General features: G+C 63.6%; 71 protein-coding genes and 1 pseudogene (2 of these 72 cut by a window edge). 26 read left to right on the forward strand and 46 right to left on the reverse strand.

From position 1 onward, the window contains the following. The 9 genes from P9254_RS25100 to P9254_RS25140 form a co-directional block, all read right to left on the reverse strand. Positions 1 to 627, reverse strand: the 5' portion of a protein-coding gene (locus P9254_RS25100) for a lysozyme (RefSeq protein ID WP_095825907.1). The gene continues 144 nt to the left of window position 1, outside the view; 627 of the gene's 771 nt are visible here — the first part of the coding sequence; its start codon is at positions 625 to 627; its stop codon lies off the left edge, out of view. An 81-nt stretch (positions 628 to 708) separates the two neighbouring features. Then, positions 709 to 1,101 carry a hypothetical protein gene (locus tag P9254_RS25105; protein ID WP_245322459.1) on the reverse strand — a complete coding sequence of 131 codons (393 nt, stop codon included), beginning with the start codon at positions 1,099 to 1,101 and terminating at the stop codon, positions 709 to 711. A gap of 12 nt (positions 1,102 to 1,113) precedes the next feature. Further along, on the reverse strand, positions 1,114 to 3,099 hold the full coding sequence (locus tag P9254_RS25110) for a hypothetical protein (RefSeq protein WP_095825906.1): 1,986 nt from the start codon (positions 3,097 to 3,099) through the stop codon (positions 1,114 to 1,116). 58 nt (positions 3,100 to 3,157) lie between these two features. Beyond that, positions 3,158 to 4,531, reverse strand: a complete 1,374-nt coding sequence (locus P9254_RS25115; protein WP_278103907.1) for a glycine-rich domain-containing protein — start codon at positions 4,529 to 4,531, stop codon at positions 3,158 to 3,160. A gap of 112 nt (positions 4,532 to 4,643) precedes the next feature. Beyond that, positions 4,644 to 5,393: a DUF2612 domain-containing protein gene (locus P9254_RS25120; RefSeq protein ID WP_095825904.1), complete on the reverse strand. Its 750-nt coding sequence runs from the start codon at positions 5,391 to 5,393 to the stop codon at positions 4,644 to 4,646. Positions 5,394 to 5,399: 6 nt separating this feature from the next. Beyond that, a complete protein-coding gene (locus P9254_RS25125) occupies positions 5,400 to 6,836 on the reverse strand; it encodes a baseplate J/gp47 family protein (RefSeq protein WP_127847686.1) in 1,437 nt (478 codons plus the stop codon). A 3-nt stretch (positions 6,837 to 6,839) separates the two neighbouring features. Next, a complete protein-coding gene (locus P9254_RS25130) occupies positions 6,840 to 7,190 on the reverse strand; it encodes a hypothetical protein (protein WP_095825902.1) in 351 nt (116 codons plus the stop codon). Beyond that, entirely contained in the window at positions 7,190 to 7,852 is a 663-nt protein-coding gene (locus P9254_RS25135) for a hypothetical protein (RefSeq protein ID WP_095825901.1), read from the reverse strand. The genes P9254_RS25130 and P9254_RS25135 overlap by 1 nt, the downstream gene beginning before the upstream one ends. Beyond that, positions 7,849 to 8,712, reverse strand: a complete 864-nt coding sequence (locus P9254_RS25140) for a baseplate hub protein (protein WP_127323422.1) — start codon at positions 8,710 to 8,712, stop codon at positions 7,849 to 7,851. Before P9254_RS25140 ends, P9254_RS25135 begins: the two co-directional genes overlap by 4 nt. A 35-nt stretch (positions 8,713 to 8,747) precedes the next feature. On the opposite strand from P9254_RS25140, the gene P9254_RS25145 reads away from it, so the two are divergent. Next, positions 8,748 to 8,990 (forward strand): hypothetical protein, encoded by a 243-nt coding sequence (locus P9254_RS25145; protein ID WP_127323421.1) that lies wholly within the window; start codon positions 8,748 to 8,750, stop codon positions 8,988 to 8,990. Here P9254_RS25145 and P9254_RS25150 read toward each other — a convergent pair whose 3' ends face one another. The 12 genes from P9254_RS25150 to P9254_RS25205 all read right to left on the reverse strand — a co-directional run bounded on the left by P9254_RS25150 (position 8,991) and on the right by P9254_RS25205 (position 17,907). Continuing rightward, positions 8,991 to 9,305, reverse strand: coding sequence for a phage baseplate plug family protein (locus P9254_RS25150; protein WP_127239336.1), 315 nt, complete (start codon positions 9,303 to 9,305; stop codon positions 8,991 to 8,993). It abuts the gene before it with no gap. Then, positions 9,305 to 9,880, reverse strand: a complete 576-nt coding sequence (locus P9254_RS25155; protein WP_095783052.1) for a phage baseplate protein — start codon at positions 9,878 to 9,880, stop codon at positions 9,305 to 9,307. The genes P9254_RS25150 and P9254_RS25155 overlap by 1 nt, the downstream gene beginning before the upstream one ends. Next, positions 9,880 to 11,997, reverse strand: a complete 2,118-nt coding sequence (locus P9254_RS25160; protein ID WP_278055462.1) for a phage tail tip lysozyme — start codon at positions 11,995 to 11,997, stop codon at positions 9,880 to 9,882. Before P9254_RS25160 ends, P9254_RS25155 begins: the two co-directional genes overlap by 1 nt. A 93-nt stretch (positions 11,998 to 12,090) precedes the next feature. Further along, the gene (locus tag P9254_RS25165) at positions 12,091 to 12,600 is read right to left on the reverse strand and encodes a hypothetical protein (protein ID WP_210235279.1); all 510 of its coding nucleotides are present in this window, start codon (positions 12,598 to 12,600) and stop codon (positions 12,091 to 12,093) included. An 8-nt stretch (positions 12,601 to 12,608) separates the two neighbouring features. Next, positions 12,609 to 13,040 (reverse strand): phage tail fiber protein, encoded by a 432-nt coding sequence (locus P9254_RS25170; protein WP_095825894.1) that lies wholly within the window; start codon positions 13,038 to 13,040, stop codon positions 12,609 to 12,611. Positions 13,041 to 13,073: 33 nt separating this feature from the next. Next, a complete protein-coding gene (locus P9254_RS25175; protein WP_095825893.1) occupies positions 13,074 to 15,032 on the reverse strand; it encodes a DUF3383 family protein in 1,959 nt (652 codons plus the stop codon). Between the two features lie 25 nt (positions 15,033 to 15,057). Then, positions 15,058 to 15,789, reverse strand: a complete 732-nt coding sequence (locus P9254_RS25180) for a phage neck terminator protein (RefSeq protein ID WP_095825892.1) — start codon at positions 15,787 to 15,789, stop codon at positions 15,058 to 15,060. After that, a complete protein-coding gene (locus tag P9254_RS25185; protein WP_095825891.1) occupies positions 15,789 to 16,061 on the reverse strand; it encodes a hypothetical protein in 273 nt (90 codons plus the stop codon). The genes P9254_RS25180 and P9254_RS25185 overlap by 1 nt, the downstream gene beginning before the upstream one ends. 1 nt (position 16,062) lies before the next feature. Continuing rightward, a complete protein-coding gene (locus tag P9254_RS25190) occupies positions 16,063 to 16,455 on the reverse strand; it encodes a hypothetical protein (RefSeq protein ID WP_095825890.1) in 393 nt (130 codons plus the stop codon). A 6-nt stretch (positions 16,456 to 16,461) separates the two neighbouring features. Further along, the gene (locus P9254_RS25195; RefSeq protein ID WP_095825889.1) at positions 16,462 to 17,043 is read right to left on the reverse strand and encodes a hypothetical protein; all 582 of its coding nucleotides are present in this window, start codon (positions 17,041 to 17,043) and stop codon (positions 16,462 to 16,464) included. Positions 17,044 to 17,060: 17 nt separating this feature from the next. Beyond that, a complete protein-coding gene (locus P9254_RS25200; RefSeq protein WP_278055467.1) occupies positions 17,061 to 17,504 on the reverse strand; it encodes a hypothetical protein in 444 nt (147 codons plus the stop codon). A gap of 4 nt (positions 17,505 to 17,508) precedes the next feature. After that, a complete protein-coding gene (locus tag P9254_RS25205) occupies positions 17,509 to 17,907 on the reverse strand; it encodes a hypothetical protein (protein ID WP_095825887.1) in 399 nt (132 codons plus the stop codon). A 77-nt stretch (positions 17,908 to 17,984) separates the two neighbouring features. Here P9254_RS25205 and P9254_RS25210 point away from each other — a divergent pair, with 77 nt between their 5' ends. Next, the gene (locus P9254_RS25210; protein ID WP_278055468.1) at positions 17,985 to 18,392 is read left to right on the forward strand and encodes a response regulator transcription factor; all 408 of its coding nucleotides are present in this window, start codon (positions 17,985 to 17,987) and stop codon (positions 18,390 to 18,392) included. Here the strand turns inward: P9254_RS25210 and P9254_RS25215 are convergent. From P9254_RS25215 to P9254_RS25245, 7 genes are all read right to left on the reverse strand, one after another. Then, positions 18,382 to 18,807, reverse strand: a complete 426-nt coding sequence (locus tag P9254_RS25215) for a DUF4054 domain-containing protein (RefSeq protein WP_278055470.1) — start codon at positions 18,805 to 18,807, stop codon at positions 18,382 to 18,384. The two genes, P9254_RS25210 and P9254_RS25215, sit on opposite strands and share 11 nt — an antisense overlap. A gap of 25 nt (positions 18,808 to 18,832) precedes the next feature. Then, on the reverse strand, positions 18,833 to 19,414 hold the full coding sequence (locus tag P9254_RS25220) for a hypothetical protein (RefSeq protein ID WP_095825884.1): 582 nt from the start codon (positions 19,412 to 19,414) through the stop codon (positions 18,833 to 18,835). Between the two features lie 184 nt (positions 19,415 to 19,598). Further along, on the reverse strand, positions 19,599 to 21,326 hold the full coding sequence (locus P9254_RS25225) for a SulP family inorganic anion transporter (RefSeq protein ID WP_095825938.1): 1,728 nt from the start codon (positions 21,324 to 21,326) through the stop codon (positions 19,599 to 19,601). A 132-nt stretch (positions 21,327 to 21,458) separates the two neighbouring features. Beyond that, on the reverse strand, positions 21,459 to 21,728 hold the full coding sequence (locus P9254_RS25230; protein ID WP_095825883.1) for a helix-turn-helix domain-containing protein: 270 nt from the start codon (positions 21,726 to 21,728) through the stop codon (positions 21,459 to 21,461). Positions 21,729 to 22,399: 671 nt separating this feature from the next. Then, positions 22,400 to 23,620: a hypothetical protein gene (locus P9254_RS25235; RefSeq protein WP_278055473.1), complete on the reverse strand. Its 1,221-nt coding sequence runs from the start codon at positions 23,618 to 23,620 to the stop codon at positions 22,400 to 22,402. Next, complete coding sequence (locus P9254_RS25240) at positions 23,554 to 24,504, reverse strand: structural cement protein Gp24 (RefSeq protein WP_095825882.1); 951 nt, start codon at positions 24,502 to 24,504, stop codon at positions 23,554 to 23,556. Before P9254_RS25240 ends, P9254_RS25235 begins: the two co-directional genes overlap by 67 nt. Before the next feature lie 72 nt (positions 24,505 to 24,576). Continuing rightward, entirely contained in the window at positions 24,577 to 26,556 is a 1,980-nt protein-coding gene (locus tag P9254_RS25245) for a DUF2213 domain-containing protein (RefSeq protein WP_278055476.1), read from the reverse strand. A 78-nt stretch (positions 26,557 to 26,634) separates the two neighbouring features. Here P9254_RS25245 and P9254_RS25250 point away from each other — a divergent pair, with 78 nt between their 5' ends. From P9254_RS25250 to P9254_RS25260, 3 genes are read left to right on the forward strand one after another with little or no spacing between them, the layout of a single operon-like run. Further along, the gene (locus tag P9254_RS25250; RefSeq protein WP_095825880.1) at positions 26,635 to 26,913 is read left to right on the forward strand and encodes a type II toxin-antitoxin system RelE/ParE family toxin; all 279 of its coding nucleotides are present in this window, start codon (positions 26,635 to 26,637) and stop codon (positions 26,911 to 26,913) included. Next, entirely contained in the window at positions 26,913 to 27,224 is a 312-nt protein-coding gene (locus P9254_RS25255; protein ID WP_095825879.1) for a HigA family addiction module antitoxin, read from the forward strand. The genes P9254_RS25250 and P9254_RS25255 overlap by 1 nt, the downstream gene beginning before the upstream one ends. 12 nt (positions 27,225 to 27,236) lie before the next feature. Beyond that, a complete protein-coding gene (locus P9254_RS25260; RefSeq protein WP_127323413.1) occupies positions 27,237 to 27,620 on the forward strand; it encodes a hypothetical protein in 384 nt (127 codons plus the stop codon). 15 nt (positions 27,621 to 27,635) lie between these two features. Here P9254_RS25260 and P9254_RS25265 read toward each other — a convergent pair whose 3' ends face one another. The 8 genes from P9254_RS25265 to P9254_RS25300 all read right to left on the reverse strand — a co-directional run bounded on the left by P9254_RS25265 (position 27,636) and on the right by P9254_RS25300 (position 35,011). Beyond that, on the reverse strand, positions 27,636 to 28,337 hold the full coding sequence (locus P9254_RS25265) for a phage head morphogenesis protein (RefSeq protein ID WP_095825936.1): 702 nt from the start codon (positions 28,335 to 28,337) through the stop codon (positions 27,636 to 27,638). A gap of 198 nt (positions 28,338 to 28,535) precedes the next feature. Then, positions 28,536 to 28,682 (reverse strand): hypothetical protein, encoded by a 147-nt coding sequence (locus tag P9254_RS25270; RefSeq protein WP_164747237.1) that lies wholly within the window; start codon positions 28,680 to 28,682, stop codon positions 28,536 to 28,538. 43 nt (positions 28,683 to 28,725) lie between these two features. Further along, positions 28,726 to 30,174 (reverse strand): DUF1073 domain-containing protein, encoded by a 1,449-nt coding sequence (locus P9254_RS25275; RefSeq protein ID WP_095825877.1) that lies wholly within the window; start codon positions 30,172 to 30,174, stop codon positions 28,726 to 28,728. Between the two features lie 125 nt (positions 30,175 to 30,299). Next, positions 30,300 to 31,949, reverse strand: coding sequence for a phage terminase large subunit (terL, locus tag P9254_RS25280; protein ID WP_245322458.1), 1,650 nt, complete (start codon positions 31,947 to 31,949; stop codon positions 30,300 to 30,302). Positions 31,950 to 31,954: 5 nt separating this feature from the next. Next, the gene (locus P9254_RS25285) at positions 31,955 to 32,590 is read right to left on the reverse strand and encodes a helix-turn-helix domain-containing protein (protein WP_095825876.1); all 636 of its coding nucleotides are present in this window, start codon (positions 32,588 to 32,590) and stop codon (positions 31,955 to 31,957) included. 250 nt (positions 32,591 to 32,840) lie between these two features. Next, positions 32,841 to 32,990, reverse strand: coding sequence for a hypothetical protein (locus P9254_RS25290; protein WP_164750377.1), 150 nt, complete (start codon positions 32,988 to 32,990; stop codon positions 32,841 to 32,843). Beyond that, positions 32,980 to 33,720, reverse strand: a complete 741-nt coding sequence (locus P9254_RS25295) for a ParB/RepB/Spo0J family partition protein (RefSeq protein ID WP_278055480.1) — start codon at positions 33,718 to 33,720, stop codon at positions 32,980 to 32,982. The genes P9254_RS25290 and P9254_RS25295 overlap by 11 nt, the downstream gene beginning before the upstream one ends. Next, positions 33,698 to 35,011 carry a putative antirestriction adenine methyltransferase gene (locus P9254_RS25300; RefSeq protein ID WP_095825874.1) on the reverse strand — a complete coding sequence of 438 codons (1,314 nt, stop codon included), beginning with the start codon at positions 35,009 to 35,011 and terminating at the stop codon, positions 33,698 to 33,700. The genes P9254_RS25295 and P9254_RS25300 overlap by 23 nt, the downstream gene beginning before the upstream one ends. A gap of 100 nt (positions 35,012 to 35,111) precedes the next feature. Here P9254_RS25300 and P9254_RS25305 point away from each other — a divergent pair, with 100 nt between their 5' ends. The 9 genes from P9254_RS25305 (at position 35,112) to P9254_RS25345 (ending at position 39,676) form a co-directional block, all read left to right on the forward strand. Then, positions 35,112 to 35,363, forward strand: a complete 252-nt coding sequence (locus tag P9254_RS25305) for a hypothetical protein (RefSeq protein WP_095825873.1) — start codon at positions 35,112 to 35,114, stop codon at positions 35,361 to 35,363. Continuing rightward, a complete protein-coding gene (locus tag P9254_RS25310; protein ID WP_278055483.1) occupies positions 35,344 to 35,859 on the forward strand; it encodes a hypothetical protein in 516 nt (171 codons plus the stop codon). The genes P9254_RS25305 and P9254_RS25310 overlap by 20 nt, the downstream gene beginning before the upstream one ends. Then, a complete protein-coding gene (locus tag P9254_RS25315; RefSeq protein WP_095825871.1) occupies positions 35,859 to 36,113 on the forward strand; it encodes a hypothetical protein in 255 nt (84 codons plus the stop codon). The genes P9254_RS25310 and P9254_RS25315 overlap by 1 nt, the downstream gene beginning before the upstream one ends. Then, positions 36,100 to 36,273, forward strand: coding sequence for a hypothetical protein (locus tag P9254_RS25320; protein WP_278055484.1), 174 nt, complete (start codon positions 36,100 to 36,102; stop codon positions 36,271 to 36,273). Before P9254_RS25315 ends, P9254_RS25320 begins: the two co-directional genes overlap by 14 nt. A 127-nt stretch (positions 36,274 to 36,400) precedes the next feature. Further along, entirely contained in the window at positions 36,401 to 36,832 is a 432-nt protein-coding gene (locus P9254_RS25325; protein ID WP_278055485.1) for a hypothetical protein, read from the forward strand. After that, entirely contained in the window at positions 36,832 to 37,332 is a 501-nt protein-coding gene (locus P9254_RS25330) for a hypothetical protein (RefSeq protein WP_095783029.1), read from the forward strand. Before P9254_RS25325 ends, P9254_RS25330 begins: the two co-directional genes overlap by 1 nt. Continuing rightward, positions 37,325 to 38,188, forward strand: coding sequence for a hypothetical protein (locus P9254_RS25335; protein WP_278055486.1), 864 nt, complete (start codon positions 37,325 to 37,327; stop codon positions 38,186 to 38,188). Before P9254_RS25330 ends, P9254_RS25335 begins: the two co-directional genes overlap by 8 nt. Before the next feature lie 146 nt (positions 38,189 to 38,334). Further along, positions 38,335 to 38,463: a hypothetical protein gene (locus P9254_RS25340; protein ID WP_259979827.1), complete on the forward strand. Its 129-nt coding sequence runs from the start codon at positions 38,335 to 38,337 to the stop codon at positions 38,461 to 38,463. A gap of 1,072 nt (positions 38,464 to 39,535) precedes the next feature. After that, the gene (locus P9254_RS25345; protein ID WP_164757276.1) at positions 39,536 to 39,676 is read left to right on the forward strand and encodes a hypothetical protein; all 141 of its coding nucleotides are present in this window, start codon (positions 39,536 to 39,538) and stop codon (positions 39,674 to 39,676) included. A gap of 84 nt (positions 39,677 to 39,760) precedes the next feature. Here the strand turns inward: P9254_RS25345 and P9254_RS25350 are convergent, their stop codons facing one another. From P9254_RS25350 to P9254_RS25365, 4 genes are all read right to left on the reverse strand, one after another. Next, complete coding sequence (locus P9254_RS25350) at positions 39,761 to 39,898, reverse strand: hypothetical protein (protein ID WP_278055489.1); 138 nt, start codon at positions 39,896 to 39,898, stop codon at positions 39,761 to 39,763. 14 nt (positions 39,899 to 39,912) lie between these two features. Then, entirely contained in the window at positions 39,913 to 40,917 is a 1,005-nt protein-coding gene (locus P9254_RS25355) for an L-dopachrome tautomerase-related protein (protein WP_278055490.1), read from the reverse strand. Positions 40,918 to 41,056: 139 nt separating this feature from the next. Beyond that, positions 41,057 to 42,094, reverse strand: coding sequence for an AraC family transcriptional regulator (locus tag P9254_RS25360; RefSeq protein ID WP_278055492.1), 1,038 nt, complete (start codon positions 42,092 to 42,094; stop codon positions 41,057 to 41,059). A 60-nt stretch (positions 42,095 to 42,154) separates the two neighbouring features. Continuing rightward, on the reverse strand, positions 42,155 to 42,985 hold the full coding sequence (locus P9254_RS25365; RefSeq protein ID WP_127403410.1) for an oxidoreductase: 831 nt from the start codon (positions 42,983 to 42,985) through the stop codon (positions 42,155 to 42,157). Between the two features lie 306 nt (positions 42,986 to 43,291). Between P9254_RS25365 and P9254_RS25370 the strand changes: the two genes are divergently transcribed. The 12 genes and pseudogenes from P9254_RS25370 (at position 43,292) to P9254_RS25420 (ending at position 49,216) form a co-directional block, all read left to right on the forward strand. Beyond that, the gene (locus tag P9254_RS25370; protein ID WP_164757278.1) at positions 43,292 to 43,468 is read left to right on the forward strand and encodes a hypothetical protein; all 177 of its coding nucleotides are present in this window, start codon (positions 43,292 to 43,294) and stop codon (positions 43,466 to 43,468) included. A 65-nt stretch (positions 43,469 to 43,533) separates the two neighbouring features. Further along, positions 43,534 to 43,890 carry a hypothetical protein gene (locus tag P9254_RS25375; RefSeq protein ID WP_278055495.1) on the forward strand — a complete coding sequence of 119 codons (357 nt, stop codon included), beginning with the start codon at positions 43,534 to 43,536 and terminating at the stop codon, positions 43,888 to 43,890. Continuing rightward, positions 43,875 to 44,324 carry a hypothetical protein gene (locus P9254_RS25380; protein ID WP_278055497.1) on the forward strand — a complete coding sequence of 150 codons (450 nt, stop codon included), beginning with the start codon at positions 43,875 to 43,877 and terminating at the stop codon, positions 44,322 to 44,324. The genes P9254_RS25375 and P9254_RS25380 overlap by 16 nt, the downstream gene beginning before the upstream one ends. 107 nt (positions 44,325 to 44,431) lie before the next feature. Then, positions 44,432 to 45,028, forward strand: a complete 597-nt coding sequence (locus tag P9254_RS25385; protein ID WP_278055499.1) for a DUF488 family protein, N3 subclade — start codon at positions 44,432 to 44,434, stop codon at positions 45,026 to 45,028. A gap of 293 nt (positions 45,029 to 45,321) precedes the next feature. Then, positions 45,322 to 45,918, forward strand: a complete 597-nt coding sequence (locus tag P9254_RS25390) for a DUF6011 domain-containing protein (protein WP_278055501.1) — start codon at positions 45,322 to 45,324, stop codon at positions 45,916 to 45,918. Positions 45,919 to 45,965: 47 nt separating this feature from the next. Next, on the forward strand, positions 45,966 to 46,466 hold the full coding sequence (locus P9254_RS25395; protein ID WP_278055503.1) for a hypothetical protein: 501 nt from the start codon (positions 45,966 to 45,968) through the stop codon (positions 46,464 to 46,466). Positions 46,467 to 46,504: 38 nt separating this feature from the next. Further along, positions 46,505 to 46,993, forward strand: a complete 489-nt coding sequence (locus P9254_RS25400) for a hypothetical protein (protein ID WP_278055505.1) — start codon at positions 46,505 to 46,507, stop codon at positions 46,991 to 46,993. A 12-nt stretch (positions 46,994 to 47,005) separates the two neighbouring features. Further along, the gene (locus tag P9254_RS25405; RefSeq protein ID WP_278055507.1) at positions 47,006 to 47,269 is read left to right on the forward strand and encodes a hypothetical protein; all 264 of its coding nucleotides are present in this window, start codon (positions 47,006 to 47,008) and stop codon (positions 47,267 to 47,269) included. Continuing rightward, the gene (locus P9254_RS25410; protein WP_278055510.1) at positions 47,266 to 47,418 is read left to right on the forward strand and encodes a hypothetical protein; all 153 of its coding nucleotides are present in this window, start codon (positions 47,266 to 47,268) and stop codon (positions 47,416 to 47,418) included. The genes P9254_RS25405 and P9254_RS25410 overlap by 4 nt, the downstream gene beginning before the upstream one ends. After that, a complete protein-coding gene (locus P9254_RS25415; RefSeq protein ID WP_278055512.1) occupies positions 47,411 to 47,740 on the forward strand; it encodes a hypothetical protein in 330 nt (109 codons plus the stop codon). The genes P9254_RS25410 and P9254_RS25415 overlap by 8 nt, the downstream gene beginning before the upstream one ends. A 78-nt stretch (positions 47,741 to 47,818) precedes the next feature. After that, a pseudogene (locus tag P9254_RS29165) lies at positions 47,819 to 47,950 on the forward strand (ParB N-terminal domain-containing protein); the annotation flags it as partial. Positions 47,951 to 48,355: 405 nt separating this feature from the next. Further along, the gene (locus tag P9254_RS25420) at positions 48,356 to 49,216 is read left to right on the forward strand and encodes a ParB/RepB/Spo0J family partition protein (protein WP_278055514.1); all 861 of its coding nucleotides are present in this window, start codon (positions 48,356 to 48,358) and stop codon (positions 49,214 to 49,216) included. 105 nt (positions 49,217 to 49,321) lie between these two features. Here the strand turns inward: P9254_RS25420 and P9254_RS25425 are convergent, their stop codons facing one another. The 6 genes from P9254_RS25425 to P9254_RS25450 form a co-directional block, all read right to left on the reverse strand. Next, positions 49,322 to 49,594 carry a hypothetical protein gene (locus P9254_RS25425; protein ID WP_278055516.1) on the reverse strand — a complete coding sequence of 91 codons (273 nt, stop codon included), beginning with the start codon at positions 49,592 to 49,594 and terminating at the stop codon, positions 49,322 to 49,324. Then, complete coding sequence (locus tag P9254_RS25430) at positions 49,594 to 49,869, reverse strand: hypothetical protein (protein WP_127334936.1); 276 nt, start codon at positions 49,867 to 49,869, stop codon at positions 49,594 to 49,596. The genes P9254_RS25425 and P9254_RS25430 overlap by 1 nt, the downstream gene beginning before the upstream one ends. Before the next feature lie 131 nt (positions 49,870 to 50,000). Then, positions 50,001 to 50,483, reverse strand: coding sequence for a hypothetical protein (locus P9254_RS25435; protein ID WP_278055518.1), 483 nt, complete (start codon positions 50,481 to 50,483; stop codon positions 50,001 to 50,003). Beyond that, the gene (locus P9254_RS25440) at positions 50,480 to 51,565 is read right to left on the reverse strand and encodes an SAM-dependent methyltransferase (protein WP_278055520.1); all 1,086 of its coding nucleotides are present in this window, start codon (positions 51,563 to 51,565) and stop codon (positions 50,480 to 50,482) included. Before P9254_RS25440 ends, P9254_RS25435 begins: the two co-directional genes overlap by 4 nt. A 3-nt stretch (positions 51,566 to 51,568) precedes the next feature. Next, a complete protein-coding gene (locus tag P9254_RS25445; protein ID WP_095825856.1) occupies positions 51,569 to 51,919 on the reverse strand; it encodes a hypothetical protein in 351 nt (116 codons plus the stop codon). 90 nt (positions 51,920 to 52,009) lie between these two features. After that, positions 52,010 to 52,063, reverse strand: partial view of a hypothetical protein gene (locus P9254_RS25450; RefSeq protein WP_095825855.1) — the 3' end only. The gene runs 255 nt beyond the window's last position; 54 of the gene's 309 nt are visible here — the last part of the coding sequence; its start codon lies beyond the right edge, outside the window; it ends in the stop codon at positions 52,010 to 52,012.

Here is a 52,063-nt window from a genome sequence, read left to right on the forward strand (position 1 = left end):
TGCAGTGCTCTTTCCCGCCCCGGCGGGGCCGACGTTGTAGGCCAGCGAGGTGTAGGCCGCATCACGCGTTGCAGGCAGGCGGACGTTGATCGTCTCCGTGGTGAAATACCTGTGCAGCCCGGTGCGATGCTCGGCCACCTCGACCTTGAGAAGGTCGAGGCATTGCTGGTCGGTCAGTACCATGTTGGCGTGTACGCCGCGCGTCGAGCCGTAGCAGATCGTCCAGACGCCCACGGCATCACGATAGGCGCGGTTGCGCTTGCCCTCTTCTTTCGCAATGAACGGCACCGCGATGTCGAGCGTCTGTGCCTCGGTTGCCGGACTGCCAGCCAAGGGGCTTGCGTTGGAGGGCCACGCGAGCAGCAGCGCCAACGCGAAGACGATCGCCGCGACGGCTATGATGCGGAGCCATTCCTTCCATGGCGACAGCCCCTGCTGGTAAACCCGCCCGACGATGCCGGCGAGCAGCAGCAGCACACCGAGCCACCAGGCGACATTCGGGTCATAGTCCTGCCCGGTCACGTGATACCAGAGCTCCGGCAGCACGAGCACAGCGAGGCCGAACACCTGCATCCAGAAACTCAGAGACAACAGCACCACGCGGCGCACGTCAGCGACGAGACGCATAACACTTCCTTTCCGCCCTAGAGGGCAGCTTGATCAGATGAGAACGAGGACTCGAGTCGACGCCGGCGTGCGTGCCCGCCGTCAGAGCAGCGCGGCGGCCGTGAAGAAGGCGTCGATCTGGGCCGACGTGTAGCCGAGCGCGGCGAAGCCGGATTCCATCATCGGCTCGCTGCGCACGAAGCTTCCACTGTATTCGAAGGCGTCTTGCATCTCGACAGGCTGCGTTCCGATCCAGGCGATGACCTGGGCGCGCAAACCGGCAACGCTTAGCTGGAGGTGGAATTGCCGAGCCGACACGCTTTCCGGCACAACGGCAGGCGGTGCCGGGGGAGCGCTGAACACGCCATTGCTATAGATGCCGCCGATATACCCCGGCTCCGCGAGCGGGACGATCGTGAACCCGTCGAGTGTGAAGGTCGGGTCGCCCTCAATGATGTTGACGACATCGGTGCCTTGGATGACTGCCAGTTGCATGAAATGCGATCCTTATTTGAACTCGAGTATGAGAACGACGCCGGGCGCGCCAGCGCCGCCAGCGCCAGCGCTGTACGAACCGCCGCCGCCGCCAGCGCCGTATGCCTGCGCGGCCGCGCCGGCATTGTGGCTGTTAGCGGTCTGGCCGCCCGCGCCGCCGCCGCCCCAAAAACTTGCGCCGCCCTCGCCGCCTTGAGAGTTGCCGGTCGCATTGGTGCCGGAGCCGCCGTCGCCGCCGCCGAGGTTGAGTGTGCCGTTGGCTGCCGTGCCGCCCCGGCCACCGAGGCTCTGAGAGGCTGCGGCAGAGCCACCGTTCGCAGTGACAGTGCCGAATGCGGATGATCCACCTGCGGCGCCGGCAGCGCCGCCCGAACCAATTGTAACGGTCTGTGCCGAGACACCGTTCATGAAGAAGATGGCCGTGGCGCCAGCGCCACCGCCGCTTTCACTGCCGCTGCCGGTGCCCGTCGTGCCGCCAGCGCCGCCGCCCGTCACGAAGACGATTGCACGGCTTGCGCCTGCGGTCGGCGTATAGGTGCCCGAGGCAGTCTTTACCTGGACGTTGACGAGCGTGCCGGCAGCTGCGGTCGCCGCAGCGGCCGCCGCAAATGCCGTGCTGGCGATCTGCGCGCTATTCGTGCCTGCCGCTGCAGTCGGCGCGGTGGGCACGCCGCTGAGTGCCGGGCTCACCAGCGTCTTGTTGGAGAGCGACTGCGCCGAGGACAGGTCAGTGACGATCGTCGTGTCGATTGCGAACTGCGTCCCCGCCAGGGTCAGGCCGTTGCCGGCCGTGTATGAACCGACGCCCGCCGTCTGTGCGAACGTGATCGGGTCGGTGCCAATGACCGGGTTTTCCTTGGCATTCTGCGTCCAGGTCGTGGCGCCCTGCGTCGCTCCACCCGTCACGAACGTCTGGTCGCCAAGATCGATGTCGGCGGAGAGATTGTAGTAGGACGCACGCGTCAGGACGAAAGGCGCGCCCGCGCTACCGGTCGCCGTCACCGTGTAGATGCCGTTCTGGAACGACGAGGCCTGGTTCTTGACCAGGATCACGTCGTTGAGGTTCGCGGCGACGCCATCGACCGTCAAAGCACCGTTGGCAGAGGCGGTGAGCGTGGCACCGACGCCGGATGCTCCGTTGGCATAGGTGACCGCCGGAAGCGCCGTGGTCGTGGCCAGCCTGGTCGCCGGCAGCGTCGTGGTGGCGAAGATCGCTGCCTGCACATAGGCCGTCGTTGCCAGCTTGGTCGAATTGTCGCCGGGCGTCTGGGTGACGGCGGTCGAGGCCGAGCCAAGGGCAACGGTCGGGTTTGTGGCGAAGACAAGCGGACCGCTACCGGTCTCGTCGACCATCGCCGCGGCGAGCTGGGCGCTCGTGCCGCCGGCAAGAAAGGCCAGCATGTTCGCGGCAAGGCCCGAGACGTCGCTGATTGCAGGCTGCGCAAACGTCGGGTTGCCGCTGGTATCGACACCCGTCCCGAACTGATGGGGAGGAGCGGCCGCAGATTTTACGCCACCAAGGGCCACGGGCTGCGGCGTGGGTAGATCAGCCCCGATCAGCGCTCGGAATGCGGGCACTCCGCTTCCGAAGGCCGGAGTAGCCAGGATAAGGTTGGGGAGCTGCGAAGCGAGCGATATCCCGCTGTCGGCAAGGGCAGTGCCGCCGGTCGCCGAGAAAACGGGAATGTCGCCCACCACGGAGTTCGACGGCCCGACGATGGTGCCGTTGGCGATCGGTCCGATCGTTTGCCCGCCGATCTGGAAGAAGAGCCCAAAGATGGTCATCCAGATCTGGCCGTCGACCGGTACTCCCGGAGCAGCGCCAGGAGGGATGCTGAATCCAGCGCCGTCGGACGTAGAGGCCTGGGTGTTGAGCGGCCCTTGCATCGTGTCGCCGCCCCGGTTCACCGGGGTATAGCCGAGCGCGTCCTGCTTCTGCGAGAACAGATAACTCCACTGGCCAGCGGTCAGGACATTGCCGTAGCTGAAGGGATTCATTTGTCCCAATCCGAATGTGTGTGAGTGGTTGGCTTACGCGAGGGCGACGATGCCGCGATCAGTCGAATTCGAAGATGACGACCACACCGTTGCCGCCGGCCCCGCCGGCGCCGCCGCCGTCGCCACCACCGCCGCCGCCGCCGAGAGAGCCCGGACCGCCGGGCACCTGGACGCCGGTCGAAGGAGTTGCGCCGCCGTAGCCGCCGCCGCCCCAGAACGAGGTGCCCCCGCAACCGCCTTCATGGCCTGAACCAGGCGAGCCGCCACCGCCGTGGACCAAGAGGGTTCCGGCGGTTCCGGTTCCCACCCCTTGGCCGCCCGCTCCAAATGAGTTGGTGCCGCTGGAAGAACCGCCAATGCCGCCGGTAGCGACGGCAAGAGCGCCGAAAGAGGTGGTTCCTCCGGAACCGCCGATGAGATCGGAACCGGATGATGGATTGGGGACGCCGCCGGCACCGATGGTGACGGTCTGCTGCGAGACCGGGCCGAAATAGACCGCCGTTCCGCCCGCGCTTCCGCCGCCGCCGGTGAAGCCGTTTGTCGTGGCATTGCCGCCGCCTGCGCCGCCTGCGCCCGTGGCAAATACGAGCATGCTCTTGGCACCGACCGTGGGAGTGTAGGTTCCGCTCGCCGTAATGACGCGCATGGCCTTCATCGCGCCGGGGAGAATAGCGGCGAGCGCCGAAAGGGTGACCTCGCGGTCCGCACCGTCCGCCACCACGTGCAGCGGAAGGCTGTCGTTCAAGGAAAGTGCGCCGGTGGGTGCCGGCAGAGTCGTGATGCTCAGCGAAAGGACCTGCTGATCGGTCGCGGCAAGGCCCGCGTTGGCGGCTACTGTCACAGCCGGGTTGAGCAGACGGAACGACGTCGTCGCGTTGTTGAACTCGAGGATGCCCGTGGCGCTCGCTGGCCATTGCTTTGCCGTCAGCGCGGTCCCGTCCATGTTGACGATAGGATGTGTACCGAGCCCGTCAATGTTGCCCGTCATGGCGCCGTTGTTGTCGAACGCGGCCTTCTGGACGACGAAGATCTGGCCGTCGACATAAGCGCCCGGCGCCGGCAGGACCGTGGCGGTGCAGACATTGGCCGAGCCCGCATCGGTACCGACCATGATGGGCGCGGATGCGGCTCCGATGTTGACCCAATTCGCGCCGCTCGTATCAGGGTCGGACGTATTGTCGTCGGCCGTGCTCAGCCAAACGACGCCGGTCGCCGCGCCGGCCAGCAACGCGCTCTTGGGATACCCGCCGATCGCTGCCGAGAAGGCCGGATCGTAGGGGACCAGACCGCCTGCATTCTGCCACTGCGACCATTGCGTGATCTGCTGCAGAATGCCGTTCATGTCCTGGCCGAACGGCGGCACGCCCCCCGACCCGACCGGCAGGAAGTTGAGCGGCGGAAAGCCGTCGGTCAGGGAGGCCGCGCCATTCACAATCCCGATCTGCGAGCCGAGCGGGATGGAGCGGATGTAGCTCGGGCTCGCCGAAGCTCCCCAAGCGACGGGGAACTTGGCAGGCAAGGCGGAAAGCTTCATGGAGGGATCCTTAGATGATGACGACCGACGCCTTGACGCCGGTTGGCTTCGGCAAGACGCCGGAGTTCTGGACGATCGCGAGTTCGACAGGGGTCAGCTGGAAGGCGAAGGTGTAGGTCATCGTCATCGTCTCGATCGACGAACCAGCGTAGAACGATGCCTGGTTGAAGCCGACGGAGTTCAACGATTCCTCGAAGCCGAACCATGTCCCGTAATTGCCGCCCTCGGTAACGTAGGCGTTGCCCCTGTTGGGGAAGAGGCTGAGCAGGATCTGGTTGATCGCCGGAATCGAGCCGTTGGTGATGTTGGCTGCAGCCTTGGCGAAGATGAGCCGGCGGTATGCCTCGTCCGACAGCGCGAAATTCGAGGTGAGCGGAGCGCCGGAATAGAACGCGCCTTGCCCGAACGGATCGGCACCCGGCTTAGCCTCATCGAAGCCGAACCAGTCCCCGGTCGTGACCTGCAAAACCCGGCTGACGCCGACGATGCGGCCCCAGACGTCGAGCCCGTAGCCCTGCGCCGTGTCGACGTTCCAGATGTAGTCGAAGAACGCATCGAAGTTGGCCGTCTGGTCGAGATACGAGAAGATGTTCTCAATCAGCTGCGTCAGCGTGGGCGCATTCGCATACTGGCTGATGACGGTGCGCCAAACGTCGAAAGGCGGGAAATCGCCGATCGGGCTGATGCCAATGGCGAATTGGCCAAAGCCGTTCGGTATCCCGGCCGGTGGCCTGGGATAGGGAGGTCCTGTGTCTTCCATGATCGATCAGGTCAGGGTGACGAAGATGTCGTTGGGGGAGATCGTCGGCACCTGGTCGATGTCGACGGCGATGTCGAAGCGATTGGGGATCGCGGCCGTCATGGTCTCGATTGACACGTTCTTGTTGTTCGAGACGACATAGGTACCGGTGCCGCCCGAGCCGGTGCCGAGCGCGGTGATGGTGGTGCCGACGGTCAGCGCGCCGGTGGTGTCGGAAATGATCTGCCCGACCGCCAGCGCCCCCGACGCAACGGCGGAGACCGTCAGTACCGTTCCGGCGATCTGGCCCGTGAAGACGGCGCTGGGGTTGTTGTTCGAGCCTACCTCGATAGAGATGATCTGCGCCCACGAGCCAAGGGCGGCCACGGGCGCGTAGAAGCGGCTCGCAAATAGCGTGGTACCGATCTTCGCGCGCGGGCCACCATCGCCCCCAGAAAAGGCGCTGACGATGGCATTCTGGACTTGCGTCGCGGCATCGGCGGGGACGAGATGCGTGTTGACGATGTTGACCGCGAACAGGATCGCCAACGGATCGGGGATCTCGAAGCTCACCCGATAGGCAGGGTACGGCGGGACATAGCCGGGGCTCTGATCGTAGACCGTGACCGTCGTATTGCCGTTGTATGCGCAGCCGGGCGCTTTGCGCGACCAGATCGCTTGCGCGACATCGTCAGCGTCGCCGCCGACCACCGCGACATAGAGCGAGTTCGGATAGATCGAGACGCCGCCGATGGTCTGGACGTCATTGCTGGCGTTCTCTGTTACGAACGCATCGATGACGTTCGGCACCGCCAGCACCGCGCCCAGGACCGAGGGAAGCGAGCCCTGCGAATTCAACGCGACGGAGGCAGCACGGCGCGCCTCGAAAGCCGACCGGCTCTCGACATTGTTTCCCAGCACGCCGTCATCAGGGTTCGTGATCGAATCCCAGCCGGGGATCGCTCGGTAAATCTGGTCGAGGCTTCCGGCAGGGCATGGGATCGGCCCGACCACCAGGCACTCGAACGGCAGGGTTACAGTGCCGTCGACGCCGATGACGCCATCCTCGGTGCACAGATACTGGTTGCCATCTTCGGCAAGGGCCAGCGAGCCCGTCGGGATGGCGACGCCCGGCAAGCCACTGCAGAGCGCCTGCACGACCGTCGGCTGGGCCGGGTTTCGCTCGATGAAGTAGATTCGCGCGATCGCATCCTGCATCCGGCCGGTCGCATAGGCGGGATCAACCTGGTTGGTGAAATACAGGAACGTCGAGTTGACCTCATCGATTACTGCCGTTTCGCTGCTGGCGAACTGCCCCTGCGGCGTGTTCAGCGCGGGGTTGAGGACGCCGCCGAATGCTTCGTTGATGTCCTCGGTCACGCCGGCGAGCACTTCCGCGGCCGACGGGATCAGGAAGCCCGTGTCCGTCCACTGCGGCGGGGGAACGTTGGTGATGTCGGCCATGTGCTAGAAGCCCGCTGCGGTGATGTTGCCCGCCTCGTCCGTCACCTGCACTTGGCCGGTGACAGCCCGATCGGTCCAGGACTGGATGAAGGTCTGCGCCGAGACGACGCCGGGCACTGTCAGCGCCGCGCGATTGAAGTAAGCCTTCATGAGCGAGACCGGCGGCGCCTTGCCCAGGATCTGGTCGAAGTAGGGAATGCCCTGAGTGGTGTCGTAGTAGAGCTCGCCCGCGAACAGCCTGATCGCGCTCGCCGCGTCCTGCGCCAGCGCATAGGGCTCGTCGGCAACAGCGATGTTGCCGGACGCATCGGCCACCAGGTCCCAGGTGTCGGCGTCAAGAAGAAGCGTTTTCATCAGGTTCCCGGCTCCGGGGGGCCCGACGTCCCGCCACCTGGCTGGACGTTGGTGTGGAGGTGGTTGAGGAGGCTGATGTTCGCGCCGCCCGATCCCGCAATGACGTCGCCCGTCACGAGCAACTGCGCGGTGGTGATGGTGATGGAGCCGGCGGCGAACTCGATGATCTGCCCGTTCTTGTCGAAGAGCTTGATGCCGCCCTCGGTGAACTGGACGGCCTGGTCCTGGTTGGCCGGATTGGCGATGGCCCCCTGATAGATGCCGTCCGACATGTTGCCGCGCCGGAAGCTGCCCGGGTTTGACTGCGCTCCGCCGTTGGCTTTCAGCGCCGAGATGTCGCGGTCCGAGATCGTCATGTGGCCGATGTCGCCGACCTTCGGATCGTTGATGATGCCGTTGGTGCCGCCCTGGTTGCGCATCGTGGCGATGCCGTAGATGACGCCGTGGGGCGTCTGGTTGCCTTGCCCGTCCGTCTGATTGATCAGCGGCATCACATCCACCGTGGGCGGCGCGCCGACGCCGCCACCATGCACCGCGACGACCTTGACGGGGATGCCCGTGCGCGCCTGCGCCAGCTCCTGGCGAATGAGGAAGCGCAGCCGGTTGATCTCGGCGGTGTCGTCAGATGTGGTCTGCTGACCGAAATAGCCTTGGCCGCTCATGCCGGCGCCGAGGCATCAACGGCGATGCATTCGAGGAGCATGAACCACTTTCCGTGGGGCATCATTGCCTCCAACTGATACTCGAGGCGGTTGACCTTCCATGTGCCGTTGGCCGGCGTCAGGTCGCTCTGGATCTGCACCTTGCCCTGATACTTCACCGCCGGATTGTAGAGCGCGCGGACCAGCACGAAGGCCTGCTGGAAGAACGGGTAGCCGACCATGCCGGTGTCTTTCGAAATCAGCACCGTGTCACTGTTTCGCGCTTTGCCGGGCGGCGTGATGACCATCGTGCCGCGATCGATGCCGACGTCGAAGCCGCCGTCGCGCGCGATCGCCAGCATCTGCGTCCACGCCGTGCCCGGATAGTAGGGGTTGGCGAACTTGACCTTGACGCCGGCGTCTTCGAACGCCAGGCCCATCTGCCCCGCGAGAGATTTCATCATCTGCGAGGCGTCGCCGGAGCCCTTGATGCTCAGCGGCGGGATCGGCTGCGCGGCATGGAAGACGCCCGGGAGCGAGCTGATCCGGAAGCACACGTCTGGCATCGCCTGCGCGTCGACATAGGCGTAAACGATGGTGCCGGTCCACACGACGTTCTGGCCGGTCTCGTCATCTCCAGCGAGCACCGAAATGCCGTTCTTGTACATCTGGAGATACTGTGAACCGACGGTGGATAGCTGGTTCATCAGAGCCAGCGGCAGGCCCCAGATCGAAATTTCCGCTTGCCCCGAGCCTTGCCCGGCGTTGACGATGTTGCAGGCGACGCGCAGCCCGAATACCTCCGCGGTGTTGCCGCCGCCTTCAAACTGACCGTTTGCCAGCTCGAACTCGACGGAAATTCGCTTCTGGCTAAACGCCATCTCGATCACCGCCTCACATGAAGAAAGTCACGCCCATGCCGAAAGTCCTTTCCGCCGCGAGCGCCGCCCTTCTGATTTTCACCGTCGCGCCGGCGCTGGGGAAGCCGAACAAGGCCGCGCTCGAAAAGACTTATCTCGACCTGAATGAGCAGTGCCGCGGCGGCTCGGGCGATGATCCCGACACCATCAAGGCGTGCGATCAGCGCGAGGCGGTAGCGGCGCAGCTGAAAGTACTGCACACCTGCTTTGCCGGCGACCGGTTCAAGCGCTGCAAGTGATCAGCCGACGCCCGCCGGGAGCTCGCTCGCCGACACATAGGCGAGGCTGTAGCGCGTGCCGAGCCCGGTATAGTACGGGTCGGTGTCGCCCTGGTTGTCGATGAAGAGCAGATCGCCGGAGAAGCCAAGGTAAAGCGACCGGACGATCCGGTTGAGGTTCTGGCAGATCACGCCGCCGATCACGAGCACGTTGTCGACATAGAGGTCGATAAACAGGCCCGTGTTCTTCTGATAGAGGCTGATCTGCGAGACCTGCCCGTCCAGCGTCACGCCAACCGCCTGGTTCGGCACCGCCTGCAGAGGAATGATGACCATCAGAAGCCCCCGGCTGGCAGGCCAGACGATGTCTTGAATTGCTCGAGCTGCGCGCTGCTCGCCGGCGCGGTCTGCACAGTGCCGCCGTTGACCTGAGAAGCGCCGCTCGGATCCTGGGTGTTCGACATGGCGGCGCTGACGGCCTGCCGCACTTCGATCAGCCAGATATCGACCGAGAGAAGCCCCATCCCCTCATTCGAGCGCCGGCTGTAGTCGTAGTGGGTGATGTTGCAGGAGAGGTAGACAGCCTCCGGCGTCACCACGTCATAGAGGTTGGTGTCGCCGGCGACGGCCGCGATCGACGCCAGCATCGCGGCGCGGTTTGCGGCCGATCCGCCGGCGGTGAAGCGCAGCCGAGCATCATAGGGTATCTGGACCTTGTCGTAGCTCTGGAAGGCCCCCTGTTCGACCGGGAAGTCAGAGATCGACCATTGCTGGCGATACTGCACCTCCACGATGTTGTCGGCGATGATCACCGGCACTCCGCCGAAGTAGATGCCCCATGGCTGCAGGCCGAAGGCGCTCGACAGCAATCCGAAGGCGTCCTGCGTCAGAAGTTCAAGAATGCCGGCCATCACGCCAATCCACTATTTGCCTGCGCGGTGAACAGACGGCGGCTGAGCGCGTCGTTGATGTCGGCCGCAACGCCGTTGGCATCGGTGGCCTGGCTGTGAACTTCGACCTTGCCGATGTGGGCCTCCACCGAGCTGTTCGACGTCGTGGCCGTGTGCGTGCTCGAGATGTTCGACAGCGCCGCCGATGCGGCGCCGGTGTTGATCCCCTTCATGCCCCGGTAGGTCCGGCCGGTATAGGCGTCCATGCCGCTCCAGGCATTGTAGCCCTCGGCGCGCTCGAACATCGATGCACCGGTAGCGCCCTGCGCATCGGTCTTGGCATTGCGCAACATGCTGCCGGCCCGGCTCTCGGGGCCGTTCAGCTCCGACAGGACGAACTGATACTGCGTGTCGGCATCGTTCCAGTCTTTGCCGCGCGCCTTCGCGAAGGCCATGAGGCGCGCCTTTCGCGAGCCCAGCCATTGCGCCACACCAGACGAACCGATGCCGTTGACGGTCGAGGGACCGCCGGCCGCCTCGACATTCATCCAGCGCGAGATGAGGCCGCGCGCGCCGGCATCTGATAGGCCGCCGCCCGTGAGGGTCTGGTAAGCCTGCGATTGCCGTTCGGGCGTCCACCAGCCCCGGGTGCCACCAGAGGCGTGCTGGGGGCCAGTAGGACCGGTGCCGCCCACCATGCCGCCGACAAGGCCGCCGGCCTTGGACGATGCGCTGCCGCCGCCGAACGCAGCGCCGATGCCACTGAGGAGGTTGCTCCAGAAGCCGCCGCCAGAGTTGCTTTGCTCGGCCATCGTGACCGGAACCGGATTGCTCCTCGAGATCGGCTTGCCGTCGACCGCGATCTTGTCGTCGGCATCCTTACCGGGATGGCTTCCCGGCGGCTTGCGCATGTGCGCCATGACCCAATTGCCGATGGTGCCGTGGTCGCCGACATGGGGATCGGCGCGCAGGTGGGACCCACCCCATTTGATTGCGGCTGCACCGGCAAGAAGCATTCCAACGCCCGTTGAAATCGTGCCGAGAAACCCCAGGCCCGCGCGGGCACCGCCTGCCGCGACACCGCCGGCATCTCCCGCAGCGAGCATGCGCATATTGGCAAGAACGCGCAGAAACTTCGCGCCGAGCCACAGGCCGAACAGGATCTCGGTGACATGGACGATGCCGCCGACCCCGTCGACCACCTCTTTCGCGCCCGACGCGAAATTCTGCATGCCGGTCTGGACGGCGTTCCAGTCGATCTTTTCGAGCCAGTCGACGAATTTCTTCACCGCGTCGACGACGCCGGTCTGGATCCAGGCCTGGTTCTTGTCGATCCATGCTGACATCTTTGCCGCCGCATCGACCAGGACCGGGCCGAGCTTGTCATAGATGGCGTTGGCGAGCGCGATGATGTGCTGGAGGAGCTCGGCCCAGCTCGCTTGCAGTTTCTGCGCGGATTCGATGGCATCGTTGCTGGGCGACAGGCTCTTCTGGAGCTTGTCGAGATAGACGTCGATGCCCGCGCCCATCTTGTACATGAGCTGTTCGGTCGCCGGGTCGATGCCCAGCGCCTGCGCGACATTGTGCGCCGCGCCGGCGTCGATCTGGTGCAACCTCTGCAGAGCCGCTGCGACATCGGAAAGGTAGCGATCGAGCCCATGGTTGGGGTCGATCCGCATGCCGGTCCAGGCCTGCAACTGCGAGAATTCGCGCGGCAGCGCCTCGCCGTTCTTGTTGAGGTTGTAGAGCTGCTTGTTGACGCGCTCCAAGGTCGACGCAGTGGCGTCGGCCGAGCCGCCGAAGCGCTCGGCCGCATTCTCCCAGGCCGCGATGCGCTGGGGCGATTCACCGAGACTCGAGGCGAAGCGGCCAAGCGAGGCGTCTGCATTGGTGAGCTTGCGCACAAACTCGCTGAGCGCCTGGCTGCCCGTGATGACGGCGAAAAGTTCGAGCACGCGACGCGTGATCAGGTTGACGGTCTCGGCCGCCTTCTTCGAACTCTCCTCGACATTCTTGCCGCCCTTGCGGAAGGCGTTGACGGTCTTGAGCCAGCTCTCGGACGTCTTCTTCTGCTGATCGGTGAAGTCCTTGGGATCGAGACCGAGCGTGACGATCAGGCTATCAATGACCGTTGGCATTCTCGTCCCTTTTCCTCAGCAGCATCAGGTTGTGGGCATCGACCATCGCCACCTCGAGAAGGTCGTGGACGTCCTCGATCGACAGCCACTCGTCTAGCTCGCGGAGCGAGGTTTTGCCCTTTGAGAGAACCTGACCGATGGCTCGGGTGACGTTGCCGTATTCGAGGAGATGGACACCGGCGACTGTGTCGAGATCGATTTCGACTGGCCGCCGGCTGTAAAAAAACCGACGTGAAGGTTGATCACCTCCTGCCGCAGCTGGATCAGCGTCGCGATCTCCTCGACGTCGCCCTCGATCAGCGGGCGCTGAATGGCGGGATTGCGGGGATCGGGCTTGATGGTGACGCATTCCATCATCTCGTCGAGCAGCGGCTCGGCATCCTCGAAAGCGATCTTGGTGATCGCTCGGATGCCGACGATGGCGATGCCCTGCATGCCCATGCCGGCGAAGTCGTCGGGGAGCTCAACGCCGGAGCGCGTCACGGCGAGCAGCGCGCGCATCGCCCATTTCTCAGCGCGCGTCGCCGGCATTTCGCGGATGTGAAAAGTCTTGCCCTGGTCACGGCCGTCGTCGGCGATGGTGACGTCGATCTCTTTACGCATGGATTACCTCAGTTCGGGACGCTTTGAACGCTCTGCCAGCGGATCGCGAAACGGCGGGGCTGCAGGATCTTGGCCGCCGCCGGCATCGGCGGCAGGCTCACCAGGAAGCCCTTGGTGGAGATGTAGGAGCGGCCGAGCGACGGCAGCGTCGTCGAGCCGTTGGCTGTGTAGACGTCCTTGGCCTGCACCTGCGTCGCCGCCCATGTTTCGAAGAAGGCGATCGACGGGGAATCGGCCTGCAACACGAACGTCTGGTTGATCGGGTTGTAGACGAAGCCACCCGACAGGATGCCGTCGACGCCCATGGCGGTCTCCACCTGGTCGACACTGTCCATGTCGTAGATATTGTCGGTGGCGAAGCCCTGCAGTTGAACCGGCGTCGAAAAGAGGTTCGGCACGGCAAGGGTGATGACCGCGTTCGCGGCGGTTAGGGTCGACATGGTCTGGCTCCTGACGGGTGGGGTGGTTGCCGCTTACTGGACGAGGGTCGAGGTCAGCTCGATCTGCTGGACGGACTCGCCGTCCATGTACCAGAAGTTGATCGGCGGGCTCTGGCGGGCCTGGCGCACCTGCGGAGTGGCGTCCTTGACCTGGAGGTACCAGCCTTGCAGCTGGAGGGTGTCGCTCGCCTTCACGCCGGCGGCCGAGTTGATCTGCGCGATCTGGAGCGCCGATAGCGTCACGCCGGCGCGGATCGCGCCGAAATTCAGCGCCTGGTTGATCGGGTCGAGGCAGGCCGCCTTGATCAGCTCATAGCCGGCCGCGTTATACGGAACCGAGTTGATGTTCTGGAGCAGCTCCATGAGGGAGAGCTGGAGCTGGTTGTTCAGCCAAATCTGGTTGATGTAGCTGTCCAGCCATTCGAACTCGCCCGACACCGTGCCGTTCTGGAACTCCAGGAACTGCTGCGCGGCCGTCGCGTAGGCGCCGTAGAAGTTATAGCCGTTGGCGATGAGGTTGCTCGCCACAGTCGCGGTGGTGACGCCTGCCACCAGGCCATCCTGCCCCCGGAATGCGAAGGTGATGCGGCCGTTGGTCTGCTGGAAGTCGATCGAGGCCGCCGCGCCGCAGATGAAGGCCGCGATCTGCGCGGGCGTCGTGATGCCGCCGGCGGGATGGTAGATGGCGCAGGTGCCGTCGAGATTGGCGCTCGAGATGATGTTGCCGAAGCTCGACGTCGCATCGTTGCCTTCGGTGGGCGTGATGTCCGTGTCCCAGGCGATGTAGGCATAGCGCTTGTTGGTGTTGTTGACCCATTCGGCAAAGGCCTGCTTCTGCGCACTGCCCGAGCCGCCATCGGGGTCGAAGATCGTCATGAACGTCGCCCAATTCTGGGTGAGCTGGGTGATCGCAGCCATAAAGGCGGCTGGCGTCGTTCCATCGGCGCCCTGAGAGAGCGTCGCGCCGGTCGCCTGGGTCAGGAAGAGGCCAGCCGCGACCGAGCCGGTGGCGAAGGCGGCGGACGACGCCGCACCGACAACGGCCGAGGTGATGACGAAGCCGCCGGAGACGGAGTCATAGGTGACGTCCAGCGGCGTGGCCGACGCCGTGATAGCGCCGCTCGCCACCGTCTGGGTCTCGTCGACGAAGTATGTGCCGGTGAGGCCCTCGCCGCTGCCAAGCTGCACGATGCGCGTGCCAGCCGTCACCCCTGCACCGGCAAGCGTCTGGCCGACCGCCAAGGTGCCGCTTGCGAGCGCAGTGACCGTGAGGGTGCCATAGGTTGCCGAGACGGCGGTGCTGGCGACCACCTGCTCGATCGACACGGCATATTCGCCGATGCCGCCGGGCGTTCCCGACAGCTGGTCGGTGATCTGCGTGCCGGCCGACACGCCAGCGCCGGAGAGCGCCGCCCCTGCGACCAGAACGCCCGACGTCACGCCGGTCACATACATGACATTGCCGGCGATGGAAGCGGTCACGGCTGCCGTTGCAGGGGCGATGGTGCCCGTCAAGGTGGCCGATTGCGGAGGAGCGGAGTTCAGGTCGGTCTGGATCAGCGCCGCGGCGGCCGAGAAGCTGTTTGCGCTCGACAGATCGATCGCGTTCGCGGTGCGCACATATCCGTCGACGTTGACGCTGAGCGTGCCGCTCAAAGCCTGGAGCTGCGCCAGCGAGAGCTGGTCGGCCTTGCCGCCTTGCAGATAGGCCGGGACCGACGCGGACGCATACTGCGCGAACAGGATCGTAGCAGGCTTCTGAGTCGAGTTGTTGAAGCCGTTGAAATAGACCGCCGCGATCTCGGCCTCTTCCGAGGACGGGCCGAAGAAGTTCGACACCGACACACCGTCGTTCGGAAACGAGAGCACCTGCCCAATCGGGACGCGGGTGTTTTGGGTCAGCACGAGGCCGTTCATCACGAGCGCGTTGCCGCCCGCGTTGAGAACGTTCGGAACGACGTTCACAAGCTGCGAGGCCGGGATGGTCGTCATGGACCAGGTCCTTTCTGTTTGAGGGTCAGGCCGGGAAAGTCGTTTCGACGTTGGCGACGTCGATCACGGCTTGGTCGGCGAATTGCTGTGGCAGGCCAATTGCCTGGTTGGCCTGCAGGTGCACGTCGACGACGTAGCGGGTCTCGTATTGCTGCTCGCCGTTGAAGAACGGGACCTGCTTGGGATCGTCAGCATAGAGCGGCGCGCCATCCATACCGGCATCCGCGAAATACCGAGTCGCCCGCTCATCGCGGATCAGGGTGGCGATCGTCTGCGCCATGTCGGACGCGCTGCCATCGGACGCGCTGTGCACGTCAAGCTGGATGACGACGTCGGTGGGTTGCACGATGGTCTCGGCACCGCTCGACAGGATCTGCGCTGGCACGGTCTGCGCCGGCGTGATGGTATAGGTTCCGACGCCGCTCGGCATACCGCCGGTCTGCTCGCTGATCACCGTGCCTGCTGTCACCGGCGTTCCGAAGACGCTCGCCCCTACCAGGAGCGCGCCGAAGGAGACCTGAGTGACCGTCATCACCGCATCGGCGATGGAGGCCTCAAAGGCGCAGTCCTGATAGGTGTCGACGTTGGTCGAGAGGCGACCGCGGCGGCTCACCGTCATGGTGACGAAATCGCCAGCCGGCTCCGGGACGCGGTTGTCTTGCGCCGAGATCACTTCGACGCCGGCGGGCAGGTATTGCAGCAGAAAGCCGCGCAGGACCGTCTGGATGCCAGACTGGCTGGGGACCGGGCCGCTCATCAGACGCTGGTGCCGATCCCGCGCACCGTGGCCTCGCCGGCACCGACCGGCTGGCACCAGACCTGGTCGCCGGCGGCGAGCGGGAACGGAACGAAGCTCTGGGAGAGCAGGACGCCGTTCGAGGCACCCTCCGCAGGCTGGCTGTCGGCGATCGCTGCCAGCACGCCGCCTATGCTTGTCACCTGCAACAGAGCTGATGAATAGTTGGCCCCGTCGGCGACCTTAGTCCACTGGCCGGCGGGGCATGGCACCATGAAGGTTCCGTTCGCCATATCAGGCTCCATCCATTTGCAGGGTCACGGCGCACTTGCACCAGTCGGGCCACGACTCGAGCACGAGTGCTACGAGCCAGGTGTCGCCTTCCGGGAAAGTGCCGGCGGGGAAGACAAAGAGATCGCCGCCGACTTGCAGCTCTCGCACCACGCCGAGGGCCGAACCGTTGAGGTAGACGGCGCGGCGCACGCCCTGAATGTTGAGCCCGTCGAGCAGCTGCAGATCGTTGTAGGTAAGCGACTGCGCCTGCAGAGAGACGCTGGGCACGTCGACAAAGCTCGGGGTGCGCGTGCCGTCGGCCGCCGTGGTGTAGCCGCTGGACCGTTTCAGCCTGGCGGTCACGAACGGGTTCACCGTCCCGATCGCCGCCGAGACGATCCCGTGCAGGTTCATGGTCGATCAGCCGACGCGGTAGACCGTGAAGGTGCCGGCGCCCGTGTTGCGGAAACGCAAGATGCCGCTCGACGGGATCGTGGGGCTGCTGTGCGCCGGGAAGTCCATCGACCCGATCAGCGTCATGCCGTCGTTGGTGGTGATGGTCGCATCCTCGGCATCGACGATGGAGGTGTTGATCACCGAGACATCGAAGGAGTCGTTGAACGGGAAGTCGGCCGGCAGCGCCGCTTGGAGGGCGGCACCGGTCGGGAGCTGCTGCAGGGAGGCCGCGCCGCCACCCTGGTCGATGGTGATGATGCGGGCGAGCAAATCGGCGGGCGTGAGCGTGCCGGAGACGGTGTGCGCCGCCGGATCGCCCTGCGTGCTGCCGACCTGCGCCGTGGCGGTCCAGATGGCAGCGCCAGGGGTCGCGTCGACGCAGACAAAGGCAGTGTCGGTCGCGGTGTTCACCCAGGCCGAGCCGACCTGATAACCCTCGCTCGAGTCGTCGGTGGCGGCCGGATCGGTCACGGCCGAGAAATTGTTCTTGAATGCCAGGTCGGCAGGAATGTCGCCGAGGTTGCTCGAGAAAAGGATGGCCCTCATCGTAGTGGTCTCCGGGTTCAGGATTTCTTGACGGCATAGTCGACCGACGCCAGCATGTGGCCGGTGTCGACGAGCTGCTTGTCGTTGCCCTTGCGGGCGATGGTGGCGGGCTGCAGCGGCGGGCCGTCATAGGCGGTGATCGCCGCCTGCAACTGGCCCTTGATGGCCTCGCCCGTCTGGCCCAGCGTCTTTTCGGCGTCGTAGCCGTTCGCGACCAGGAGATTGCCCACGGCGTCGGGCCATTCGGGGCTCTTGTCGTCGATCATGCCCCGGAAGCACGGGCGGGGTGGCGTGTCGCGGGTGCCAAATTCATTCAGCGCCGCAACCAGCGGGACGGAAGTGCCGTCGGGATAGGTCGCGCCCTCCAGGAAGCCGACGTCGACCGAAACGGCATTCTGGAGGTTCTTCGCGATCTCGGCCAGCTTCGCGGCGAGCTTGTCGCCGCCGGAGAGCTTCACCATCGCTTTACGCGCTGGGTGCGCTCTGGTCGCCGGGCTGATCGGCGGTTTTCGCCTTTGCCTTGGCCTTCGCGTCAACCGCGGAATCGGCGGGGCCGGTAGCTCCGGTGGCACCAGTTGCGGCGACGTCGGCCGCGGCGCCGGTCGCTCCGCTGTCGACGGCCGCGCCGGTGGCGCCAGTGGCACCAGTGGCACCGATTGTCTCGGTCGCGCCAGTCGCGCCCGTCGCGCCGGTCGCCCCTGCCGCACCATCTGCGGCCGCCGTGGAGGTGGCGGGCGTCTCCGGCGCATCCACAAGCGGTGCCGGGGAAGCGAGGCGCAGGCTGCGCTCAAGGGTCTGGATGCGATCTTCCGCATGCTTGCGGAAGACGCGGAACTCGCGCAACAACTGAGCAAGAATGTCCATGAGAATGGTCCTTTCACTTATATCGCTGGAACTAAAGCACTCGTTGCGGGTTAGCGGTGACCTCGGGGACGCCTCACATGAGCAACGGCGCTGTTCTGGTCGTTGAAGACGAGACAATGATCTTGCTCGATCTTGAAACAGGGCTGGAGGAAGCGGGCTTCGAGGTGGTCGGCGTTGGCAGCGCATCTGCCGCTATCGCGGCATTTGACGAAGCGCCGGACGCATTCAAAGCGCTAGTTTCTGACGTACGTCTTGGCCCCGGTCCCTCCGGTTGGGAGGTCGCTCGCCATGTACGTCAGGTTAATTCCACGATCCCGGTTGTTTATGTCAGCGGCGATAGCGCCAGCCAGTGGGGCGCCGAAGGCGTTCCGAACAGCATCATGATCACCAAACCGTTCTTCATGCCGCAGATCATCACGGCGATATCCACGTTGATGAATGAACAGCTCCCAACCGACACACCCACGCAACCCGCTAGCGTTTAGGCCAGGGGTTGTAGGCGCGTCGCGGTCCGGGCATGTAGCGCATGGTCCGGTAGGCGGCAGTGGCCTGCCAATAGGCCGCGCCGAACGCGGTTTGCATGAACCAGGCGTTGTTAGGCGTAACGGGGAAGTCGGCCTGCACCGACACGCTGCCCTCGGCAGCATTCGAGACGCGTCCCACGATCCCGGCCGGCGCCTGACCGTTGGCGCCGTACATGAGCTGGCAGATGTGGGCGACCATGAGGTTGAGGAGCGTGGTCTGCGTCTCGGTCTTGGTGACGGGGCCGCCGCCGTCATTGCGGCAGTAGAGCGTCGCAACCGGGAGCGCGCCCTGCAAAACCTGCGGCTGGCTGAGCGTTGCGAACTGAGGGTAGATCGCGATGAAGTTCGCGAAGCTGAACTCGACGATAACGCCCACGGCGAACCTCCCTGGGGGTTGCGTGTCAGGCCGCGGCATCCGCCTTGTAGGCCTGGATGCCACGCGGCAGGTTGTGGGGATCGATCGGCTCGAGTCCCGACTTCTGCGCCTCATGCTCCTTGATGAAGCCCTCGACCATGTCAGTCTCGGTATGGGCCCAGACGAGGTTGTTCCTGACCGCGTCGAGGTCCTTGTTCTGCTCGAGCCACTTCTTGAAGAAATCAGCATCGACGCCATAGGTCAGGGCGTAGTCGCTGTCCTGGGCCATCGGGGCGGGCTCCTTGCGGCGGTCGAAGCGGCGCAGGTAGCCTTTCAGGACAACGGGCTCGCCGATGACCTGGGCGCGTTTCACCTTCCGAAAGCTGCCGCCGGCGGTCGGTTCGTTCTGCTCGACCATCTCGTGAAGGCGCAGAACGAGGCCATGCGGAAGCTTGCAGGCAACAGTGACAGTCGTGGACATTGATTTACTCCGGTTGGTGGAAAAACGGTGGCCGTCGCCGATGGCGTCAGTGGAGCGGATGCTGGGAATCGAACGCAGCTCACAGCCGTGGGCGGCCGTTTTGCTCAGAGCATCCGCGAAGATGATGGTGCCCCTCGCCGAATCCAATCGCCGATTGCCGGAGAGTTCGGTCTGGGTGATAATCGGGCGCTGTTTGTGCCTCGGGCATAGAAGAGTCGGGACGGCTCGACTGCTCGCTACCCACCTCAGTCCCGTTTAGTCAGAGCCCCGAACTCGTACGCCAAAGCCTTCCGTCCCCTGCTGCCTGATCGCCGCGCGCGCCAATCCGAAGCTAGCCGAGCCGCGTCTCCGCTTTTTCGTCCAGCTGCGCCCGCGCGTCACGGATCGAGGCGGCATAGGTCACCAGCGGCCGCTTGACGCCATGGCTTATCAGTGTGCGCCTCACCTGCGACGAGGCGCCCGCGATGATGAAGCGTCCTCCGGCCCGCCCTGCCTTGTGCACGGTGCTTTCAATCACGTTTGCCGCGGTCGAATCGAGAAAAGGCACTGCCGAGCAGTCGAGTATGAAGTTCTTGCTCTGGTCCGCGATGCGGTCGAGCACCGTGGCGACCGTTGCCGCCGCGCCGAAGAAGAAAGCACCGGATATGCGATAGATGACGGTGTCGGGATCCGTGGCTGAGCCAAGATCGTAGGCGAGGCGGCCGCCGTTCTCATCATCGGCGCGGTCGTCCGTCACCGGCGGGACATGCGCTTCTACCTCGACCGAACGTGCCATCCTACCGATGAACAGCAAGGCGCCCAGCGCAAAACCGATCACGATGCCGGTGGTGAGGTCGCGGAAGATGACAAGTCCGAAGGTTACCAGCAGCACCAGGGCATCGCCCCAGGACGATCGGATCAGCGCCAAGAAGGCGGGCTTCTCCACCATGTTCCAGGCCACGGTGGCCAGCACCCCGGCGAGCGCCGCCAGCGGGATGTAGCTGGCAAGCGGGGCAGCCACCACCATGAACAGCAGCAGAAAGGCGGAATGGAATATCCCCGACAACGGTCCATGCGCGCCGGCGCGGATGTTGGTCGCCGTGCGCGCGATCAGTCCGGTCACGCAGATCCCGCCGAACAGCGCCGAGCCGATATTGGCGATGCCCTGCGCCACCAGTTCGCAGTTGGAGCGGTGCCGTCGGCCGGTCATGCCGTCCGCGACCACGGCCGACAGCAGCGATTCGATTGCTCCGAGCAGGGCAAAGGAAATTGCGTCGGGTATTGCGGAGACGAGCTTATGCGCGTCGAAGGCCGGCAGAGTCGGGTCGGGCAAGATCCGCGGAATGCCGCCGAACTGGGTGCCGATCGTTTCGACGGGAAGGCCGAGAAGCGTCGTGGCGAGCGAGGCCGCCGCCACCGCGACCAGGAGGCCGGGCCATGAAGGCCGCCAGCGCTTCATGCCCACGATGATCCCTATCGTCAGCGTGGCGACGGCAATGGCCGCTGGATTTACCGTTCCGGCCGCCCTGCCAAGTGCGATAAGCCTGGGCAACAGGTCGCCGGGCTCCTTCCCCGGCAGAGTGAGGCCGAACAGGTCATGCAACTGGCTGGACAGAATGATCACGGCAATGCCCGCGGTGAAACCAACGGTCACCGGATAGGGAATGAATTTCACATAGGCGCCGAGCCTCAGATAACCGGCCGCGAGCAGGAAGGCGCCGGCCATGAGCATTGCCAGGATCAGTCCGTCAACGCCGTGCTGATCGACAGCGGAGGCCACGACCACGATGAAGGCGCCGGCCGGCCCGCCGATCTGGAACCTGCTGCCGCCAAGCGCGCCGACGATGGAACCGCCGATGATCGCCGTAAACAGTCCGCGCTCGGGCTCCACATGCGAGGCGATCGCGATCGCCATCGACAGCGGCAGCGCCACGATGGCGACTGTCAGGCCGGCGATCACATCCGCCCTCAGCTGCTTGAGGTGGTAGCCCTCGCGCAGCACCGTCACCAGCTTTGGTGTGAACAGCTCGGCGAATGTCGGCCGTGCTTGATGGTGAATTGCAGGCCGAGCCTGATCCATGACCATATTCCGCTCCAAAGGGCGGCGGGATCGTCGGCTGCATGTCGGCGGTCGCCGTCGCGATAACTGTTGCGACCCCGCATTGCGCTGCCCGAAACCGGCAAGGGTTTCCGGGGCGGATGCGGTTGCGGCTCAGCCTTGCGGGTTCTGCGCCACGGTGGCCTTGAGGCGTACGCCCCTGCCGCCGCGCTCGCTGGTCTGGTTCTCGCCGATCAGTTCCACGCCAACCTCGTCAAGGGCCTGGATGACCTTCATCAACGTGTCGACAACGCCTCGCACGACACCCTCGCTCGCCTCCATGCGCTGTATCGTCGGAAGCGAAACTCCGGCGCGCTCGGCAAGAGTTCGCTGGTCGATACCGGCCAACGCCCTCGCGGCGCGCATCTGCGCAGCAGTGATCATCGGCCAGAACCTTTGTCTGAGTCTGCGGTATCAATGGATAATACAAATATCATGATGCTTCAAGCCTCATTCATTTTGGATGAGACATTGGCCACTCGCTGTCCGTAAACTGCCTTGCGCCGCTGCAGCAGCCGAGCCTCAAGCCAGCACAGCGCAGGCAAAACCCCCGCGGCAGCCGGCAAGCAGGCAGGACAAGCTGCGGAGCCGGCAGCGGCTTTGATCCCAAGGAAACATCGGACCAGATGATATGGCCATGATTGAACGCGTCTTGAAAAAGGTTCTCGCGGTTAACGCGCATGCTGCTGAGAGGGAATGGTTAGCTTCAATTCTGCTCGGCGCTTTCAGGCTGGAACCACGGACGAGGCAGGTTTGATCGCCCACGGTGCGGAGATCAAGCGCCGATAGGTGCTATGCCGACGGGAACACCAGTCGAGATGGCAGAGACCGTGAAGGCGAGCAAATCATTGCCCGCCAACAAGAACTGGTGAGCAGACTTGCGGCACAAGCGCGTATGTTGTTGCCGTATGACGCTGTAGTGTTCCTGCAATCCTTGAAGCCGTGCAGCGGTCGCCTGTCTGGAACGCCTTAGGCGCAAGCCTACTTCGTCCCAGCCCCAAACCAGTGGATGAATGCGGCTCGTATTGGGGCGCGCAATACTATCTCTACGCCATCTAAACGCCCACCATCTGGGAAATGCCCGTCGGCTGCCGGATGATCGCGCCCCAGGTGCCGCTGGACATTTTCTTTTTCCACGAGGAGAGCGCGCGCACGATTGGATGAGCGCGGAGCTTTTCGTTAAACGCACAATAGCCGGTCTGCTGACCATCGATGCCGTCGGCAATGAACTGAACCACGTTGCCGGCTGAGATGCCCGTCGGGTTGATCGCTGTCTCCGCCCTATATTGCACCGCCGAGACGACGCGAAGGTTCGGGAAGTTTTTCTTGAGCAGGTCCTCAACATTGACGTTGAACGAGTTGGTCGCGGTCATGGCAAGCTGCGATTCCGGCGACATGGCCAGTGTCATCTTGGTGTTCTGGTCGACCAGGCCGGCTGTCTGGGTAACGAGCTGCAGCCACAGTGATTGGAGGTCGGAATAGATCTCATTCGCGGTGGCGACGATCTGGCCGTTGTTGATCCATTTCACGCCGCCGTAAGCCTTCGGCGCCGGGGTGATCGGAGCCGCCAGGTTCGGATCGTTGAGAAGGCCATAGTTCTGCAAGCCCTGCACGCCCTTGAAGTAGGTCGTGTTGAGGAATCGTGCGAGCACCGTGACGCCGGCGCCATCCACCTCGCCAACCCAATTGACGCGGCCAAGGCCGGCGCGCTCGATTTCCAGCTCGCCATACTCGGAAATCGTCTGGAACAGATAGGACTGGCGCTGCGGCCAATTCATGTTGGCGCCGGCTCTGCCGTTGTCGTTGTAGTCGCCATAGCTCGACACTTCGCCGGTCTGCTCAACGACGGGGAACATCGCCGTCTGGTCGATCCAAGTGCCCTTTCGAATTTCGCCGAAGATTTCGGCAGCTTTGGTTGGGGCGAAAAGGATGCGGTAGACCTCAGGATCCACAAGCGTGGTGAGGAACGCCGGAATGCCGGCGTTCGGTGCTGTCGCTAGCTGAGGCTGTGCATCCATCGCGAGATGATTGGTGCGGAACGCCTCGACGATGTAGGCGCGTGCATCGGGAAGGTAGATACCGGCCTGCTCGAACATCGAGCGATGCTGAGTCCACGCCGCAGCGGCCTGATCGAAGTCGTGAAATTTCATGGTGGTTATCCTCACAGATCGCCGACTTGCGGCGCATGGTTTCGAGATTGACGGCGGGTTTAGCCCTGAGGCCAAGAGCTGATCTTCATCAGCTCGCCGGGCTGCGCGAAGGAACGCACGGTCCACTTAGTTTCAACATTGGTGGCCGCGGTGAGCGCAGCCGCGTTGACTATGGTGTTGACATCGACCGCATAGGTGCCAGCGCCACCGGCTGGGCCAGTGAGCTGCTGGGTAATAGTGGTGACGGCGGTGATGCCAGCGCCGGTCAGCGTGTCGCCGACGCCGAAGACGCCAACGATCGTGCCGCCCGCCGTGAACACGCCATAGGTGCCGGAAATCTCTGTACCGGGGTCGACGTCCTGGTCGGGGATGTTGACCGCATACGTGCCCACACCGCCCGGGGTACCAGTGAGTTGCTGTATGATCTTGGTGCCGGAGACGACGTCGGTGCCCGAGATCGTGGTGCCGGGGCAGATCGTGCCCGAGTTGACCGTCGTGACCGTCAGCACATTGCCGACGATGGAGCCCAGGAAGCCGCTGGTCCCGGCTGCAATGGAGCCGGCCGAAGTGGTCGCGCCATTCGGCGAGCCGGACGGAGCAGCGGTCGCCGTGCCATCGGCATAGTTGGCGTAGACCTTCTGGCCGACCAGGGCAGGCGTCGCGCCGGCGTTCTTCACCCAGAAATCGCCTCCATCGAAGACGGTGATGGGAAAGCCGGCCGGGACCAGCATCGTCGATTCCTGCAGGTATTGCTCGATCAGGCCCTGCTGCTCGCGATGGACGAAGCCTGCGACCGGGCCGGTGCCGAAGGTGTTGACCACGGCCGGCGCATTGTCGCTGTCGGCTTGGACATAACTCAGCCAGGCGAAGCGGCCGATGACAGCACCTAGCGCGCCGCAGACCAGCGCGCCAGCGGCGGCAAGGACTGTAGAGCGGGGATTGGTGGAAGCGAAATCGCCCTCGACAGCGGGGGCGGGATTGTAGGCAACCTGCGTCTGGAACCCAGACATGGGCGATCTCCTAAATGAAAAGAGCCGGCTTGCTGGCCGGCTCGACGGGCTTGGAAGGGAAAGCCGCTCGCCTTAGAGCGACTTGACGATGTGGGTCTTGGCGGCTGGGAAAAGCTCGTAGAACGAGTTCACCCCGGCAGCGTCCAGGGCGACGGCCGGCTTCTTCGGTGCGCCGACGCTAGGTAGCGGCTGGGCCTTGAGAATGGCCGGCAGTGCCGAGGGATGGACACCATCGATGTTGACGCCGAGTGAGGTGAGCGCGGTGCGATAGACGGCATCCGAGCTATCATGGGCCATGGCGAGCTTGCCGATGTAGGGACGAACGGCCTCCTCGGCGGCGCGCACTTCGGCGGCCGATTTGAGCATCTCGGCGCGGACCTCGGTCTTGGCCTGCACCACAGCCGCGGCGATTGCCGCGTCCATGGCCTTCTTGTCGACCTTGTCGTCATCGTCCTCGTCGCCGTCTTCGGCCTTTTTCTTCTTCTCGTCCTCGTCCTCCTCCTCTTCGGAGTCCTCGGCTTTCTTCTTCTTGTCGTCCTCCTCCTCGTCGTCTTCGTCCATGGCTTCCTGGACCTCCACCTCGTCGAGCGCGACGAGAACCCCCTCGAGACCGTCGAGCTTGGCGTCGGTGGCGAGCTTGCCCTCGGCGGCCTTACCGACTGCCTTGAGGATAGCGGGGCGCTTGGCCTTGAAGTTTTCGGCGGTAACGCCCGCGAGAGCCGCGCTGACATCGATCTTCTGATCGGCGGCGAGCTTAGGCATGACGTGGGCAAGGATCGCGCCGTGGGCGACGGACGCCATGCGCGACAGCAGTGCTGCTTTCTTCATCGTGATGATCTCCATTTTGCTGTCGCCGACTACAACATCAGGCCCGGCGCGGCCTTCCTCGACCAAGGCGACGTGATTGGCGGAAATGTCCCGCATCACGCCGTCGTAGGATTCTCCAGCCAGCGTGCCGGGCGTCATGTCGGCCCGGTAGCGATAGCTGCTCGAAAGTTCTTTCTGCCGATCGGATTCGATCAGCGCGATTGCAGCGCCATCCCAGATGCTGAGCGGCGCCATGAGATAGGGGGCATGGAACTCGACGGCATCGCCGAGCGCGCCGACCACGGCTTCGCGCGGGTGCTCCTTGGCGCTGACCGGGATGTGCTTGAGCAAGAGCGGCTTGCCGACGAAGGTCGGGGCGGCTTTCGCGAGCTCGTCCGCATCGCGGTACAGGCGATAGATGCGCTCGGGATCGAGCGCCAGCGCCTCGAAGTCCGGGATTTCGCGGCCATAGTAGGGGCAGATGTTGGCCTTTGAGATCGGCGTCATCTCGACGCGCAGATGGCCGTCCTGGTCGAACGAGCGCACGCTATTGCGATCCATGGCGAGCGCGTCGTTGGCCTGTGCCACCGCGTCCGTGCCGCGGCATTCGTCGCACACCATCCCAGGTCCAGCGAGTTCGCCGGTGCCGCCGCAAATCGGGCAAGCGCCCTCGATCACGATGTCTTCGCCCCTCGTCCACTTCACGAAGTTGGAGCGCAGCGAGTCCCATGCCTCAGGCGACATGTCGGCCGCTATGCCAAGCCGCTCGCCCAGCATGTCGCGCAGGCCCGGATGCAGCGGCTCGGGCAGCGAGCGCAGGGGAGCCCAGGCATAGCCGGAATGTTCGTCGGTCAGCACCGGCGCGAATTTCGTCTCGACGGCCTGAGCAAAGGTATGATGCACCCAGCCATTCGGGGTGCCGCGCGTATCGATGAGCTGGCGCGCGCCAGACGGCAGCGTGCCGATCTCCTCGGTGGTCTCGCGCGCCGCCGTCGTCTCGGCGTCTTCGCCTTCATCCGACTTGCCACCGGGCCAGCACCAATGGCCGGGCCAGCTGGTATCGGTCGACGAGCGCCGGAGCACCAGGACATCGCCATCGGGCGCGACCAGCATCAGCGAGGCCGCCTGCCCCGCGCTGTCCTTGCCGACGAACTCTTCGCCGACCGCCTTCGGGATGCCGAGCACGCCTCGACCCTCGGCCGCTGCGTACATGGCGCGGCGCTGGGCCTCAGACTTCGCAGGCATCGAAAATCGCTCCTTAAATGTAAGGCTTGACCTCACACTTTGGTTGACTTATGTAAGGTAGCGCCTTACACTCTAAGCATGATCAAGACGTTCCGAAACAAAGCCCTGCAACGCTTCTTCGAAACCGGCAAAGCACGCGGTCTCAGCGTTCAGGACGACAAGCGTGTCGCTCGCATCCTGCGGGCCTTGGAAGCGGCGGCGCGGCCGCAGGACATGGACCTTCCCGGCTATCACTTCCACGGCCTCTCGGGCCGCGACAAGGGCCGCTATTCGGTCCGCGTCACAGGCAATTACCGCATCACGTTTGCATGGGACGGCGAAGACGCAACCGAAGTCGAATTAGAGGATTACCACTGATGAACACGACACCCATCAAGCGCGGCCTGCCCGCGATGCATCCCGGCGAGCTTCTGCGCGAAGACGTCATTCCGTCGCTCAATGTGTCGAAGACCGAGATCGCGAAGCTGCTCGGCATTTCGCGTCGCACGCTCTACGACATCCTGGACGAAAAGCAGCCCGTCACGGTGGCGATGGCTCTCCGCATTGGAAAGCTGGTCGGCAACGGCCCGGTGCTTTGGCTCAACCTCCAGCGCAACTATGATCTGGAGCAGGCCGAGAAGGCTCTCCGCGCCGAGATCGATGCAATCCCGACGCTGCACGCCGCTTAGGAAGGAAATTCGATGTTTCGCTGTATTGTGTCAGCTCTCGTTCTCGGTCTAGCGACGGCGCCGTGCCGTGCAGAAAATGCCAACGCGTTTATCTACAGCTACGGCCTCAAGACATGCGGTGCCTTTGTGGCTGCAGAGGGAGATAACCATCCAGGCAAGGCCATTCTCAGAATGGCCGATGGCAGGAAGTTTTTCGACGAGAGCGCGAACTTCATGAATTGGGTGCTCGGCTATCTCAGCGCCGTTAACATGATGCGCGCCCCCGGGAAGCCCAGCATCGAGCTCGATAATGCTGCCGTCGATCTGTGGCTCCGGAACTGGTGCGACGCCCATCCGACCAACTCGATTTTCGACGGCACCCTTGCCCTTGTCGCGGAGGAAAACAAAGCGCAGTGACCGCCCGCCCCTCGGTCATGAAAAGCCCTTGATGATCGGCTTGGCGACACAGCGGCATCCGGGCTCCTCGCCCGGCCGTATGAAGCGCTTGACGGCCGGGTCGTACCAGCCCGTCGAAATCTTGTAACGGACCTTTTCGCGGCCGGCCTGGACATGCGTGGGGCGAGGTTCCTTGCCGCCGCCGCTATGGTGCCACTCAGCCTCATCGATACCGAGTTCGAGCTGGCGCGCCGTGTTGAAGGCCGCTGTCGCCTTGTTGTTCTGGTCAAGCGCGATGAAGGCGGCCCGGCGCCGGGTGATGCCGGAATAGCGCTCGAGATCCTGCACCAGGCCGGCAAGGTCGCGGCCGGTCTGCACCGACCGCACCACCGCGCCTTCGACCTGGTCGAAATACTGCGAGGGGATCGACCTGATCAGCGCCACATTGGCGTGGATCGTCGCGTCCACGACGTCGCGCATCGCCGCCGTCATCTTGAATTCGACCGAGATGCCGCCGTCGCGCAGGATCTTGCGCAAGGCGGCGCTCGACCGTTTCTCGACCGAGAGCGCGAAATAGTCGCCGAGCTTCACCGCGGCGACGTCGAAGCGCTTGGTCCACTGCGCGGCAAGCTTGCGGATCGATCGGCGCAGCGCTTCCGCCGGCGTTTCATCCTGCGCTATGCGGGGCGTATTGGCCCGGTAGGAGGCTTTCAGCCAGTAGACCACGCTGTCGCTCATGGCGTCGATCAAGCGCGTCAGGCGGCCCCTGTAGGCCGTCTCAATCCCGACGTTGGGTCGGACGGGGCGAAGCACCTTTTCGTTGCGCTTGGCCGTCCGACGACTTTGCAGGCTGGACATCACGATCCCTCAGCGTCTCGGCGATCTCGCGATCGTCGGGCGTCTGTGCTTTGAGGAGTTCCCAGAGGTGGAGCGTGATCAAGCGGTGCCGGCGTTGTCAGTGACGGGAGCCGCACTATCTGCCGGCTCCTCGGGCTTGGCAACACCCGCGTCCCAAACAAACCGTTCCAACACGAGAATGGTTTGGAAGAACTTGTCAGGGTCGATCTCGCCCGGCGTGCTCATGCCCACCAGCTCGACCAGCCGGAGTCGGATTTCGCGGGCCTCGTCAAGCCGCCTCGTCTCGTTCCTCGGAGCTGCCCTTGACCACAAGGCCGTCGTCCTCCTCTTCGAGCAGGTCGGGCATGTCCTCGACATCGATCGAGGAGAAGTTTGAGTCCGGATCGCCGGCAACGCGCTGGCGCGATTCCTCAGGCGAAATCACGCCGGCGTCGATCAGGATTACGTCGCGCTCCGCCTTGGTCTTTTCGACCTCGGCCGCTTCCTTCTCATTGGTCTCTTCGAGCTTTTCGAACTCGAAGTCGATGCCGGGATCGGGCTCGCCCCAGAGCGATGTCATCACCAGGCCAAGCAGGCGATGTATCGGCTGGCGAAACAGGTGCTCCTGGAAGGAGTGGACGTAGTCGTAGAAGACCTGGATTTCGCCCTCGGAGGAGGCGTTCAAACCGGCCGGCTGGACGCCGAGCAGCTTGACCAGCGGAATGTGGCTCACCGACGCCATGTGCTCCTGCGCCTGCGCCTGGAGCACGTCGAGCCCGGAGAGCGGAGCCGCGACGTTCTTGAAGTCCTCGCTATCCTTGTCGATCATCATCAGGCCGCGATTGGACCTGACCAAATTGAAAAGTTCGGCGCGCCGGAAGAGCTGATCGCCATCGGCTTGCAGCGTCTCGCCGAGATTGGTGGCCAGCAGGAAAACGCTGAACATCGAGATGATGTCGTTCACCGACTGGCGCGTCTCCAGCCAGTTGTCGACATAGGGCTTGCACATCTGCGACAGCGACAGGCCGCCGAATGAATAGGTCGGCTTCAACAGGTCGGGCACCTCGCGCCCGATCAAGGTGATCAGCCGCGTGGTGTGGACGATCTTGGCCTGCACATACCAGCTGTCGGGCCGATACCAATTGTCCTTGAGCGGATCGCTCGAGTTGTAATTGGTCGGATAGCACCAGACCGCCTCGACGGTGCGCAGCGCCTTGATCGGCTTCTTGGAGAACTTGGTGACGCTGAGCTTGTCCCAGCCGTCGCCGATCGGCTTTTGCAGCTCGTCGGCATCGTCGGTATCGCCGGTGTCGATGTAGATGTGACCGCGGCCGAAGAAGCCATCCTGCTCGGCGGCGCGGCAGAAGATGTCGCGCACGTTCAGGCGCTTGAACTCGGCCTCCAGCTCCGCGATCTTGTCGGCCTTGTCCTCGCCGTCGTTCGAGGTGAAGCGGATCCATTTGCGCGTCATCTCGGTGGCGATCGTCTCGGAGATCACCCGGTATTCCGGGCGCTGCGCCAGCTCCGAGAGATAGGCGTAGCCGAGGAAGGTGATCCCCTCCGAGAAGTAGCCGCTCAGCGCGAAGCCGTTGGCCCAGCTTTGAACCGCGCCGACGGCGCTGTCCATGGCAAGCCCGGTGTTGCCCGACGGGAGCACGCCATCCGGGTGCTTGGGCAAGGTGAAGACCGGCACCGGCTGTTTCGGTGCGGCCGCTTGCGCGCGGATCGCCGACAGCATCGCATCCGAGATGCGCGTGGGAGGACGCGCTCCAGGAGGAACTGCTGCCGGCGGTGCCGACGCAGGGACGTCGGCGACTGGCCCGCGTGTCCAACGACGGCGCAATGCGCCCCAAAGTTTCTTGATCATCGCGGCGCCGGCTGGGCAGCGCGCCGAAGAACGTCGTCGCTGATCACCATGGCCCCCTTGATGTTGAGCAGCCTCGTAAAGGCTCCGGAAGATGCGTCGACCTGGTCCATCAGCTTGGAGGCTGGGAACAGGCAGAGTTCGTCGAGGTAGAGCGTGTTCCACTCGCCTTCGACGATGTAGACGTTGCCGTGTTCGCATTGCGCCGCGAACGGCTCGGCGCGCGTGACCTTGTCGCCGGTCTCGCCCTCGGCATGCACCTTGTAGCCGGCGAGCTGCGCGACGAAATCCTGCACCTGCGCCTTGCCGGCCTGCCCAGGATCTTGCGGCAGGCTGATGTGGACCGTCTTGCCGTCGAGCGCGGCCTGCGTCTCGATCGTCTTGCGGACCGACTTGCCTTCCTCGCGCAACGTCACGACATGGCCGACATAGTAGCGGCCCTCGGGATCGCGGCCGAGTTTGACGCCGGCGGTGCGAGCGCCAGTGCCGCCGCGCGTGCCGGCCAAGTCCCAATGGCGGACCCAGATGGTGCCCTTCGGCGCTGCCCTGACGATGCGACCCTCGAACCAGGCGCGCTGGAACATGCCGCCGGCGCGCGGCGCTGGCCGCTGCTGATACTGGCCCGCGACGGCATACGACGTCATGTCGTTGTAGAGCTGTTTCAGCTCATCAGGCGGGAAGCGGATCGGATCGAGGATCTCGCCGTCGACGGTGCGAGGATCCTGCCGCCAGACGAGCTGGAGCTTGATCGCCTCGATCTCGGCGCGACGCTCGTCCGGCAGATTGTCGTTCTCGCCGTACCAGTGCTGCTTGCTCGCGTCATAGCGCGCCAGGATAGGCTCGCCGACGGAACTGGAAACCTTGACCGGGGTATAGCAGCAGCGGTCGGGCTCGAACTGCATCGGCAGGCACAGATGGACGTAATCCATCTTGCCGTCGAGGATGACGCCCGTGACGTCGGCCTCATGCAGGCGCTGCATGATGACGATGATCACGCTGCGCTTCTGGTCGTTCAGGCGGTTTTGCGCGCCCTCGCGAAACTTGCGGGTCGTGGCGGTGCGCTCGGTCGCCGATTCCGCCGTCTCGGTCGAGTGCGGATCGTCGATGATCAGGCGATCGCCACGCTGCGAGGTGAGCGAGCCGAACGCCACGCCCTCGCGGGTGCCGGTGCTGTTGTTGGCAAACGAGGTCTCGGCCCTGCGGCTGAGATAAACCTCGGGCCAGCGGTCCTGGTACCAGCGAGACAGGATCAGATCGCGGCACTTGCGGGTGTCGCGATTGACCGGCCCGTCGTTATACGCCGTCGACAGATACCGCATGCCGGGCCGGCCGGCCGGTCCCCACTCCCAGGCTTGCAACAGCACCGAGACGAGCAGCGATTTCGATGTGCCGGGCGGCACGTTGATGACGAGGCGGTTGCGGAGGCCCAGCTCGAGAAACTTGCCCTCGACCAGCGCTTGCAGATGGTCGCAAACCACCTGCATGTGCCAGTTCCAGACCAGCGGCGTCTCCGGCTCGAGTTCGAGCCACGCCATCTTGACGAACTCGGCGAACGATCCCTTGGCCTTGCGCCGGTCTCGCTCGATCAGCAGGTCTTCGAGGTCGGGGGCAATGAGCGGCGCGCGGGCGGCGGCAGACTTCTGCGCCATTCAATTCACCCTTGCGCTTCGGCGGCCTTCCGTCGTTGCGCTGCCGCAATCAGGACGTCCAACTCCTCGTCGGTGTAGTCTTTCGGGTTTGCCCGTGCTTGCGTCTCGACCGGGCCGCCATTCTTGCCGGTCTGCTCGACGCGGCGCACATAGCCCCGGTCCTTGCCTTTGAGCTCCAGGTACCAGCGCACGGTCTGCAAATCGCCAGAGCGAAGCGCGATCACCACCTGCCCCTCGGCAACGTCGAGCAACTCGTCGGCGATCTCGGAATCGGCCTCCTGGATTTCGGGATGCTCGTTCAGGAAGGCGTAGAGCGTGGTGCGGCCGACGTTCAGCTTCTCCGCCGCGACCGTCTTGATGCCGCCGCACTGGCGCAGCATCGCGATCACGCGCGGCACGTCGCGCTCGGTCAGTTTCGGCGATGCCCCGCCCCGGTTGCCTTCCGCCGGCTTCGGCTGTGGTGCCGGCTCAGGCTTGGGAGCAGGCTTCGGCGCCACAGGAGGCGATGCCTTGCTGGCCGGCTTCTTCTTGCCGCGCGCCGGCTTTTTTTTCGGCTCGGCTTTCGGCTTCGCTGTGGCCGTTTCAGCCTTGGCCTTGGCCTTCGGCTTCGATGTCGTCACGCTGGTCGTGGTCTTGATCACCGGACGACTCGCGCGTGCGAGTGTTCGGAATGTTCGGGATGGCTCATTTTTTTGCCACCCATCCCACAACCCATGGACATCATGCCGCGAGCCGAACCGAATGCGATTGTGCTGGTCAAATCGGGCCGCAAAGCGTTGCTGGGCATAAGGTCTGCAAACATGCGCCGAAATGCAAACTGACCCATAATGCTTGACGCTGCGGCCACACTAACCACCGGCACTACGTTACACACACACGAATGCACCTGGATCACGGAAGGAGAACGCGTGCGAGGCACACGGCGAAGGTGAACGACAGGATGGCGAGCACCACGATAAACGGGGTGCCGAATGGCGGGCCGGCGATGGGCGCTTCGGGCTTGGGAAACGAGCCGCGCAAGCTGGGCAGTTCATGCCGCATCGGATTTGTCCTCCGCTTCCGCTTCGAGTTGATCCAGCCGCTCGCCGGCAAGGCGCGCCATGACCGAGAGGGCGATGCCCGAATTGACGATGTTGAGCTGGCTCTTGGTGCGCACGATGGTGTCGAAGAACTCGTCGAACTTCGACTGCGGCGCGGCATGGATGCGGAAGCGCTTGGCCCTTTTGGCGAGTGCCTCCAGCTCGACCTCGAAACGCACGCGGTCTTCCGGCAGGAAGGAGAAAAGCAGCTCGTCGTATTTGATGTTCGCCCCGCCGAGCGCGGTAGCACCTGGTCCCTTGTCGCCGGCGAGCACGCTGTCATCGAGCCCGGAGAACTTCTTCGCATCGATGTCGAGCGAGGCGTAGAGCTGGGCCAGCAGCGACTGGTCATCCTCGCCGTTGATCGAGTTGTGGCTGAGCTGGATCGCCACCTTGCGCTTTTCGCTCAACGGGGTGGTGATCACGAGCGCGTCGACCATCGGCAAGCCGGCCTCGATCGCCGCGGCCGTGCGATGATGTCCGGACAAGATCTCGAGAGAGCCGTCCTTGTTCTCGCATGCCAGGACCGTGGTGGTGAGGCGGCCATCGATTTTGACGTTCTCGACAAGGCGCTTGAACATGGCCGGTGCCATGTAGTGCGCGTTCTTCTCGCGGCGGCGAAGCGTGTTCGGATCAACCTGGAGCGCCTCGATATCGAGGACCTTCCAGTCAACGCTTGAAGTGCTTGCCATACCACCACTCGAACGCTTGTTGCGGCGTCTCGTCGATGCGGGCGCCGACGTAATGCAGGCGGAACTTGCCTTCCGGCCCGTCGATCTCTTCGCGCTTGGTCTGCTCGAAGATGCCGCGATATTTCATCGAGACCGGATGGTCCGAGAACGCCGAGGTTTGCACCTTGTCGAAACGGTCGATGAAGCGCTTGCCCATGTCGCGCAACAGCTCGCCGTTGCAGGCGAGCCTGGTGACGAGCTTTGACAGCCTGCCCTCGCGCGAGATGGCGAAGTCGGACAGCAGGTAAATCGACCGCTTCGCGAATTTGTCGAGGTTGTAGATCAGGCCGCCGACCAGCATGTCGTCGACGCGCACCAGGTAGTTCACCATGCCGGGCGTGTGGGTAATGCCCTTCTTGAGGTAGACGTCCTTGAGGAACGTCATCTGGGCAGCGTCGGCCCGGCCAATCGTCACGACCGATTCCGGCTTGATCTTGTCGAGGTCGATCGGCTTGTAGCGGAACGGGGCCGACCGCGGCACGAGCTGCAGGTAGGACGACTTGCCGGTCGACACGTAGCAGTAGTGCGGGTGGCCCCGGCCGGAGACGAATTCCAACTCCGGTTTCAGATCGTCGTAAATCTGGTCCGAGAGGATGCAATAGGGGACGCCCGCCTGCCGCACGCGCTCGATGAGACCGCGCAGCGCCTTGGGGTCGAACAGCTCATATCGGGGAGCTTCCCATTTGATGTTCTCGGCCAGGAACTCGAACATCTTTTCGTAGCCGCCCTTGTAGAACGGCGGGTAGGAGAAGATCGCGGCCTTGCGGTCGATGGCCTCCTCGAGATGCAGGATCCAGTCGCGCGGCGAGTAGCTCTTGATCGGGATCATGCCCGGAAGCTTGCGGACCTTCTCCAGGGTGCGCTCGACATAGCTGCCGAAGTTCGCAACCAGGTGCTCGCGATGGCTGGTCTTGTAGGCGTTCGCCTTGCCGCCAGCGAAGCGGCCGAGATTGAAGCCGACGGCCAGCGCGGCGAGGCGCTGATCGGGCTCCCGAAAGTCGAACTCGTTCACGAAGTCGAGCGCGCCGTGAAACTCATAGTCTATCGGCTTGCCCAGCAGGTAACCGGCGATGGCTGACGAGTAGAGGCTGACGTCGTTGGAGTGCATCTCAACGCCGGGGAAAGTGGCGAGCGTGATCTGCTCGAACCGGAACGTTCCGGAGCAGCAATTATAGACCCGGCCCCACTTGTCGACCTCAGACACGCGAAGGATTTGCGCGATGCATTCCTTCGGCACAACGCCTTGAAACATAACGCCGAGGGCCTCGCTTTTTCACTTGCATCGAAGGTGTAACCAAATAAAGTTACTTGCGACCAGAACGGTTACTTTCCCTACCACCGATTACCGACCAATGACCCTCAACGATCTCGCAGCCAGCCTTCATCAGAAGTCCGGCTTCGGCGGCGCTCGCCTGGAAGCGATCACCTTCGCCGCTGCCATCGGCTTGGCCCGCTACGCCGGTGCGGAGCACCAGACCTATTTCAAGCGGCGCTTCGCCGAAACCATCGAGAAATTAAGCTCTGACGACGTGCTCGACGTCGTGGGCTTCGTGGCGAAAGAGGCCGGAATTGAGCCCTCGCCGAGTGGCTTCGACACCAACTGATTTTCGGGGATTGGCCGAATCGCGAAGCAACATCAGGCTGCGCGATTTCTGCCTGCCCCCCTGGCTTTTTGTCAAGCGCGTTTCGCAACCATTTTGGCAACAATCCCCTACCACGGAGACCAGAGACCATGGCCAACTACTTATCCCCTACCGGAAGCCCGATCACCGGAACATTGGAGCGGCTGACCGGCCGCGCTCACATCAGCGACATCGACCCGGAGACGGGCGAGCCGGAATACGCCGGCGGCACCGAAATTTCTGGAACGATATCCAGACCGCCAAGCGCAACGGCAAGATCGTCTTCCTCGACGAGGCGGGCGACGAGTGGACGTTCGACCAGCTCACCCGCGAGGACGTGGACGAAGAGGAGGAAGACGCCTGCGACGGACCTGACCCGCGCACTGCTGAATTGCAAGAGATCGCAGACGGCGCTTTCGGCGACGGACCCATGGCGCGCGGAGCGGCGCGCGACATGCTCAAGCGGGAGCAGCGCTGATGGCCCGCTATCTAGTCACATGGGAGATCGACTACGAGGGCGAAGGCGATCCCGAAGCGGCCGCACGCTGGGCGTGGGATATCCTGCGCAAGCCGCACTCCACCGCAAGCGTCTTCACGATGATCGATGAAGACGGGAACGAAACCAAGATCGATCTGGCCGAGCTCGACGAGGCCCGGCTGGAGAGTCCCATCAGCAGCGTCGGCGACGTGCTGCGCAGGCTGACCGAGGAGGCGCGCCATGCCCATCGGTAGCCATCAGTCCGCGGCGGCCGGCACCGACGTCTGGCTGACCCCTCCCGCCCTCCTGGCCGCGCTCGGTGGCGCCGAGAGTTTTGACCTCGATCCCTGCGCTCCCCTCGATCGGCCGTGGACATGGCGCGCCAGCACTACACCATCGCCGACAACGGTCTAGCCCGGCCCTGGCACGGTCGCGTGTGGCTCAACCCGCCATACTCGAACAACGTGATCGGCCGCTGGATGGGCCGTATGGCCGAGCACGCCCATGGAATCGCGCTGATCTTCGCCCGCACGAAACGCAGGTGTTCCACGAGTGCGTCTGGCGCGCGGCCGATGCGCTGCTGTTCATGGAAGGGCGGCTGCATTTCCACGATGCCGCAGGGACTCGAGCAAAGGCCAATGCCGGCGCGCCGTCGGTGTTCTGCGCCTATGGCGCCGACGATGCTGACCGCCTTGCGGCCAGCGGCATTCCCGGCGCTTTCGTGCCGCTGCGCCTGTGCTCGCTGATCTTCGGCTTTGCCTCCGTCGGCTCGTGGGTCGACGAGGTGTTGAAGGTGATGCAGCGCGCCGGCGCGGCCGTGCGGCTCGACGATCTCTACCGCGCCTTGGCCGAGAATCCGAAGTCCGAACGCAATCCGAACTGGAAGGCGAAGGTCCGCCAGACCCTACAGCGCGGCCCGTTCGAACCGCTAGGCGAGGGCGTCTGGCAGGTGGCCGAGGGGAGGTTGCTCTGATGCGCCACTTCCGGACACGCCGATATGGCCCGTTCGAGGACACGAGGCGAAAGCGGCTCGCCTTGGCCCGAAAGCAGCGCCTTGAGCGAGAGAAACTGCCGCTCTTTTCCGAGATGATCGCAGAGGAGCAGCCAGACGCCGACACCGTTATGGCGCAGCGCGCCGAGCAAGCGGTGATCTGGGAGCAGAATACTCGCGACCGCCGCGCCGCGAACTGGCGTCGTGCAAGGAGCCGGCTTTTCGCCTACGGCGACAACATCCGGAAAATCCTGCGGGCACTCTGGAATAGCGCTCCCTACCCGGGCACGCCGGAATATTTCGCCGACATGCTCCACAGCTACGACGTCGGCCGGCTCGACCCGGAGAACCCGCCATGGGTCTACCGAGGTCCGGGCGTCAAGGGTTTCGACCCTCTCCCCATCATCAACCGATCTCGCGAGCGCATGGGGTTGCCGCCCCTCTCGTCGCTCGCAGAACTTCCGAGGTACGGCAATGGCTAAGACCGCCAAGGCGAAGGCACCAGCCAAGAAGCACGCTTGGCAGATCGAGGCCGAGAAACGCGGTCAGGAGATCGCCGAGAATGTCGCCATGCTGCGCGACGGGTCCGACGAATATCTGGTCGGAATCGCTCGGGAAGCCCTCCACCACTACCGCGCCGCGATGATGGCCTGCGACAAGCCCGGCCGCCTTCCCTACGAGCTAGTGATCGAGGCATGTGTCGAGACGCTCTACCGGATTGAGGAATACGGCGGCCGGGAGGAGCGCGGGGACGGTTCCGGCCGTTCCTGGCCGCCGCGCTGCCGCTCCCGCTTCAACTGCTGGAACTCGGCGTCGTCCTGGCTCGGCAAGCAACTGGCCGCGCCCGACGGCGAAATCCCGATGCACGGCCAGCCCGGTCGGTTCATGCTGACCATCCACGGCTGCCGGACCGACGTGCGCTACCCGGGTCTCTTCGGAGGGGTCGGGCTGGACGGCCGGGTGATCGACCTCGACCGGCCATTTTTCAGCGAGACCGGCTTTCGATCCTTCACCGGCGCCGGGCTCTCCCGCGAGCGCTGGTTTGTCGACGAGGCAATGACCGTCGACGAGATGCTGACGATCGTGATGGAGCAGAACCTGCTTATCGATCATCACGGCAAGACGGCGACGAGGGCCAGGCTACACAACCCTCCGTTCGGACTTAGCCATTGGCAGGGCAACGTGCGTCACCCCGCCGACGACAGCAGGCTCCGCGAGGAGCACCGCAACGATCCCGCCTACCAGCCGGGCGGTTTCATCCATGCGCTGCCGGGCCTCGCGCCGATCGGCATCCCCAGCCGCGTCGAAAAGACCGGCCAACTCGCCTTCGCATTTTGAGGGACAAGATCCTTAGATCCGCGCCTGATGCTAGGCCGTGAACGCGATAGAAAAGAATCCGCGACAGGCCGGCACACTGTGACAGGGTTGCCCCCAGGCAACCAATTTCGTAGCAAGTCGAGATCGAAAGAACTGGGATCGGACAAATGGAAGATTACGACAACCAGAAGGGCGCCAAGCCCGAAGACGTGCGCCACGCTTTGAAAGGATGGACATTTTTCCTCGTGATAATGACAGCCATCTTTGGCGCGGCCTACGCTCTGATAGAGATGTAAGATGAACTCCCCGGCAGACGGATTGCCGGAGAAGATTGGAACGGCGGTTGGTGCGGTCGTCATCATCGCCGGTGCTTAGGGGATTTATCTAGCCCTCGCGCTATTCCGAATGGACGAGCCCCAGCCTTGAGGGGAATCGGGGCTAGGGCTCACGCATGTATACGGTACAAGCACGTCCCGGACAGCAGGGCGCTCCTAGTTTTTATAGATTGGACACTCTGCGGGCGAGCTATCACCAGACGCATCAACCTGTTTGTTGATCAGAGCGGGAGGGAAAGCGCTCTCGACAACAAACCCAAGCTGCTTACATGCATTTACGCATCGGGCTAGATCAGAGTCGATTTTATCATTGCTTAAAGATTCAGGGGCAGTTGTTAGCCCGCATGAAGCTCGCGCGCCGTCGGCGTCTCGACGCATCTCACGATTGTACGCCATCCACTGCGCCGCATCCGACCAGAGCGAAGATCAGCAATGCAACGGACGGTTCGGCGGCGCATTTCATTGAGGTTAGTCCTTCCCCTCGTCCCGCTTGCGCCGCGCCAGTTCCTTTATCTGCTCATTGATGAGCTTGGGCGCATGGTCGATCTTATCCATCGCCGCATCAAAAGCCGAGCCCGATTGATCGATCCTTAGTTCTCGGGCGGATGGCGATCGAGGGCATTACTGGTCGTGGCTTCTATTGCGCTAAGCGCAGTACGGCGCACCTGTCGACACCTCTAACCTCCGACAACTGCACCTGGGCGAACACGATCTTTTGTCCGTGGCCGCATTGTAACCAATTTGGTTACACGCTAACCTGTTGTGGTCACACTTTTCCCTACCACAGAGACGAGCCGACCATGCCCTACTGCGACGACTGCCTGACCCCTTTCCCCTTCGACGACAGCGAAAGCTGCCGCTGCCCTTCCTGCAGGGAGCAGCGGGCCGACCAGTTCGCGGCCGAGGAGGAAGAGGCCGAGTTTCATGCAACGGGACAGGAGGCGCGATGCACCAATAGAGGCAGAAAATCCCTTCGATAGGGCGGCGGGAGAGGTCCCGTCGCCCACCAATACCTACCACGGAGACCAGACCAGTGACCAAGCCAGTTGAATACGAGTTCACGCTGCCCGACGGCAGCAAGCGCTACGAGATCGTGATCGAGCGCAAGGACGTCTTCACCTTCCAGAAGATGCACGGCGCCGTGAGCGCCAAGCCGGTCGAGGCGAAGCCATGAACGCGCTGATCCTCCGCAACACGGTTGAGCAGATCGTCGCCTATCGCGACGCAGCCGTGGCCGCCTACCATGAAGCCGGAAACCTTAGTGCTTGACCCGGTAGAGGAAATACGGTTGGTGGGCCGCAAGGAGAGCCTTGTCCGGCGGTCCCGCCAGTTGCCCGATATAGGCGGAGAGCGCGCTGTCGGTGAAATACAGCGAACCGTCCGGACCCGTGGCCACGCCGTCCGCCCATATCACATCATGTAAGCGTACCAACGTCGTAACGCGCTCTTGCTCTGCGGGTCGAACGCCATGAGGCCGCCATGCTCAACATCGGTGACAATAACCTCGCCTGATTTGTCGATGGTTATGCCGTCGCTCATAGGTTTCGCCCCTAAGACTTCCACCTTCTTGGCAACTTCGGAAGGACCGATGTTGGCGTCGAGCACGTCGGAAAGCGGAACCCGGCAAAGATGCGAATTGGTCATTCCGGCGAGATAGACCCATTTTTGATCCGGGCTGATCTCTATTCCGTCAAGGCCGACTGCGACGTTCACGAGGCCTCCGGCCATGCGGTACACGCCAAACGGGGTCTGCATCAACCAGTCCTCGGGCGAGGTGCACGGATGGGCTCCCAGAGCGGTGCGGAATGTTTGATCCTGTACAGAGAAAACGATGAGTTTCGGCCCGGTGAACCGCATTATGCCAGTATCGGCCAGGAGGACATATTTGCCATCGTCGGTCACACGCAGATCCTGGGCGAACTGCGCCTCCTTGCCAGGGAACTCAAAATACGCAAGGCGCTGCCGCGTCGCCAGATCGAAGGCCCACAGGCGAGTATGCTGGAAATCAAAGCTTGCCGGCTCGATCAGCCAAAGGCGGTTCTGCTTATCGACGGTCATGCCAAACGTGCCCTGAAAATCCTTCTGGGCCGCCATGGAGGGGAATGGCGTGATTTTTCCGTCGGCCAGTTCAAAGACGGTCGCGTCGGAAAACCGCCCCGCACGGGCGATCGGATGGTAGTTGAAATAAACATGCCCGTTTGGCGCGACCGCCACATTGCCGGGAGGGTATTCAAGGCTAACCAGCTTCTCGAGCTTGCCGAGACCACCCGGATTTGCCGAACCGATATCGGAGTAAAGCGTGCCCCTGCCATATTCGAACTTGACGAACGCCAGCGCAGCGATGACCCCAAACGTGAGGACCAGACCAATGCGCAATAGGAGCCGCCCTATGCCCTTGCCAGTTTGCTTGCTCATTGTCTGTTCCCTTCTTGTTGCAATAGTCCAGTGTTCATTGGGGCGACGGTCACAGCGTCGACCCATGTCATCTGCGTTCGGTGCCCGAACGGTTGTTAAGTCTCTGTTCCGGTTGCTCTCACCAGCGGCCAGATCCTCGCTAATGCAAGGAGCCTTGCCTCTCTGGCATCCCACCGCTATTGAGTTCGCGCCACTGGTTGGGTGTGACGCCTTCCCAGTCGCGGAAAGCGCGGTAGAAAGAACTGGTATCCTGGTAGCCCAACAGGCAGGCCACTTCGTCGATGTCGGCGGAGAGATCGGCGAGAAGCTGACGGCCCAGTTCTTGCCGCGCCTCCATGAGGAGTTCCCGAAACGTCGTCCCCTCCTCGGTGATACGGCGCTGCAAGGTGCGCTCGCTGAGACCCATATCGGTGGCAATTCCGGACAATTCCGGCCGTCCGCTGGCCAAGTTCCTTTTCAGGACCAGCTTCACTTGATCCCGGATTGAGGTGAGCGCCTGAAGTTCACCGAGAGCTGACGCGAGTGCCGGTGTGAGGATCTCCAACAGTTCCGGATTGTGGCCCGGAAACGGACGATCAAGATCAGGGGCCTTCAGAATGAGGATGTCACCAGGCGCGCCATAGCGGATCGGACAGCCGAAGTAGGCTGCATGTGCGTCGCTGCCCGGATTGGGCCGCCTCAGCTCGAGGCGCACGGGTGATAGGTTCTGCCCCGTCCCTCGCCGGCCGAGCTCGACCAGAAACGCGAAGGTGATGTCTACAGCAATCGCCGGTTCTGGCTTAGTCGCATAAAGCCACTCGCTGCTGATGGATACCTCACCGTTTTCCTCGGAAAAGTGGAGCTGCTCTGGTGTGCAAAGCCTTTTAAACCTGGCCACCCTCGACAATCCGTCACGGTAGTCTCGCGCGTGAAACGCCGCCAAAGTCGATGGCGGATGAACCGCGGTATCGGCGCTCTTCACCAGCTTGATCCCGAGGCCGCTATCCGATGAAAGAACTTCCAACGCCTCGAAGATCGCGAAGTACTGTTCAGTCGTGACCAGGCCTTGGGGGTTGAGGTGCAAAGTGGCAGGCAGGCGGGCCTGCCTCAGGATCGCTGCCGGCCGAAGCCCCAAAGCCTCGATCGCTCGCCAGAACGCCTGCGGGACTTTACATCTGTCGGCGGGAGTTGCACTCATCACCCGTTCTCCTTTGTTCAAATCGTGTAGGGCCTCAGTAAGCGCGGCTTGTGTCGTGTCCTATCGCATCTGGCTCATGATAATCCGATCGAACATGCGGTCGCCGAACCACTTCCGGATGAAAACCATGGGCTTGGCGTATTTGCCGACGACGTACCGCGTCTTCGGCCTATGCAACCCGATCGCCCTAGAAACGACATCGGCGACGACGCTCGGATTGGTTCCACGACCGTGCCCGTAGGTCTGCCTTGTTGTCCGGGCGACGATCTCGGAGACCTTGGCATAGGCACTCCTGGCGGAGCGCTTGACAAGGCCATCGGCGACGACATCGCCGAAGGCGGTCTCGATCAGGCCGGGCTCGACGACGACGACATTGATCCCGAAGGGCTTGAGTTCGAGCCTCAGACTGTCCGACCAGCCCTCAAGCGCGTGCTTGGTGGCGTGGTACCAGGCGCCAAGCAGCGTGTAGATCTTGCCCCCCATGGACGTGATGTTGACGATGGTGCCGGCACCCTTCTGGCGCATCGCTGGCAGCAGAAGCTGCGTGAGCCGTGCCGGCCCGAAAACGTTGACCTCGAACTGGTAGCGAGCCTCGTCGATCCCGACGTCTTCAACCGGTCCGTAGAGGCCAAAGCCTGCGTTGTTGACCAGGACATCGACGCCGCCCGACTGTGCGATGATGGTGTCGACGGCGGCCTGGATATCGCTATCGACCGAGATATCCATACGAAGCGGAATCGCGCCAAGTTTGGCAAGATCGCCCATCCTGTCGACATTACGGGCAGCGACATAGACCTTGAGCCCGTCCTTAATCAGCCGGATAGCGATTTCCTTGCCCATGCCGGAAGACGCGCCAGTAACAAGTGCGATTTTTGTTTGTGGTTTCACCATTTTACTTTGACCTTCCTTATTCGATGAAGTGAGTCCTAATCCAAAAAAGTGCCCGGCGCATTAGCGGCCGGCGCCATACCAGTAGCAAATCCCGCCACCGTCTCGCGTGGGCTGCCACCGATTGTCAGAGTTGGGCGGCATCTTCTGGCCGCAATGACGCTGTCAGCCCCAAGACATGGGTAGAACGTAAGAGGGAACAGCGGGCACCAGCTTCTCGATCAGTCAGATCGCGACTTTGAGCGCGATATCGATCACGTCGTCCATGCGCTCCACTTCCTGGAAGACGGCGGGTGCCTCGCCGCCATCATGTCGGCCGGCGCCGAGTTCCGCGAGACGCGCAAGGCCATGGCCTTCCGCGCCCTGATCGAGAAGCTGAACGGCCAGTTCTGCGATCTGCCGCAGGACCCTTTCGCCGAGGTCGGAACCTACGTGACCACCGTCACCGTCAAGGTCTGCAAGGACGGCCGCCGAAATCACTTTTAGGTTGCCCATATTGTAACCAAATTGGTTACATAGTAGAATACAAAATCCTTACCGCGGAGTCCAAAATGTTTCGCCCGTTACCAGAAGACGAGGAGGAGCGGCGGCGCCGGCTCCCCACCATCATCCAGGCCCTCGACATGTGGTCGTCCTGGCATAGCGACTGGTCGCCCCTCGGCTGCACCGGGGATTACGCCCTGGACATGCGGCTCGCAGATGCATTCCGCAATCTGCTCTACCGGCCGGAGCTTCGCGACCGGCTTGACTGGATCGAGCGACAGCTACGCGAGCCCCGCCATCGTGCGGCCGACGACCGCTACCAGGCCGAGCTGATCAAGTGGTGGCTCGAATTGTTCGCCAGCGAGACGCTCCCCACCATCAACCAACGCCTCGAGGCACGAGAACTGCAATGCGCTTCATCCTGATCGATTCCACACTCCGGCGCGCCATCGACTACCAGACGCCGCGCCCTCTGGGGCACCAGCTCTTCTGCGAACTTCTTGAGAGCGACAGCCTCGACCGCGTGGAGTTGGCGCCGGGCCTGGACCTCTGGCTCTCAACCGGACCATGGCGAAGGACGTTCCAGTTTTTCCGCTCGGGCGCCGAGTTCGCGGGCAATGGGATCCTGGCAGGACGAACGCCGCTCGACGACTTCAAGAGCTTGCCGCGCGCCATCAGTTTCGAGACGGTGACGGCGTGGGTCAATTATCCCGAAGTGCGCTTCGAGGCGCCGCAGCCGCGCCGAAAATATCAAAGGCCGACCGGGTTGCCCCTGATCGGCCTTCCTCTCCATCCCTACCACAGGACAGCGCCCGAAGGCGCTGGAGAGAACCCATACCTAATGCAGATGTACCGGTGAGGCAACCTTACCAAAATGGTAACACACAGTGTCATTTTGGTTGCTTGAGAAGTTCACCGGATTTACATTTTGACCTGTCCAAAGCCCTACCACCGAAAGAGACGAAGATGCGCATTTTCACCAGCTCCTGGTTCACCAAGCTGCCGCCCGAAATCCAGAAGATCGGGGTGTCCAGGGGAACGCCGCGAGGTTATCCGGCAGGCTTTCGCAAGATGCCCGAACTCGCCCCAGGCGAATGGTTCAAGACCGCCAGCGAGCGCGAGTATAAGCAGCTCTACTTCGAAGGCCTCGACAGGCTTAATCCCGGCCGGATCGTCGCCAAGATGGAAGACCTTTCGGGCGGCAGGGACGTCGCCCTGCTCTGCTACGAGGCCCCGACCGACAACCAGTATTGCCATCGCGCCTACATCTCGGTGTGGCTGAAAGAAAAGCTCCGGCTCGAGGTGTTCGAACATGGCCTGGAGGCCGAGGGCTGCGGTTGGCACCATCCCAAGCTGCCGGCGCAATACCGCCTGCCCCAGCCGCCTCAGCCGCTCCAGGTCGCGCCCTACCTCGGCGCCGAGGCGCCCGACCAGCAGGGCCGCGTCTGGAAGGTGATTGGCGTCAATCCGGAACACGTCGACCAGGCACTCGTGCAATGCGGCGACGACCAGCGCTCAATCTCCGGCGACGTCTTGCAATCCCGGTTCACGCCGGTGAATTGACCACCACCGAAGTGCTTGAAATTATTCGGCTTTTTGGCTTGTACCCACTTGTAACCGATTTGGTAACAAGCTAAGTTATTCAAGTAACTTAGAAATTCAGATCGGTGCAGCAGAAAGCCGTTTCCTTTCACCGCTGCAGCCTTCGCCGGAACTCCCCTTTCAGCAATGGGCCGGCGATTGGTGACTTCTCGTCAAACTGACCGGCCGAGTGAAACCGGACCGGGGACGGGCCAGGCCTAGCATAACCGCCGGAGCCGCACCGATCTGGGAAATCCCTACCACGGAGACCAGACATGAACCTCGAAATCGAAGCCCTGCGCCAGTCAGCTCCCAAGCTACACGGCCGGGACGCGGAGTTCGCCGCATCCCTCCTGCACCAGTATGACAGCCGCTCGAGTCTCTCGGAACGGCAATGGCCCTGGGTGGCGACCTTGACCCAGCGCGCACAAGCCGGAGAGCCCGCGGCGCCGAAGGCCAAGGTCGGCTCGATGGATGGCCTGATCGCGCTGTTCGACACGGCGATCGCCAACAAGCTCAAGCATCCGAAGATCCGCTTCGACGTCAACGGTGAGACCGTCGTCCTCGCTCTGGCGGGTGAGCGCTCCGCTCACGCCGGCCAGATCAACGTATCGTCGCCGGGACCCTTCGAGAGCCGCGACTGGTACGGCCGCATCGACCGCAAGGGCGAGTTCACCCGCTCGCGCCGGTCGCCCGGTCGTGACGGTCTGGTGGCCGCTCTTGCCGCTCTGGCCGAGAACCCCTCGAAGGCCGGCGCGGCGCACGGCAAGCGCACCGGCAACTGCTGCGCGACCGAGCTGACCGACCACCGCTCCATCGACGTCGGCTACGGGCCGGTTTGCGCCAAGCGCTGGGGACTGGCGTGGGGTTGATCCCCGCGCCTTCCTCGAGATCCAACCCCCTACCACGGAGAAAGACAATGACCATCAACGTGACGCCGGCCGAGATGCTGGCGATCTGCAATGCTCTCGCCGCCTCGGGCAACCAGGCGCTGTCCGCCCGGCTGGCCGAAGATGCCGAGATGGGCGAACCGAAGACTGGCTTCGACGAAGCGATCGAGCAGGCGCTGGCGCGCCGGTCGCGCGAGACCGCTGACCGCATCCGCGCCGAGCGCCGCATCGCCCGCGCCCTAGTGAAGGCCTGCCTCGACCGGGGCTACCTGATTTCCGTCTACGACAGCGAGGATTGGGTGGTGAGGCGGTCCGACGACAAGGCGGCGGTCATGCTGGCGCTGTTCTCGACGGACGAGGACGGCATTCATCTGCGGAGCCCGACCGGCGACAAGCTCGGCTGGTTCCAGCTGATCTATGGCAATTCGGGCTACGATGTCGTGTCCGACCACGCCGACAACGAAATCTGCAATGCGATCTGGGACGAGGTTATTTCGCCCTTGGCCGACAAGATCGAAGGGGAAATGTGATGGACACGATTTACATCAGCATCGCCGCCAAGGGCACGATGGAATCGCTGAACAGCGCCGCGCGAGGCAAGGGCGAAGTCGTGCTTTCGTTCTACGGCCCGAAGGGCGGGTCGCGGGCGTGTGAAACACTCACGCTCGAGTCCGCCGCCACGCTCCGCGACGAGCTCGTCGAAAGGCTGCCCTTCGACCACGCCAGCAACACCGTCGACGCTCTGACTCAGGCCGAGTCGTTCATTTCCGGCTTCGAGAGTGATCCGCTGCAGAAGGGCGTCGGTGACATCCTGGCCAGTTTGCGCGCCGCGATCCCGCGCGAACAGGCGCGGCCGGACATCCTGGCGGCGCTCAAACTCTGCGTCATCCGAGACCCAAGCCTGAAAAGCAATGCGATGGTGACCGAAGCCATCGCCGAGGCCGAGCCGCCGACGACGGCGGCCGCCACCAATCGTCCCGGCGATCAGGCCGCAATCTATGCCGAAGAGACCGGCATCGACTACGCGACCGCGCTCGTTCGCTGCAACATGGACTGAGGAGAGCCGCCAATGACGATCGACATCACCACCACCGTCCATCTGTTCGCGGGGCATATGAAGAACCCGCTCGACCTCGGCGAGCCGGAGTGGGCCGGCACGCTGGGGGAGTTCTGGCAGAGCAACCAGGAAGCCTATCCGACCTGGGGCGACATTCGCCCGCTGCTCGACGAGCTGGACGAGTATCATCATGCCCATATCGGCGGCGGCGCCGCCGGCGACTTCACCATCTGCACGGCCGATTTTCTTGCGGCTTCAAAACGGAGGCTCGGATGATCACCGCCGAAGTCTCGATCTATCTGAGGGTCCTCGACACCCTTGCACTGGCAAATGCAGCCGCAAGGCGCGACCCGGGACAATCGCCGGCGGGGGTCGAAATCCTCGATAGCGCATGCGAGGTCCAGGAGGGCCGCACCAATGGCTGACCTTCGCACCTCCGACGAACTGATACAGGCGATCAAGTCGCTGGCGTCGGGCTATTACACGGAGCGCGACGGCGGCGATTGGTACTCCCTTACAGCCTACCACGACCGAGTTGCGGAGGACTTCGCCCGGCGCGACGACGCGCGTCGGTGCATCCTCTGGCTCGCCGGTGAGCCGATGCCGGATGGATGGCGCATCACAAGGGTCGGCGGTCTCTCTTGCGATCTCGATTGCGGGCAGGGCTATCGAGCCACGATCTGGACACGCTCGGTCGCCAAGGCATTTCCGCAACGTGCTTCAGAACTGGTCGAAAACTTTTCTTAGTAACCCGCTTGTAACCAGATCGGTTACAAGCTAAGTTGTTGATATTGCTAAGCAATTCCCTGCCACGGAGACCCGACCATGAAGAAGCGCATCCCCCTCAGCCAGGTGATCCCGAACCCCGACCAGCCGCGCAAGCATTTCGACCCGGTGAAGCTTCGCGAACTGGCGGAATCGATCCGCGAGCGCGGCCTAATCCAGGCCATCACTGTCCGCCCGGTTTTCTTGACCGACGGTCGAATCGAGGAAATCACATCGGAGAACATCGCAGAATGGAACACTTTGCTCGACCTCCAATCGAAGTCGTCGCCTACACGGCCGGCTTCATCGATGGAGAGGGAACGATCAGCGGCAAAGGCAACCGGTTCCGCGTCGTCGTCAGCCAGTCAGTCACAAACGACGGCGCAACGATCTGCCGATGGTTGCGAGACGCATGGTGCGTCGGCACCGTCGCTCCATCACACCGAGTCTTTCACGGGAAAACCTGGGAGCAATGGTTCTGGACCGTGGCGGCGGCGAGAGAGGTCAAACACGTCATCGATTGCTGCCTTCCCTACTTCCACGTCAAACGAAGCGCGGCAGAGCAAGTCGGACTCAAAGTCAACGACTTCCTCAACAATGGGCATCGGTGCCGGTGGTCGCCGGAGGAAATCAAATTCCTCGGAGATCAATGGCGGCGGCACGACGACTGGATCGGCGAACAGCTCAGACGAAGCGCTACAAGCGTCCGACATCAACGTCGAGCCCTCGGCCTCGCCAAGCCGCCGGGCGGTCTATGAGATCGTCGGTGGTGAGCGCCGCTGGCGCGCCCACCAGCTGATCGAGGCGGCCGACATTCTGTGCGAGGTCGTCAAGATCGACGACAACGAGATGGCGCTGCAGGCGATCGTGGAAAACCTCGCCCGCGCCGACATCAAGCCGCTGGAGGAAGCACGCGCCTTTCAGGCGATGATCGACCGCGGCTGGACGGTCGAACAGTTGGCGAAGGACATCGGCGTCCAGCCGACGCGCATCAAGGCCCGCACGGCGCTCCTCAATCTTGACGAGACGATCCAGAAGCTGGTCGACAGTGGCGCCTTCCCGCTCGGCCACGCAAACGACCTGGTCGACCTCCCGACGGCCGATCAGATCAACATCGTGAGGCTGTTCTCCAGCGGCAAGTTGAAAGACTGGTCGAGCATCAAGGCGGCGGCGCAAGCGGTGCGCGACCGGATCGAGCAGGGCCGCATGTTCGACGACGAGAACAGGCCGGAGCCTTCGAAGGACGATATCGCCGCCATGAGCAGGATGGAGAAGACGATCGAGCGCATCATCGCCGCGATCGCCGGCGGCTTCAAGGACGGCGAGTGCATCGCCTTGAAATCGATCGATCCCACCAAGGCCGACAAGTGGGCCGACACGCTGGCGGCGGCGTCGCGCTCCATCCGTTCGATGGAGTCGCAGTTGCGCCAGGCACATGCGCGCTCGATGCTGGTGTAGGAATCCGCACCGCCGGCTCCGGCCGGCGGCTGTGGTAGGGAGGGGCAGCGGATTGGTCTCCGCTGCCCCATTTTTTTGTCGAGTGTAGCGGCCCGCCAGCGCGCGTCAGTCGCCGGCCTTCCCATCACATGCCCGATGGTCGCCGCGCTCGTCCTCGGCCGCCTCTGGCGGCGCAGCGTCCAATCTAGCGAGTTCCTTCTCCCGCAGTATGGCGCACCGCTCGCATTGCCCGGCGCCCGAATTTTCGATGAGCCATCCGGCCGGCGCGTCCTGGGATCCGCAGAGCGAGACGGCGAGCCCGAGACCGCGCCGGCGAAAGTAGTGTGTGGTGACGGCAGTCGGCGACTTGAGAGCCCAGGCTTCGCGAAATCCTGTCATCACCTGTGCTCCACCGGGATCATCCGGCCCTTGCGAAAAATGCGCTCGGCCGCGTCGCGGGCCGTGGAGAGAGTTTCCCCGTCGCGCCTTAACCGGCCATTGAAGTAGGCCAACAAATGGTCGGTGACCGCCTTCTGCGCCTCCAGCTCGGTCGGGAACAGACGCGGCTTGCCGCCGTCCTCGAGCACCGGCTCAGCCTGCCCGTCCTCGGCAAAGCGCAGCATGGCGTAATGACCTCCCGCGACGGGGACAGTGAAGCCGGCGAAGTGATTCATGCTGCAGTCCTTTCGAAAATTTCGGGATCGGCTTCATCGGCGGGTGATCCTGGCATCGGGGCGGCGCTGGCGGATGCGAGACACAGCGGCATCTCGGATCTCGGCTTCGGCCGAGCTGCGGTGGGCAGGCATCAGCTCACCCACTCCGGCCGGCACTCCAGAATGTGCAGCCGCTTTTTCGTGATGCCGGCGTAGCGCCAGCCGGCTTGATAGAAGCAGTGGCCCCATGTGGGTCGCCCTGCGCGCCAGGTGGGCTCGACCTCGCGGGGATCGACAAAGGTGAATAGCCGCTCGCCCGGCCAGCGCTGCCACACGATCACCATTGCGGCGGCAAGCAGCTCGCTTGCGACTTCGCCGGTCTCGCGACGGAAGATCGCGCAGTTGACGCCTTGCTGGTTATCGAAGCGGTGCCTCTCGCGTCGCCACGCTGAGACCGCGCCGGCGTCAGCCGTGAGCAAGACGAGCTTTTCGCCCGGACCGACGAACAACGCAGGCTGCCGCCCGTCGGCGTAGCGATAGCGGGAATAGTGGCGGTGGAAGATGTCGCGCGCGGTGTCGTTGCCATCGAGCACCTCGATCCAACCCTCGCCGATCAAGAAGGGTTGGACGTTCACGGCTGGTAGTCTTTCCAGTCGACGCGATTGATGACCGTCGGCCCGGCATAGTCGCCGACGAGGTTCTGTTCCCAGACGAACCAGGCCAGGTTCATGCGGCTCGAGGCTTCGTTGCCGTCCCAGCCGTCGCGATGCATCATCGGCAGGCGCCGCGTGAAGACATGGATGCGCGCCGGCTTGCAATCGTCCATGGCGTAGTTGCGGTCGGGATCGTCGAAGCCGCAGAGGAAATTCAGGTTGAGCAACAGCGCCATCTTCGGCGGCCGGTGCACGCGCAGCGCATGCGCGACGAAAGCGTTGAGCACGCCGCCGTAGGGGGGGTTGGTGGCGATATCGTCACAATCGTCGCCTGCCTCGCTGGTGAGGAAATCCCGAACGTCCTGCAAGACGCCATGGCGATCGGCGGTGCCGTAGTCGACGAGGTCGGAAAGCGCGACGTCGTAGCCGGCCGCTTCCAGCATGCGCGAGATCGCGCCCCGACCGCATGCCGGTTCCTTGATGCGAGGGCCGAAGGTCTCCAGCGCCAGCAGCGTGTGCACCGCTTCCGGGCACGTCTCGTAGAGATTGTTGCCGCGCTCGGCCACGCTGGCGGTGTCGGTGCCGATCGCCACGCGCAGATTCGCCCGGCTCGGCTCGAGTCCTTCCGCGACGCGCCCGGCGATCACCCGCTCGACAATGCCAGGATCTCGACGCTCGGCATCGGCCAGCTTGCGAGCGTCGTGGATTTCCTTTCGGGTGAGCCCGGCTTCGGCTGCCGTGAAACCGTTTCCGTCTGGAACGGTTTTCGGCCTGCCGCCCTTCGAGGCCTCCCCTTTTTCCTGGGCGGCAGTCCATTCGGTGGCAATCGTGATCTTCGCGCGCGTTTCGATCAGCAGCGCGTCACCCTGGAGCCGGCGTGCCTTCCGGATCAGATGCTCGCCGGCATGGAAGCGGGTGGCGTAGCTGCCTGCCGCCTTCGCCTGGTCATAGGCGCCAGCGGCCAGCATGCGTGCCGATGCGACGTCGCCGTCGTCGAACAGCATCCGAGCTCGCTCGATGACATGAGCGAGTCCGGAATCGTCGAAGGGGACAACCGCCTCCATGGCTTATGCCATTTCAGACAGCTTGGCCCGCGCCGGATCGAGCACCTCGAGTGTCGTCCTGATCTGGTGGAGATCGGCGTCGGTCTCCTGGTAGCAATTGTCGCGCACCAGCTTCGCCTGGGCGATGACGCGCTCGTACTCGACCGTCGCGGCGGCCTTGGTCGCCTCGAGTTCGGTCTCCTTGGTGCGCAGCCGGTCGATGTGCCGTTTCAGGGACATGCCGGTGGTGACGATCATGTTGCGAACCGTAGGTTTCGGCTGGGAGGTATCTCGGGCGAGTTCCTGGGAGACGGCCTCAGCGAAGTCCTCGTCGACATCCAGCGGCTCGGTGCCAGCGGTTTGTAGAGTGTCCATATCAGTTGATCCTCAGGTAGATGCCGCGACACGACACGCGCGGGATTGCGCGGTCGCGAAGACGGCGGATGAAACGGGAAAGGCGGGCGATCATTGCGCTTGCTCGCCGTATTGCTCGGCGACGAGGGCGCCGACGATCTCGTC

Origin of the sequence: Mesorhizobium sp. WSM4983 (assembly GCF_029625765.1) — a bacterium.
In the GTDB taxonomy this organism is placed as follows: Bacteria; Pseudomonadota; Alphaproteobacteria; order Rhizobiales; family Rhizobiaceae; genus Mesorhizobium.

Coding starts and splice junctions, on each gene's coding strand:
- P9254_RS25105 (WP_245322459.1), bottom strand. CDS start 1,101: ATGCAACTGGCAGTCATCCAAGGCACCGATGTCGTCAACATCATTGAG.
- P9254_RS25110 (WP_095825906.1), bottom strand. CDS start 3,099: ATGAATCCCTTCAGCTACGGCAATGTCCTGACCGCTGGCCAGTGGAGT.
- P9254_RS25120 (WP_095825904.1), bottom strand. CDS start 5,393: ATGGAAGACACAGGACCTCCCTATCCCAGGCCACCGGCCGGGATACCG.
- P9254_RS25125 (WP_127847686.1), bottom strand. CDS start 6,836: ATGGCCGACATCACCAACGTTCCCCCGCCGCAGTGGACGGACACGGGC.
- P9254_RS25130 (WP_095825902.1), bottom strand. CDS start 7,190: ATGAAAACGCTTCTTCTTGACGCCGACACCTGGGACCTGGTGGCCGAT.
- P9254_RS25135 (WP_095825901.1), bottom strand. CDS start 7,852: ATGAGCGGCCAAGGCTATTTCGGTCAGCAGACCACATCTGACGACACC.
- P9254_RS25140 (WP_127323422.1), bottom strand. CDS start 8,712: ATGGCGTTTAGCCAGAAGCGAATTTCCGTCGAGTTCGAGCTGGCAAAC.
- P9254_RS25145 (WP_127323421.1), top strand. CDS start 8,748: ATGCCGAAAGTCCTTTCCGCCGCGAGCGCCGCCCTTCTGATTTTCACC.
- P9254_RS25150 (WP_127239336.1), bottom strand. CDS start 9,305: ATGGTCATCATTCCTCTGCAGGCGGTGCCGAACCAGGCGGTTGGCGTG.
- P9254_RS25155 (WP_095783052.1), bottom strand. CDS start 9,880: ATGGCCGGCATTCTTGAACTTCTGACGCAGGACGCCTTCGGATTGCTG.
- P9254_RS25160 (WP_278055462.1), bottom strand. CDS start 11,997: ATGCCAACGGTCATTGATAGCCTGATCGTCACGCTCGGTCTCGATCCC.
- P9254_RS25165 (WP_210235279.1), bottom strand. CDS start 12,600: ATGCGTAAAGAGATCGACGTCACCATCGCCGACGACGGCCGTGACCAG.
- P9254_RS25170 (WP_095825894.1), bottom strand. CDS start 13,040: ATGTCGACCCTAACCGCCGCGAACGCGGTCATCACCCTTGCCGTGCCG.
- P9254_RS25175 (WP_095825893.1), bottom strand. CDS start 15,032: ATGACGACCATCCCGGCCTCGCAGCTTGTGAACGTCGTTCCGAACGTT.
- P9254_RS25180 (WP_095825892.1), bottom strand. CDS start 15,789: ATGAGCGGCCCGGTCCCCAGCCAGTCTGGCATCCAGACGGTCCTGCGC.
- P9254_RS25185 (WP_095825891.1), bottom strand. CDS start 16,061: ATGGCGAACGGAACCTTCATGGTGCCATGCCCCGCCGGCCAGTGGACT.
- P9254_RS25190 (WP_095825890.1), bottom strand. CDS start 16,455: ATGAACCTGCACGGGATCGTCTCGGCGGCGATCGGGACGGTGAACCCG.
- P9254_RS25195 (WP_095825889.1), bottom strand. CDS start 17,043: ATGAGGGCCATCCTTTTCTCGAGCAACCTCGGCGACATTCCTGCCGAC.
- P9254_RS25200 (WP_278055467.1), bottom strand. CDS start 17,504: ATGGTGAAGCTCTCCGGCGGCGACAAGCTCGCCGCGAAGCTGGCCGAG.
- P9254_RS25205 (WP_095825887.1), bottom strand. CDS start 17,907: ATGGACATTCTTGCTCAGTTGTTGCGCGAGTTCCGCGTCTTCCGCAAG.
- P9254_RS25210 (WP_278055468.1), top strand. CDS start 17,985: ATGAGCAACGGCGCTGTTCTGGTCGTTGAAGACGAGACAATGATCTTG.
- P9254_RS25225 (WP_095825938.1), bottom strand. CDS start 21,326: ATGGATCAGGCTCGGCCTGCAATTCACCATCAAGCACGGCCGACATTC.
- P9254_RS25230 (WP_095825883.1), bottom strand. CDS start 21,728: ATGATCACTGCTGCGCAGATGCGCGCCGCGAGGGCGTTGGCCGGTATC.
- P9254_RS25240 (WP_095825882.1), bottom strand. CDS start 24,504: ATGTCTGGGTTCCAGACGCAGGTTGCCTACAATCCCGCCCCCGCTGTC.
- P9254_RS25245 (WP_278055476.1), bottom strand. CDS start 26,556: ATGCCTGCGAAGTCTGAGGCCCAGCGCCGCGCCATGTACGCAGCGGCC.
- P9254_RS25250 (WP_095825880.1), top strand. CDS start 26,635: ATGATCAAGACGTTCCGAAACAAAGCCCTGCAACGCTTCTTCGAAACC.
- P9254_RS25255 (WP_095825879.1), top strand. CDS start 26,913: ATGAACACGACACCCATCAAGCGCGGCCTGCCCGCGATGCATCCCGGC.
- P9254_RS25260 (WP_127323413.1), top strand. CDS start 27,237: ATGTTTCGCTGTATTGTGTCAGCTCTCGTTCTCGGTCTAGCGACGGCG.
- P9254_RS25265 (WP_095825936.1), bottom strand. CDS start 28,337: ATGAGCGACAGCGTGGTCTACTGGCTGAAAGCCTCCTACCGGGCCAAT.
- P9254_RS25270 (WP_164747237.1), bottom strand. CDS start 28,682: ATGAGCACGCCGGGCGAGATCGACCCTGACAAGTTCTTCCAAACCATT.
- P9254_RS25275 (WP_095825877.1), bottom strand. CDS start 30,174: ATGCTGTCGGCGATCCGCGCGCAAGCGGCCGCACCGAAACAGCCGGTG.
- terL (WP_245322458.1), bottom strand. CDS start 31,949: ATGGCGCAGAAGTCTGCCGCCGCCCGCGCGCCGCTCATTGCCCCCGAC.
- P9254_RS25290 (WP_164750377.1), bottom strand. CDS start 32,990: ATGCGGCATGAACTGCCCAGCTTGCGCGGCTCGTTTCCCAAGCCCGAA.
- P9254_RS25295 (WP_278055480.1), bottom strand. CDS start 33,720: ATGGCAAGCACTTCAAGCGTTGACTGGAAGGTCCTCGATATCGAGGCG.
- P9254_RS25300 (WP_095825874.1), bottom strand. CDS start 35,011: ATGTTTCAAGGCGTTGTGCCGAAGGAATGCATCGCGCAAATCCTTCGC.
- P9254_RS25305 (WP_095825873.1), top strand. CDS start 35,112: ATGACCCTCAACGATCTCGCAGCCAGCCTTCATCAGAAGTCCGGCTTC.
- P9254_RS25315 (WP_095825871.1), top strand. CDS start 35,859: ATGGCCCGCTATCTAGTCACATGGGAGATCGACTACGAGGGCGAAGGC.
- P9254_RS25320 (WP_278055484.1), top strand. CDS start 36,100: ATGCCCATCGGTAGCCATCAGTCCGCGGCGGCCGGCACCGACGTCTGG.
- P9254_RS25330 (WP_095783029.1), top strand. CDS start 36,832: ATGCGCCACTTCCGGACACGCCGATATGGCCCGTTCGAGGACACGAGG.
- P9254_RS25335 (WP_278055486.1), top strand. CDS start 37,325: ATGGCTAAGACCGCCAAGGCGAAGGCACCAGCCAAGAAGCACGCTTGG.
- P9254_RS25340 (WP_259979827.1), top strand. CDS start 38,335: ATGGAAGATTACGACAACCAGAAGGGCGCCAAGCCCGAAGACGTGCGC.
- P9254_RS25355 (WP_278055490.1), bottom strand. CDS start 40,917: ATGAGCAAGCAAACTGGCAAGGGCATAGGGCGGCTCCTATTGCGCATT.
- P9254_RS25360 (WP_278055492.1), bottom strand. CDS start 42,094: ATGAGTGCAACTCCCGCCGACAGATGTAAAGTCCCGCAGGCGTTCTGG.
- P9254_RS25365 (WP_127403410.1), bottom strand. CDS start 42,985: ATGGTGAAACCACAAACAAAAATCGCACTTGTTACTGGCGCGTCTTCC.
- P9254_RS25370 (WP_164757278.1), top strand. CDS start 43,292: ATGTCGGCCGGCGCCGAGTTCCGCGAGACGCGCAAGGCCATGGCCTTC.
- P9254_RS25375 (WP_278055495.1), top strand. CDS start 43,534: ATGTTTCGCCCGTTACCAGAAGACGAGGAGGAGCGGCGGCGCCGGCTC.
- P9254_RS25380 (WP_278055497.1), top strand. CDS start 43,875: ATGCGCTTCATCCTGATCGATTCCACACTCCGGCGCGCCATCGACTAC.
- P9254_RS25385 (WP_278055499.1), top strand. CDS start 44,432: ATGCGCATTTTCACCAGCTCCTGGTTCACCAAGCTGCCGCCCGAAATC.
- P9254_RS25390 (WP_278055501.1), top strand. CDS start 45,322: ATGAACCTCGAAATCGAAGCCCTGCGCCAGTCAGCTCCCAAGCTACAC.
- P9254_RS25395 (WP_278055503.1), top strand. CDS start 45,966: ATGACCATCAACGTGACGCCGGCCGAGATGCTGGCGATCTGCAATGCT.
- P9254_RS25400 (WP_278055505.1), top strand. CDS start 46,505: ATGGAATCGCTGAACAGCGCCGCGCGAGGCAAGGGCGAAGTCGTGCTT.
- P9254_RS25405 (WP_278055507.1), top strand. CDS start 47,006: ATGACGATCGACATCACCACCACCGTCCATCTGTTCGCGGGGCATATG.
- P9254_RS25410 (WP_278055510.1), top strand. CDS start 47,266: ATGATCACCGCCGAAGTCTCGATCTATCTGAGGGTCCTCGACACCCTT.
- P9254_RS25415 (WP_278055512.1), top strand. CDS start 47,411: ATGGCTGACCTTCGCACCTCCGACGAACTGATACAGGCGATCAAGTCG.
- P9254_RS25420 (WP_278055514.1), top strand. CDS start 48,356: ATGGGCATCGGTGCCGGTGGTCGCCGGAGGAAATCAAATTCCTCGGAG.
- P9254_RS25425 (WP_278055516.1), bottom strand. CDS start 49,594: ATGACAGGATTTCGCGAAGCCTGGGCTCTCAAGTCGCCGACTGCCGTC.
- P9254_RS25430 (WP_127334936.1), bottom strand. CDS start 49,869: ATGAATCACTTCGCCGGCTTCACTGTCCCCGTCGCGGGAGGTCATTAC.
- P9254_RS25440 (WP_278055520.1), bottom strand. CDS start 51,565: ATGGAGGCGGTTGTCCCCTTCGACGATTCCGGACTCGCTCATGTCATC.
- P9254_RS25445 (WP_095825856.1), bottom strand. CDS start 51,919: ATGGACACTCTACAAACCGCTGGCACCGAGCCGCTGGATGTCGACGAG.